Source organism: Roseospira marina, from assembly GCF_014197855.1.
GTDB classification, from domain to species: Bacteria; Pseudomonadota; Alphaproteobacteria; order Rhodospirillales; family Rhodospirillaceae; genus Rhodospira; species Rhodospira marina.
The window spans coordinates 114,287-171,957 of the sequence record NZ_JACIGJ010000007.1 but is presented as its reverse complement, the minus strand read 5'-3'; the positions used below and the strand labels follow the sequence as shown (position 1 = coordinate 171,957).

The 57,671-nt window shown below is 68.8% G+C and carries 43 protein-coding genes (2 of these 43 running past the window's edge); 17 read left to right on the top strand and 26 right to left on the bottom strand.

From position 1 onward, the window contains the following. From dnaQ to GGD82_RS11285, 5 genes are all read right to left on the bottom strand, one after another. On the bottom strand, window positions 1–290 hold the start of the coding sequence (gene dnaQ / locus GGD82_RS11305) for a DNA polymerase III subunit epsilon (RefSeq protein WP_150061765.1). It extends 421 nt beyond the left edge of the window; 290 of the gene's 711 nt are visible here — the first part of the coding sequence; it begins with the start codon at window positions 288–290; its stop codon lies off the left edge, out of view. Further along, the gene (gene coaE / locus GGD82_RS11300; RefSeq protein ID WP_150061764.1) at window positions 287–907 is read right to left on the bottom strand and encodes a dephospho-CoA kinase; all 621 of its coding nucleotides are present in this window, start codon (window positions 905–907) and stop codon (window positions 287–289) included. The genes dnaQ and coaE overlap by 4 nt, the downstream gene beginning before the upstream one ends. An 83-nt stretch (window positions 908–990) precedes the next feature. Continuing rightward, window positions 991–1,833, bottom strand: a complete 843-nt coding sequence (locus tag GGD82_RS11295; protein WP_170284232.1) for a shikimate dehydrogenase — start codon at window positions 1,831–1,833, stop codon at window positions 991–993. A gap of 47 nt (window positions 1,834–1,880) precedes the next feature. Beyond that, window positions 1,881–2,528: a Maf family protein gene (locus tag GGD82_RS11290; protein WP_150061763.1), complete on the bottom strand. Its 648-nt coding sequence runs from the start codon at window positions 2,526–2,528 to the stop codon at window positions 1,881–1,883. Then, complete coding sequence (locus tag GGD82_RS11285; protein ID WP_150061849.1) at window positions 2,525–3,352, bottom strand: pyruvate, water dikinase regulatory protein; 828 nt, start codon at window positions 3,350–3,352, stop codon at window positions 2,525–2,527. The genes GGD82_RS11290 and GGD82_RS11285 overlap by 4 nt, the downstream gene beginning before the upstream one ends. A 588-nt stretch (window positions 3,353–3,940) precedes the next feature. On the opposite strand from GGD82_RS11285, the gene hemE reads away from it, so the two are divergent. From hemE to hemJ, 3 genes are all read left to right on the top strand, one after another. Continuing rightward, a complete protein-coding gene (gene hemE, locus GGD82_RS11280; protein WP_281292728.1) occupies window positions 3,941–5,011 on the top strand; it encodes a uroporphyrinogen decarboxylase in 1,071 nt (356 codons plus the stop codon). Between the two features lie 117 nt (window positions 5,012–5,128). Further along, complete coding sequence (hemH, locus tag GGD82_RS11275; RefSeq protein ID WP_150061761.1) at window positions 5,129–6,226, top strand: ferrochelatase; 1,098 nt, start codon at window positions 5,129–5,131, stop codon at window positions 6,224–6,226. A 47-nt stretch (window positions 6,227–6,273) separates the two neighbouring features. After that, the gene (hemJ, locus tag GGD82_RS11270) at window positions 6,274–6,732 is read left to right on the top strand and encodes a protoporphyrinogen oxidase HemJ (protein WP_260178388.1); all 459 of its coding nucleotides are present in this window, start codon (window positions 6,274–6,276) and stop codon (window positions 6,730–6,732) included. A gap of 102 nt (window positions 6,733–6,834) precedes the next feature. Here hemJ and GGD82_RS11265 read toward each other — a convergent pair whose 3' ends face one another. Beyond that, on the bottom strand, window positions 6,835–8,463 hold the full coding sequence (locus GGD82_RS11265) for a penicillin-binding protein activator (RefSeq protein ID WP_184013272.1): 1,629 nt from the start codon (window positions 8,461–8,463) through the stop codon (window positions 6,835–6,837). Window positions 8,464–8,639: 176 nt separating this feature from the next. On the opposite strand from GGD82_RS11265, the gene GGD82_RS11260 reads away from it, so the two are divergent. After that, window positions 8,640–8,930 (top strand): Dabb family protein, encoded by a 291-nt coding sequence (locus GGD82_RS11260; protein ID WP_150061759.1) that lies wholly within the window; start codon window positions 8,640–8,642, stop codon window positions 8,928–8,930. A 191-nt stretch (window positions 8,931–9,121) separates the two neighbouring features. After that, window positions 9,122–9,826, top strand: a complete 705-nt coding sequence (aat, locus tag GGD82_RS11255; RefSeq protein ID WP_150061758.1) for a leucyl/phenylalanyl-tRNA--protein transferase — start codon at window positions 9,122–9,124, stop codon at window positions 9,824–9,826. Here the strand turns inward: aat and GGD82_RS11250 are convergent. The 3 genes from GGD82_RS11250 to GGD82_RS11240 form a co-directional block, all read right to left on the bottom strand. Continuing rightward, window positions 9,712–10,245 carry a DUF2155 domain-containing protein gene (locus tag GGD82_RS11250; RefSeq protein ID WP_150061757.1) on the bottom strand — a complete coding sequence of 178 codons (534 nt, stop codon included), beginning with the start codon at window positions 10,243–10,245 and terminating at the stop codon, window positions 9,712–9,714. The two genes, aat and GGD82_RS11250, sit on opposite strands and share 115 nt — an antisense overlap. 238 nt (window positions 10,246–10,483) lie before the next feature. Then, on the bottom strand, window positions 10,484–11,236 hold the full coding sequence (locus tag GGD82_RS11245) for a DUF6134 family protein (RefSeq protein WP_150061756.1): 753 nt from the start codon (window positions 11,234–11,236) through the stop codon (window positions 10,484–10,486). A 106-nt stretch (window positions 11,237–11,342) separates the two neighbouring features. Next, window positions 11,343–13,610 carry a caspase family protein gene (locus tag GGD82_RS11240; protein WP_170284218.1) on the bottom strand — a complete coding sequence of 756 codons (2,268 nt, stop codon included), beginning with the start codon at window positions 13,608–13,610 and terminating at the stop codon, window positions 11,343–11,345. A 512-nt stretch (window positions 13,611–14,122) separates the two neighbouring features. Between GGD82_RS11240 and spbR the strand changes: the two genes are divergently transcribed. The 3 genes from spbR (at window position 14,123) to GGD82_RS11225 (ending at window position 18,109) form a co-directional block, all read left to right on the top strand. Continuing rightward, window positions 14,123–15,244, top strand: coding sequence for a SpbR family protein (gene spbR / locus GGD82_RS11235; RefSeq protein WP_150061754.1), 1,122 nt, complete (start codon window positions 14,123–14,125; stop codon window positions 15,242–15,244). A gap of 258 nt (window positions 15,245–15,502) precedes the next feature. Next, entirely contained in the window at window positions 15,503–17,569 is a 2,067-nt protein-coding gene (locus tag GGD82_RS11230) for a GGDEF domain-containing protein (RefSeq protein WP_170284217.1), read from the top strand. A gap of 54 nt (window positions 17,570–17,623) precedes the next feature. Continuing rightward, entirely contained in the window at window positions 17,624–18,109 is a 486-nt protein-coding gene (locus GGD82_RS11225; protein ID WP_150061752.1) for a cysteine peptidase family C39 domain-containing protein, read from the top strand. 82 nt (window positions 18,110–18,191) lie between these two features. Here the strand turns inward: GGD82_RS11225 and GGD82_RS11220 are convergent, their stop codons facing one another. Together GGD82_RS11220 and GGD82_RS11215 are read right to left on the bottom strand one after the other, a co-directional pair. Continuing rightward, window positions 18,192–19,025: an acyl-[acyl-carrier-protein] thioesterase gene (locus GGD82_RS11220; protein ID WP_170284216.1), complete on the bottom strand. Its 834-nt coding sequence runs from the start codon at window positions 19,023–19,025 to the stop codon at window positions 18,192–18,194. Between the two features lie 269 nt (window positions 19,026–19,294). Continuing rightward, window positions 19,295–19,930, bottom strand: coding sequence for an NAD(P)-dependent oxidoreductase (locus tag GGD82_RS11215; protein ID WP_150061750.1), 636 nt, complete (start codon window positions 19,928–19,930; stop codon window positions 19,295–19,297). A 287-nt stretch (window positions 19,931–20,217) separates the two neighbouring features. Between GGD82_RS11215 and GGD82_RS11210 the strand changes: the two genes are divergently transcribed. Both GGD82_RS11210 and GGD82_RS11205 read left to right on the top strand, forming a co-directional pair. After that, a complete protein-coding gene (locus GGD82_RS11210; protein ID WP_150061749.1) occupies window positions 20,218–21,513 on the top strand; it encodes an ATP citrate lyase citrate-binding domain-containing protein in 1,296 nt (431 codons plus the stop codon). A 29-nt stretch (window positions 21,514–21,542) separates the two neighbouring features. Further along, complete coding sequence (locus tag GGD82_RS11205) at window positions 21,543–24,254, top strand: CoA-binding protein (protein ID WP_150061748.1); 2,712 nt, start codon at window positions 21,543–21,545, stop codon at window positions 24,252–24,254. A 30-nt stretch (window positions 24,255–24,284) separates the two neighbouring features. Here the strand turns inward: GGD82_RS11205 and rnr are convergent, their stop codons facing one another. The 7 genes from rnr to GGD82_RS11170 all read right to left on the bottom strand — a co-directional run bounded on the left by rnr (window position 24,285) and on the right by GGD82_RS11170 (window position 33,273). Next, window positions 24,285–26,573 carry a ribonuclease R gene (gene rnr / locus GGD82_RS11200; RefSeq protein ID WP_170284215.1) on the bottom strand — a complete coding sequence of 763 codons (2,289 nt, stop codon included), beginning with the start codon at window positions 26,571–26,573 and terminating at the stop codon, window positions 24,285–24,287. 104 nt (window positions 26,574–26,677) lie between these two features. Further along, entirely contained in the window at window positions 26,678–27,460 is a 783-nt protein-coding gene (locus GGD82_RS11195; protein ID WP_170284214.1) for a DUF2062 domain-containing protein, read from the bottom strand. A 299-nt stretch (window positions 27,461–27,759) separates the two neighbouring features. Next, window positions 27,760–28,809, bottom strand: coding sequence for a porin (locus GGD82_RS11190; protein ID WP_170284213.1), 1,050 nt, complete (start codon window positions 28,807–28,809; stop codon window positions 27,760–27,762). Between the two features lie 296 nt (window positions 28,810–29,105). After that, window positions 29,106–30,131 (bottom strand): porin, encoded by a 1,026-nt coding sequence (locus GGD82_RS11185; protein ID WP_170284212.1) that lies wholly within the window; start codon window positions 30,129–30,131, stop codon window positions 29,106–29,108. Between the two features lie 367 nt (window positions 30,132–30,498). Further along, window positions 30,499–31,692, bottom strand: a complete 1,194-nt coding sequence (locus GGD82_RS11180; protein WP_246163774.1) for a M20 aminoacylase family protein — start codon at window positions 31,690–31,692, stop codon at window positions 30,499–30,501. After that, the gene (locus GGD82_RS11175) at window positions 31,689–32,252 is read right to left on the bottom strand and encodes an L-2-amino-thiazoline-4-carboxylic acid hydrolase (RefSeq protein ID WP_150061744.1); all 564 of its coding nucleotides are present in this window, start codon (window positions 32,250–32,252) and stop codon (window positions 31,689–31,691) included. The genes GGD82_RS11180 and GGD82_RS11175 overlap by 4 nt, the downstream gene beginning before the upstream one ends. A 67-nt stretch (window positions 32,253–32,319) precedes the next feature. Further along, window positions 32,320–33,273: an acetyl-CoA carboxylase carboxyltransferase subunit alpha gene (locus GGD82_RS11170; protein ID WP_150061743.1), complete on the bottom strand. Its 954-nt coding sequence runs from the start codon at window positions 33,271–33,273 to the stop codon at window positions 32,320–32,322. 363 nt (window positions 33,274–33,636) lie between these two features. On the opposite strand from GGD82_RS11170, the gene GGD82_RS11165 reads away from it, so the two are divergent. Next, window positions 33,637–37,245 (top strand): AsmA family protein, encoded by a 3,609-nt coding sequence (locus GGD82_RS11165; protein WP_170284211.1) that lies wholly within the window; start codon window positions 33,637–33,639, stop codon window positions 37,243–37,245. Window positions 37,246–37,248: 3 nt separating this feature from the next. Here the strand turns inward: GGD82_RS11165 and GGD82_RS11160 are convergent, their stop codons facing one another. Both GGD82_RS11160 and GGD82_RS11155 read right to left on the bottom strand, forming a co-directional pair. Beyond that, complete coding sequence (locus tag GGD82_RS11160; RefSeq protein ID WP_150061741.1) at window positions 37,249–38,175, bottom strand: LysR family transcriptional regulator; 927 nt, start codon at window positions 38,173–38,175, stop codon at window positions 37,249–37,251. Window positions 38,176–38,259: 84 nt separating this feature from the next. Beyond that, window positions 38,260–39,048: a DUF2189 domain-containing protein gene (locus GGD82_RS11155; protein WP_170284210.1), complete on the bottom strand. Its 789-nt coding sequence runs from the start codon at window positions 39,046–39,048 to the stop codon at window positions 38,260–38,262. A gap of 332 nt (window positions 39,049–39,380) precedes the next feature. Here GGD82_RS11155 and GGD82_RS21110 point away from each other — a divergent pair, with 332 nt between their 5' ends. The 5 genes from GGD82_RS21110 to GGD82_RS11135 all read left to right on the top strand — a co-directional run bounded on the left by GGD82_RS21110 (window position 39,381) and on the right by GGD82_RS11135 (window position 43,481). Continuing rightward, window positions 39,381–39,503, top strand: a complete 123-nt coding sequence (locus tag GGD82_RS21110; protein WP_260178387.1) for a hypothetical protein — start codon at window positions 39,381–39,383, stop codon at window positions 39,501–39,503. Between the two features lie 17 nt (window positions 39,504–39,520). Continuing rightward, window positions 39,521–39,958: a DUF420 domain-containing protein gene (locus GGD82_RS11150; RefSeq protein ID WP_150061739.1), complete on the top strand. Its 438-nt coding sequence runs from the start codon at window positions 39,521–39,523 to the stop codon at window positions 39,956–39,958. 26 nt (window positions 39,959–39,984) lie between these two features. Then, window positions 39,985–41,385, top strand: a complete 1,401-nt coding sequence (locus tag GGD82_RS11145; protein ID WP_150061738.1) for a hypothetical protein — start codon at window positions 39,985–39,987, stop codon at window positions 41,383–41,385. Window positions 41,386–41,515: 130 nt separating this feature from the next. Next, the gene (gene cyoE, locus GGD82_RS11140; protein ID WP_150061737.1) at window positions 41,516–42,388 is read left to right on the top strand and encodes a heme o synthase; all 873 of its coding nucleotides are present in this window, start codon (window positions 41,516–41,518) and stop codon (window positions 42,386–42,388) included. 4 nt (window positions 42,389–42,392) lie between these two features. Further along, on the top strand, window positions 42,393–43,481 hold the full coding sequence (locus GGD82_RS11135; RefSeq protein ID WP_246163772.1) for a COX15/CtaA family protein: 1,089 nt from the start codon (window positions 42,393–42,395) through the stop codon (window positions 43,479–43,481). Between the two features lie 27 nt (window positions 43,482–43,508). On the opposite strand, the gene malQ is transcribed toward GGD82_RS11135, so the two are convergent. The 5 genes from malQ to GGD82_RS11110 all read right to left on the bottom strand — a co-directional run bounded on the left by malQ (window position 43,509) and on the right by GGD82_RS11110 (window position 54,853). Continuing rightward, a complete protein-coding gene (gene malQ, locus GGD82_RS11130) occupies window positions 43,509–45,719 on the bottom strand; it encodes a 4-alpha-glucanotransferase (RefSeq protein ID WP_150061736.1) in 2,211 nt (736 codons plus the stop codon). 71 nt (window positions 45,720–45,790) lie between these two features. Then, entirely contained in the window at window positions 45,791–48,091 is a 2,301-nt protein-coding gene (gene glgX / locus GGD82_RS11125) for a glycogen debranching protein GlgX (protein WP_150061735.1), read from the bottom strand. Window positions 48,092–48,125: 34 nt separating this feature from the next. Further along, the gene (gene treS, locus GGD82_RS11120) at window positions 48,126–51,425 is read right to left on the bottom strand and encodes a maltose alpha-D-glucosyltransferase (RefSeq protein WP_184013271.1); all 3,300 of its coding nucleotides are present in this window, start codon (window positions 51,423–51,425) and stop codon (window positions 48,126–48,128) included. A gap of 57 nt (window positions 51,426–51,482) precedes the next feature. Next, complete coding sequence (locus GGD82_RS11115) at window positions 51,483–53,519, bottom strand: alpha-1,4-glucan--maltose-1-phosphate maltosyltransferase (RefSeq protein ID WP_150061734.1); 2,037 nt, start codon at window positions 53,517–53,519, stop codon at window positions 51,483–51,485. Beyond that, on the bottom strand, window positions 53,516–54,853 hold the full coding sequence (locus GGD82_RS11110; protein ID WP_170284209.1) for an alpha-amylase family glycosyl hydrolase: 1,338 nt from the start codon (window positions 54,851–54,853) through the stop codon (window positions 53,516–53,518). The genes GGD82_RS11115 and GGD82_RS11110 overlap by 4 nt, the downstream gene beginning before the upstream one ends. Before the next feature lie 730 nt (window positions 54,854–55,583). Between GGD82_RS11110 and GGD82_RS11105 the strand changes: the two genes are divergently transcribed. Continuing rightward, the gene (locus GGD82_RS11105; protein WP_150061732.1) at window positions 55,584–56,336 is read left to right on the top strand and encodes a PhoH family protein; all 753 of its coding nucleotides are present in this window, start codon (window positions 55,584–55,586) and stop codon (window positions 56,334–56,336) included. Between the two features lie 956 nt (window positions 56,337–57,292). Here the strand turns inward: GGD82_RS11105 and GGD82_RS11100 are convergent. Beyond that, window positions 57,293–57,671, bottom strand: the 3' portion of a protein-coding gene (locus GGD82_RS11100; protein WP_170284208.1) for a VPLPA-CTERM sorting domain-containing protein. It continues 284 nt past the right edge of the window; 379 of the gene's 663 nt are visible here — the last part of the coding sequence; its start codon lies beyond the right edge, outside the window; its stop codon occupies window positions 57,293–57,295.

The following is a 57,671-nucleotide window of genomic DNA, read 5'->3' as shown; positions in this document are numbered from 1 at the left end:
GCCATGTCGAAGGCCGCGTTGTGGATCACCAGCGGGGCGTCGCCGAAGAACGCCAGCATGCGCTCGGCCTCGTCCTCGAACCGGGGCTTGTCGGCCAGGAAGGCCTCGGTCAGACCATGAACCCGCTCGGCCTCCGCCGGCATGTCGCGGTCCGGGTTCAGATAGACATGGAAGGTCTGACCCGTCGGCATGTGATTGATCAGTTCCAGGGCCCCGATCTCGACAACCCGATCACCCTCCTCCGGCTTGAAGCCGGTGGTTTCGGTGTCGAGTACGATTTCGCGCGTCATCGTTCCGCCTCCCCGTGGCACCGCGTCCGCTTCGACCGCAGATCCCGCACCAGCGCCCGCACCTGGCGGTAGGCCGGGGCCAGACCCAACCCGGTGTTCACCACCACATCGGCACGGCGGCGCTTCTCCGGCTCCCGCATCTGCTTGGCCCGCACCTGGTCCAGCCGCTCCCGCGTCATACCCGCCCGGCCGAGGACCCTTTGGGCCTGAAGAAACGCCGGCGCGGTGACCAGAAGCACACAATCGCAGCGCCGTTCGCCGCCGGTCTCGAACAGCAGCGGCACGTCCAGCACGACCAGCCGCCGTCGCGCCAGCGCCTGACGCCGCAAAAAGGCGTGCTCGGCCGCCCGCACGCGCGGGTGCAGGATCGTCTCCAGGCGGCGCAACGCAGCGTTATCGCCGAACACTCGCGCCCCCAAGGCGGCGCGATCCACGCGGCCGTCGCGCACCACGCCCGGAAACGCGGCCGCAATGGCCGGCACAGCGGCGCCGCCCCGCCCCATCAAGGCATGCACGGTCGCATCCGCGTCATGGCACGGCACGTTCAGCCGCCGCATCATGCGCGCTGCGGTGCTCTTGCCCATGCCGATGGAGCCCGTCAGACCGAGGATCGTCATCCGGCGGCCTCCCAAACGGGGCCCTCCTCGGTCACCGCGCCGGCAAGCGGCTGTCCGTGCCCGACATCGCATGCCCCATCTCCTTAGGCCGGGCTGCCGTCCAGAACGAAGCGCCGCAGCGCGTCGGTCACCTCCGGCATCATGCCAAACCACGCCTCGAATCCCGGCCGGCCCTGGTGCAACAGCATACCAAGGCCATCGACCACCGGATTGCCGCGCGCCCGCGCTTCGGCCAGCAGCGCCGTTTCCAATGGGGCATAGACCAGATCGGTTACCAGAGCGCCGGACGCCAAGGGGGTCAGATCAACCGAAAGCGGCGGCTGCCCCTCCATACCGAGCGAGGTTGTGTTGACCAGCAGGCCCGCCTCACCCAACACCGCCTCGGTTGTGTCCATAGACCCGCATTGGATGGGACCACCCAGGTCGGCGGCAATCGCTTCGGCTCGCTCGACGGTTCGGTTGAGCAGGTGCACGACCGGCGCACCGGCGTCCAGCAACGCCGCGCACACGGCGCGCGCCGCGCCCCCCGCCCCCAGAACCACGGCGGGCCCATCCGTCGGGGACCATGTCGGCACTTTTTGGTAAATATTCTCGAGGAAGCCGAATCCATCCGTGTTGTCGCCATGCAGCGCCCCATCACGGACGATCAGGGTGTTGACCGCACCAATCCGTCGCGCCCGCTCGCTCACCGTCGCGCAGGCGCGAAACGCCGTTTCCTTGTGCGGCACCGTGACGTTGGCCCCGACGAACCCCAACGCAGGCAGCGCCTGGAACGCCAACTCCGCCGTCTCGGGCGCCACCGGCAGAGGCACGTAGGCGCCATCGATGCTATACTGGTTCAGCCAATACCCATGCAATCTTGGCGAGCGCGAATGACCCACCGGCCACCCAATAACTCCCGCCACGCGCCCCGCTCCGCTCGGCACCATCATGGCCCCGGCCTCCGGAAGCGGCGCATTATCGTTCGCTCCGCTCATGTCCCCACCACACCGTGTGTCCGCAACAGCGCCAGAACCGCCACCATCGGCAATCCCAGGATCGTGAAATAGTCGCCGTCTATGATTGAAAAGAGCTGGAGGCCCACACCCTCGATCTGATACGCGCCCACACTGCTGAGCACGCCGTCCCCCACCGTCGCGATATAGGTGTCGAGAAAACGGTCGGATAGGGGACGTAGGGTCAGGGCCGCGCTATCGACCACCTGCCCGCCGTCCGCCCCGTCCCGCATCAGGACGGCGGCGCTAATCAAGCGATGCGTGGTGCCCGACAAGCGGCGCAGCTGCGCGCGCGCGGCCGCCCGGTCGGCCGGTTTTTCCAGCCAGGCGCCGTCCTCGGTCTCCAGAATCTGGTCGGCGCCCAGCACCAGGGCGCCCGCATGACGGACGCTGACCACGCGCGCCTTGGCTATCGCCAACGCCATCGCGGCCGCTTCACCCGAGCGGCCCTCGCGCCTCACATCCGCCCGGATCGCCGCCTCGTCCACCTCCGGCGGATCGATCGCCGCGATCGGCACCCCGGCCCGCTCCAACAGAGCGCGCCGCGTGGCACTGCCCGACGCGAGAATCAACGGCGCGGGCGGCGCTGTCCCATCCGCCCGGTTCCTGGGATCCGTGTCCGTCACTCCGCCCGCCCGCGCGCCTGTTCGATTCGCTGCATGATGGCGGCCGCCACCTCCTCAATGGATTTGCGCGTGACATCAATCACCGGCCACCCGCGCTGGGCGAACAGACGGCGTGCCCGCGCGACCTCCGCGCGCACCAATTCCTCGTTGGCGTAGTCGCTGTCGATCGGCTCGTGCATCACGCGCAGCCGATTGCGGCGCAGATCGGACAGACTTTTCGGCTCTCGTGTCAAACCGACCACCAGCGGGACATGCCCCGGCAGATCAAGCACCACCTGCGGCACCGGAATGTCCGGCACCAAGGGAATGTTGACGGCCTTATATCCCTTGTTCGCCAGATACATACAGGTCGGCGTCTTGGACGTGCGCGACACCCCGAGCACGATCACATCCGCGTCCCGAAGCCCCTCCAGAAGCTGCCCGTCATCGTGCGCCAGCGTGTAGTGGATGGCATCGATCCGGCGGAAATAGGCGTCGTCCATGGTGTGTTGGCGCCCGGGATCGGTGCGGAACTCGACCTGGAAATACTGCTTCAGCGTTTCCATGACCGGATCAAGCACGGAGACGCACGGCACATTCAGCTCGCGGCAGGCCTCCTCCAGCACCGCCCGCACCTCCGGATCGATCAACGTGAACAGGACAACACCCGGATTGGCCTCGATCCCCTCGATCAGCCGACGGATCTGACCGGGCGTTCGCACCAGCCACCACAGATGCTGCTTCACGCGCGGAACCGCGTCGAATTGCACGAGACACGCGCGCACGGCGCTGCTGACTGTCTCGCCGGTGGCGTCCGAAACGAGATGAAGATGATGCTCGGTCACGATGGGACCTAACTCTCGGTGGGCAAGACCCGTGATGGCACCCGCCTTGCGCACGGGTCTTTATCCCCCGGCGTGCGGATATCTCTGTGCATGACTCGGTGGACGACTCAGACCGCTCCGGGGACAACCCGCCCGTTCGCCACACACCGTGTTTTTTACCCCGGTTTACCGGTCCGGTCACCCCTCCCCTGTCCCCATGGGGATGGATGGGCATCCGATCCTCGAACAACGGGGATGACACGTCCGCCACCCCGATTCATCCCCAGAATTCACGGCTTCCACAGTCGCCCGGGGATTCCAAAGAGTCTCGGGACACGACTCCGGATCCGCTGCCGGAGTCGTCCCCAAAATTATCCACAGGCTTCGCGGGCGCTCAACCCGACCCCGCTCGGATGGGGATGAGCGTGGGGATGAATGGGGATCCCCAGGTTTCAGGGGGACCCACAACAGCACCATCTCTTTTCTTTAAAGAATGATCTGTTTAGAAGGGGACCCGGCATGGCTTGGCTTCGAACCGGGCCGGCCTTCGCGTGCGGCTCGCATGTCGCGCTCTTTTCGCCCATTCGTCGTTATGCCGGAGTCTCGACCGTGTCCCAGCCCCGTCCTGCGCCGTCCACCAAACCTTTCTTGCGTGCCCTGGGTGGAGAAGCGGTCTGGCCGCCGCCGGTGTGGCTGATGCGGCAGGCCGGGCGGTATCTGCCCGAGTACCGCGCCACCCGGGCCGATGCCGGCGGGTTCCTGGATCTCTGCTACACGCCGGATTTCGCGGTGGAGGTCACCCTTCAGCCGCTGCGCCGCTATGGGTTCGACGCCGCGATTCTGTTTTCGGACATCCTGGTGGTGCCGCACGCGCTTGGGCAGGACGTTGCCTTCAAGCAAGGCGAGGGTCCGGTGCTCGATGCCCTGAAAGATGAGGCTGATCTCGCCCGTCTCGACACGGGCCGGGTCCTCGACCACATGCGGCCGGTGCTGGAGACGGTGAGTGGTCTCGCCAAGGCGATTCCGGAGACGACGGCGTTGATCGGGTTCGCCGGCGCGCCTTGGACCGTCGCCACCTACATGATCGAGGGTGGTGGCTCGAAGGACTTTGCCACCACCAAGGCCTGGGCCTACGGCCGTCCGGATCTGTTCGGCCGCCTGATCGATACGCTGGTGACCGCGACCGGCGACTATCTGATCGCGCAGATCGATGCCGGCGCCGAGGCGATCCAGATCTTCGATACCTGGGCCGGAGCCCTGCCCGAAGCCGATTTCATGCGCTGGGTGGTCGAGCCGATTGGCCGCATCGTCCGGCGTATTCAGACCGAACGGCCGGGCATTCCCGTAATTGGCTTCCCACGCGGGGCCGGAATCTTGTATCCGACGTTCGTGCGCGAGACCGGTGTGACCGGCGTCAGCCTCGACACAAGCGTGCCCTGTGCTTGGGCGGCGGAGGCGGTGCAGCCGCTGGCCGTGACTCAGGGCAACCTCGATCCGATCCATCTCGTGTCCGGCGGGGATGCGCAGGACGTTGCGACCGACCATATCCTGAACACGCTGTGCGGCACGCGGCCGCATATCTTCAACCTCGGCCACGGCATCGTGCCGCAGACGCCGCCCGAAAACGTGGCCCGTCTGATGGAGCGGATCCGCGGCGCGGCGCGGCCCGACGCGGTCTAAATCGGTTCGCGACCCGTAAACCGGATCCCACGACCCGGAGTCCACGACCCGGGATCTACGACAAGGAGCCGATGCAACACCCCCCGTCCGGTGGAGGGGCGTGGCGCGGATGAGGTGATGAGCCGACTGGCGGTTGTACTGTTCAATTTGGGTGGGCCGGATAGCCTCGACGCGGTCAAGCCCTTCCTGTTCAATCTGTTCAACGACCCGGCGATCATCGGAGCGCCGGGACCGTTGCGGTGGCTGCTCGCGCGGTTGATTTCCAGCCGGCGCGCGCCCATCGCGCGGGCGATCTACGCCCAGATTGGAGGGCGCTCACCGCTGGTCGAGCAGACCCAGGCACAGGCGGATGCGCTGCAGGCCGCCTTGACGGAACGCGATCTCGGGACCGAGATCGGCGTGTTTATGGCGATGCGGTATTGGCATCCCCTGACGCGGGAAACGGTGGACCGCGTCAAGGCGTTCCGGCCGGACACGGTGGTGCTGCTGCCGCTGTATCCGCAGTACTCCGGATCCACCAGCGGCTCGTCGCTGAACACGTGGGTGAAGACGGCGGCCCGGCGCGGCCTGAAGGCCGAAACGCACACCATCTGCTGCTATCCCACCGAACACGGGTTCGTGACGGCGCTGGCGGAATTGACCCGCGCCGGCTTCATTGAGGGCAGCGATCATGGGCGGCCGCGCGTTCTGTTTTCGGCCCACGGCCTGCCCAAGGTCAGTGTCGAGCGTGGGGATCCCTACCAGAGCCAGGTGGAGATGACGGCGGCCGCCATCGTGGACGCCATGGGGCTGCCGAATCTCGATTGGGTGGTGTGCTACCAAAGCCGCGTGGGGCCGTTGGAATGGCTCGGCCCCGACACCGATTCGGAGATCGAGCGGGCCGGTCATGACGGCGTGCCGGTGGTCGTGGTTCCCCTCGCGTTCGTGTCGGAACACTCCGAAACGCTGGTCGAACTGGATATCGAATACGGCGAGTTGGCCGAGCATCGGGGTGTGCCAGCCTATGTGCGGGTTCCGACGGTCCAGGCGCACGGCGCGTTCATCCGGGGCCTGGCCGATCTGGTGGAACAGTCGGTGCGGCCGACGGAGGGCGACGGGTGCCTGATCGAGGCGGGTCCCGCGCAAGGCCGGTTGTGTTCGCAGGTGGGGGCGCGGGTGTGCGACGGGAAATGGTCGAAGTGTCCGCATGTCGCGCCGTCGGCCGACAAGACGTAGGATCCTGAACCCAGACGACGAACGACAGAGAGGGAAGGGCTCGGCGGATGGAATTCCTTGACTTTATGACCCTGTTTAATCTGTGGGACTATTACCTATGGATAAAGTCGCTCCACGTCATTAGCATTATTACGTGGATGGCCGGCTTGTTCTACCTGCCGCGTCTGTACGTCTATCACGCGATGGAAGAGCCGGGCACGGCGACATCGGAGCGGTTCAAGGTCATGGAGCGCCGGCTGCTCAAGGCCATCATGAACCCGTCGCTGATTATCGCCGTCATCACCGGCCTGCTGATGTGGGGTCAGTTCCTGACTCAGGGCTGGCTGCACGTGAAGTTGCTGATGGTGGTCGGCCTGCTGGCCGCCCACGGTCTGTACGCGCGCTGGCGCAAGGACTTCGCAGCCGACCAGAACAAGCATTCGCACCGGTTCTACCGGGTGTGGAACGAAGTTCCGACGCTGCTGATGCTCATCATCGTGCCGATGGTTATTATCAAACCGTTTTGATCGGGCCGATGTGAAAGAACGGGCCGGCCCGAGACACTCGGGCCGGCCCTTTTTTTGGTCCGCACCATCGGACCGCGAGGCGCCGCGTCACGTCGCCGGGTATCAGGATGTCGGTCCGCACACCTGGACACGACCACGCCACCGACAGCCGGTATCGGTCCCCGAAACCGGGGCCGGCGCGGCAACCGGCCCCGGAGACGCCGACGGCGGCGCCGTGGCCGGTGCGGTGGACGAGGCCGTGGGGCCCGTCATCGGGTCCAAGGGCTCCAGGGCCTCGTATTCGGCCGCGAGCCACGGCAGGCGCGCCACAACATCCGGTCCGACCAGCCGCGTGGGCGCGCCCCGCATTCCGAATGACACCGGTGCCGGCCGCAGCATGTCTGGGCCGTCCTCCGTAATCTCCAGAACATGCAACCCGCGCTCGTTCAAGCCCGACGCGGTCAACCGGAACAGGCCCGTATAGCCACGGAATCCGGCGGGATCGGTCAAAAACCGGGTGATCGGATCCGACCCGGCCCCGACCTGATACCGCGCCTTGGCCCACCCCTGCGCCAGGGCGACCGCATCCATGGCCAGCCGTTCCAGCTTTCCAGGTCCGGCAAACAAACGGATCGCTTCGGGCTCCGACTCCGGCTCCGGCTCGGGCGCGGTGGCTGCCGGGGCTGCGTCCTCGCCATTCCCGCCGGTATCGGATCCGGTCGCCGCGCCGTCGTCCGTCTCGGCGCTGTCGTGGCCATCGGCGTCCATGGCGTCGGCGGTGCCCATCGGTCCGGACCCCGAAACGCGGGCCCCGGTCTGCTGCTCCGTCCAGGCGGGAGGCGTGCTGGTGCTGACGTACCAGCCCCCCTGCAGCGACCCCTCGGCGAACGCGCCCGGCCATTCCCACAGGTCCGTCCCGAGCAGCCGCACCTTCGGCGGTGTGGCGTCGTAGTATTCGAACAGGGCCGACAGGCCAACCAGCCCGATGCCCGCGGTCGGGATCACGACGGCGGTCGGATCCATGCTGGCCAGCTCCTTCACGAGGTCGACCTGGCTGTCATAGTCCAGGTCGGCCGGGAACAGCCGGCTGTCCACAAGCTGGCCTCGCGTGCCTCGCGCCAGATGCTCGCGCGTCGCCTGGGCGACCATGCGCGCGTAGCTCGTGTCCGGGCTGGCCACGACAACGCGGCCATGCCCTTGCGCGGCCGCGTAATCCAGCAGGGCGGCTGTCTGCTGCCCCGGTAGATGGCCCAGCAGATACAACCCCTCCCCCGCCACAGCGCGGTTGTTCGAGAACGACAGCGCCGGTACGCCCGCGCGCGCCAGCACGGGCTTGACCGCCTGGGCGGCGACGGAGAACAGTGGGCCGAGCACAAGGTCGGCCTTGCCCGCCAGCGCCGCGTCGGCGGCGGCGCGGGCGCCCTCTGGCGTTCCGTGGGTGTCATGAACGGTGAGGTGGATGCCCTGAGGCCCGGCGTCTGTGACCGCAGTGCGGGCGGCGGTCACCAGGGTCTGTCCCGTATCCGCCTGCGGCCCCGACAGCGGCACCAGCAGCGCAACGTTGAGGGGGCCCGTGGGTCGGACCGGAGTCTGCGCCCGCTGCGCGTTGGCCTCCGAACGGCCGGACGGCGTGGCCGATTCCCCGCCTGTATTCTGCGCCGTCACGCAGGCGGTCAACAGAGCACTCGCCGTCAGGGCGGCTGCCGCGCTGCGCACCGTTCGGGTCCATCCGGTCCGTCTTATCCCGGCCATGTCGCGTCTCCCGTCCATCGTGTCACCCCTTTTTTAGGCTTTCAAAAGCATACCCACCTCTGGTCCCCCAAACCACGGTCCGCGTGCGTCCTGCCATGTCGGGGCTCGACAGGCCGCGCGGGGTGTGACACAGGAAACGCATCCAGAACCTCCGACCAGAAGGCCACGACCCGTCCATGATCCGTCATGTCGTTTTGTTCACCTTGAAGCCCGGCGCGGATCGTGAGGAGGCCCAGGCGGGTCTGGCGCGCCTGGGAGAGATTCCGCATGTCCGAGCGTTTGAGGTTGTGCCGAACCTGAAGCGGGATCAGATCGGCAACACCGTGGATCTGGTGGTTCATGGGGTGTTTGACGATCCCTCGGCGCTCGACGCCTACAAGGCGCATCCGCTGTACGCCGAGGTGACCGCTCAGGTGCGGCCGTTGCGCGACCATCGCGTGGCGGCCGATTTTGTGACGACACTTTAACGCGCGCGCTACCCCGTACGTTCCGCCCGTCGCCAGCGGGATTCGGGATCCTGTGCGGTTTCAATCCGCGGGAGAGTCGGTCCCGGCGTCGGTTTGCGGTAACATGATGGCGCCGCGCCCGGTCCGGCGTCCGGTTGCGGCACCGGGGCTCAGCCCGACCGTTTCCACCCGCGACAGCTGCACACGGTGCCGTGTACGAAATCACACCGGATATTCTGCTTCGCGCTTACGCCTCGGGCCTGTTTCCGATGGCACGGGCGCGCACCGATCCAAAGGTGTATTGGGTCGACCCGGACCAGCGGGGCGTCTTGCCGTTGGAGGCCTTTCACGTGCCGCGCTCGCTGCGGCGCACGCTGCGCCGAAACACGTTCGAGGTGCGGGTGGATACGGCCTTCGAGGCGGTTCTGCGCGGCTGCGCGGAATCCATGCCGGATCGGCCCGAGACCTGGATCAACGAAGAAATCGAAACGCTGTTTATGGCCCTGCACACCCTCGGCCTTGCCCACAGTGTGGAAACCTGGCGGGATGGGGAGCTGGTGGGCGGCCTGTACGGGTTGGCGCTGTCGGCGGCGTTTTTCGGGGAAAGCATGTTTTCCCGGGCGACCGATGCGTCAAAGGTCGCGCTCTGCCATCTGGTGGCGCGGCTGCGGGCGGGGGGGTTCCGCCTGCTGGACACCCAGTTCATCACGACGCACCTGTCGCGCTTCGGCGCCGTCGAGGTGCCGCGCGACGAGTACCTCTTGCGTCTGGAGCAGGCGATGAGCCCGCCGCGCGGCCAGTTCTATTGCGATTCGGTCTCGGTCTCGGAGGCCGTGGCGTCGCTGGCGTCCGGGTCTTCGGCGGTGTCCGCCTCCGGGCCGCGATCGTCGCGGCATTCCAGCACCCAGACGTCGTAGATCGGGTGCTCCATGGCCGAAAGCGACGGGCTGGAGGCGAACATCCAGCCCTGAAACAGCGGCCGTCCGGGTTCGGTGTCACTCGGCGCGTGTTCCAGGATGGTCAGAAACGCGGCGTCTTCCGGGGTCTGGTCGGGGGCCGTTCGCCGACACGCCTGCACCGTGACGTCCACCCCGCCGAGGGTCGTGGGGGTGCCGACCGGCACGGTGACCTTATCCACGCGTGCCGTGGACTTGTCGAGCCACCGCAGGACGGCGAACGTGCTCTCGATCCGGGGCAGGTCGTCGGTGGACGTTCCGGGCGCGGGTCCGGCGGGGGGCGCCGCGCCGTTCGGGGCCTCGGAGGAGGCTTGTGCAAGCAGGACCGGGGCCGGTGCCCCGCCGCTGGGGGACGCGGCGGCCAGGCCGGTCAGGCTCATCGTGAGACTGCCACCGACGACCGCGCCCACGAGCCCCCGCCGACCCGCGCGCGGACGGCCGGACGCAACCGGACGGACTCGAGTGGATGGGGCGCCGACGGAGCGGCGGGTGGAACGAAGCCGGGACCGGAACACGCGAAACCTCCATGGCGGCGGACGGGGACATCCGCCCCCGTCTGTGACCCGTCAATGGGGCGGAAGCAAGGCATCGCCGGACCCGCCCGGGCCGGCGCGCGGATCAACCGCCCGTGGTGTCCAGCAGATACAGTATGTCACTGCCGAAGGAGTCCCGCTGCGCCTTCACCAGCAAGCCTTCGTCGGTGTACCACAGGTCGATGACGTCGTCGGTTTCGAACCGGAACCGGGTGGCGTCGACACTGCCGCCCCTGTAGGCGATGTGTTCGCGCCCCATCTGCGTCGTTTTGACCGGCGCGAGCGCGCCGCGCTTGGTGGTGATGACCTGTTTGGCGCTGAGAATGCCGTAGTTCCAGAAGCTTTTCGGGGGGGTGCGGGGCGGTGCGACGACCGTACCCTCGGACCCGATCACCTGGAAGCCGTCGGCGACCCGGGTTCCCTCAACGTGGAACGCATCGCCGTCGTCATCGGTCTTGGTTTCCAAACGGACCAGTTCGCCGTTTTCCCAGACCTCCGTGGCGACGTGCTGACTGGCGTAGGAATACACCAGCACGCTGACCTTGATGACCGTGCGGGTGACGACCGTCCGGTCGGCGCCGCGCGCGTAGACCTCGAACACGGTCTGGCCGATCCGGCTGTCGCCCCGAAAGATCCGATACGTCAGGCGCTGGTTGAAGGTGTAGCCGTCGGGCACGGCCTGGGCCGCCGCCGGACGCGGCGCCAGACCGGCACCAAACCCGGCCAGCAGGCCCGCCAGCAGTGCCGTGGTCACCACGGTCCGTCGCGTGACGACATCACCGCTCCGGCGTCGCCCGGGCGTCACGGGGGCGGTGCCGTCCGTCGGTCCATCCTGCATCGATCTGCTCCCTGTTCAGGCCCCCGCGCGGGCCGGATTTGGCGCGACTCTGTCGGTCGGTATTGGGTCCGGCCGGGTGCCCGGGAGAAGCCGCCGCCCTCACGCATCACGGGCAGGCGGCGTCCGGGGTTCCGACGGGCCGTTTGGCGTAGATTTTGATCGTGCGGATAAACGTTTCTTCATCGCCGGTGAGTCCGTCCTCCTCGCGCGAATAGAACTCAAGGACGCGGCCGGTCCGTCCGGCGCTGTAGGTCAGCACGCTGCCCGCCGATTTGACGTCGCGGCGGCCAATGAAATCGTCGTCGATGTAGAGGTTCAGGACGGCGTTGGTGAAAAAGCCGACGTCGTCGTGGGCGTCGACCTCGACCCGGTCGACCTCCATGGGGTCATCCAGGGTGACTTTGAGGGGGTTCGCGATGTCCGCGCCGCCGCCGCCCAGCGCGGCGTTTACGCTTTGGCACAGCACAAGCGTGGTCGTCAGGGTGGCCGAGGGCTCCGGGGCCGGCGATGGCGCGGCGCGGCGCGGCGGCGCTGGCTCGGCCGGGATCTGGATCGCCGGTGAGACCGCCCGCAGGCGGGTCAGACTGGCCTCGGTCAGGTAGCCGGTCGCGTGCAGGCTTTGCGCGCTCTGGAACGCCTGCAGGGCGTTGCGGGTCTGCGACCCGGGCACGCCGTCCACGGCGCCGGCGCTATGGCCCAGCGCGTTCAGGCGCGCCTGAACCTCGCGCCATTCGGCGCGCCCCGGGTCCAGCAGGGCCTCCCCAACCTCCGGGAGGACGTCGGCCTCGTCCTGGAGCAGCGCCTCCCCGCCCGGAACGCGGGCGAGTGTTTGCCACGCCGGGCCGGTCGGTCCCTCAATGGTCAGGTCCGCCCCAGCACGGATGAGCATGCGGGCGCTCTCCACATGCCCGTTCTGGGCCGCCAGGGTCAGTGCGGTGTGGCCGTCCCGCGCCCGGCGGTCCACCGCCGCGCCGGCGTTGAGCAGCGTCCGGATGCGGCGCTGGTCGTCGTCGCGGGCGGCCAGCATCAGGGAGGTGCGGCCGGCCGTGTCCATGGCGTCCGGATTGTTGCTGCCGTCGGCGCCCAGTGGACGCGGCGGGGGCGGTGACAGCCCGGTCGAGGGGACCGTGGCCACCGGATCCGGTCCGGATCCCGAGGTCGACGGGGACGTGCCGCCGAACGGCACGGGAGCCGGCGGAACGCCGGACCGGCGCGTGGTCGAGGTCTGGGGTGGAGTTGCGGGCGGGGTCGACGTCGGGGGCGTCGCGACTGCCGGAGGAGGGACCTCGGGACGGGCCGAGGCCGGGGGTGTGCCGGCGGGTGGCGGTGTCGTGGGCGCCGTAGTGGCGGGTGGCGTCGTGGCTGAAGGGGTCTCGGCCGATTGGGACTCCAGCTGCTCCAGCCGCACCTCGGCGATCGGCGCGTACGTACCGTCCGGCCAACGCGACAGATACTCGCGGTACAGCGCCGGCTCGTCGCTGTTCATGATGGATTGCCAGAACAGCGCCTCCTCGGACGTGCCGGGCTCCGGCGCGTTGGGGATGGAGGGCGCCGACAGCTCCAGGGAGCGTGTGCGCGGCGCCGTCGCGGTGGCGACCTCGGTCCGCGTGCCCTCCGGCGGTCGGAAATAGAAATGGCCGGTGACCGACGTGCTGACCCAGGGGACCTGCTTGCCGTCCGTTTCGTCCAGCACCGCGCGGCGCACCTCCAGGAACACGTCGTCCAGGTCGTGGCCGGGCTCTTCCATCGCCTCCACCAGCGCGGCGGTGAAGGGGCTGTTGGACCGGGACTCCCCATCGAGGGCCACCTGATCCGGGGCCGTGGCGTAGGCTAGGTAGGTGCCCGTGGGCGCGCTGGTCCGCGCCAGCCCGCGCGGCCCGCTGGAGCGCATCACGGACCGGAAGGGGTTGTCCCGGCATGCATCCAGGATGACGATGTTGAGCCGGTTCCGCGCGCCGCCCATGCGGGCGAGGATCTCGTTGATGTTGACGCCCTCGACCTCGACGTGAGCTTCGTCCTCGATCACCGCGTCGACCGGGATGAGGTAATTCTCCCCGTTCACCTGCACGCCATGGCCGGCGTAGTAGAACAGCCCGACCCCGCCGTCCGACAGCCGGCGGCCGAAGTCGATGTAGGCGCGGCGGATGTCTCGGTGCGAGGCGTCGATCAGAGTCGTGACCTCGAAGCCGACCCGACTCAGCGCGCTGGCCATGTCCAGGGCGTCGTTGGTCGGATTGGTGAGCGCGCCGGTTGGGTAGGCGCTGTTGCCGATCACCAAGGCGACGCGGTTTTCGCCCGGATCGAGGCCATCGGTGACCAGCGAAACTTCGGCCCGGCCCGGAGCGCCCCCGAGCACGCCACTCACCAGCATCATACACCCGACCATGAGCGTCAGGAGCCGCCGCGTGCGGATCCGCTGTCCGCCGCCGGTGTGCTCATCGGGGATGGCAGGGTCCGCGCCTTCGCGCGTGGGGTCGATCCTGTCCGTTCCCCGATGTGCCCACCCTGCCCTCTCGCATACGGGACCGTGACCCGGTGCCATCAGACGCCCCACCATGATTCGCTCTCCCGCCATCCCGCACACGCCGTTTTAAACGGATTTTAAGGTAGGAAAAAACGACGCGAACGGCCACCGTTCTGGCGGCATATGGCGGAAAACAGCGGTCGCCTCCGGAACGGACTCCCGTCTCGTTGCAGCCGGCGCATCGACTCGCGGCGTCGGAGAGCGTCAATGGCTATACAAAAGAAGCGTCCGGGATTACGGTTCCACCGGAGGGAGATGTTCGGAGGTCGCGGCCGACCATCTTTGGGTAGGGCAGTCCCGATGCAGAGTCGGATGGTCCGGAGACGGAACGTCGGCGAGCCATAGTCGCGAGAATGAGAACGATGACCGACCACAGACTGTCGATCCAGGACGTCAACCGATTGTTGGCCGATCCATCGGAGGACATGCGGGCCGAAACCGCTGAGAAACTCGCGCGTCAGATCGACGATCGCTCATTGACCGACGCCGAGCGCCGGATGGCCGAGGACATCCTGCGGCTGATGGCCCGGGATGCGGCCGTGCGCGTTCGCCAGGCGCTGGCGTTGAACCTGAAGGACAATCCGCTGGTGCCACACGACGTGGCCACGGCGCTGGCCCGCGACGTGGACAACGTGGCTCTGCCGATCCTGGAGTTTTCCGAGGTCCTGACCTCGGCCGATCTGATCGAGATCGTGCGCGGCAAGAGCACCTCGAAGCAGGTGGCGATCGCGCGGCGCAGTGTGGTGGACTCCGATGTGGCCGAGGTCCTGGCTCAGGAAGGGACCGCGCCGGCGGTCGAGGTCCTGGCCGGAAATCAGGGGGCCGATCTGAGCGAAGAGTCGATGCTGGCGATCGTGGATCGTTTCGGCGACAGCGAGCATATGCAGGGCGTGCTCATCAAACGCGAGGTGTTGCCGATTACCATCGCGGAAAAGCTGGTCAATCAGGTCTCGGAATCACTGCGTCAGCAGCTTTTGGAGCGTCATCCCCTGTCGGCCGAGGCCGCCGCCGAGCTGGTGCTGCATTCGCGCGAGCGGGCCACCATCGGGTTGTCCACCGGGTCCTCCGAACTCAGCGTGCAGCGGCTGGTCCGCCAGCTCCGCCAGCACAAGCGTCTGACGCCGTCGATCCTCGTCCGGGCCGCTTGCATGGGCGATATCGTGTTCCTGGAATGCGCAATGGCGGATCTGGCCGATGTGACGCTGCACAACGCCCGGATTCTGGTACACGATTCGGGCGACCTGGGTCTGCGTGGCATCTTCGACAAGACGGGGCTGCCGGAAACGATCTATCCGGCCCTGCGGGCCGCCGTCGATACGTTCCGCCAGACCGACTATGACGGCCTTGAAAACGACCGCGAACGGTTCAGCCGCCGCATGATTGAGCGAATCCTGACCCAGTACGGCGATTTGGGTGTTGATTTTGAGTCCGACGATCTAGAGTATCTACTAGGTCGGATGAGCCAGCTCCCGGCTGTTCTTTAGAGAGAGGCGGGCGCGGGCACGGTCCCGCCGGCCGCATCCAGACCTATCATGAAACTGTCATGCCTTTAAAAGGCGGACAGCGCTTTTCATTGGACAACGAATAGGACATGCTGGCCTTCGTTTCTGGCCCGCGTGCGCCGCGTGTGACCCATGGACGTCCCGGGCCGGTGGGAGAGCCTCGGCGGTCTGTCCAACCGGTCCCAACGGTCTTGTTGCGGCGTGATTGCACGCGGACGATCCGGGGATTGCGAGGGGCACATGACAGACGAGGGTTCGGCCCGGCCCACGGTGCCGCGGACCGGCGGGGCGGCCGTGAGCCCTCAGCCGGCGGCGGCCTGGGGTGATCCGTGGGCCGGTGGGCGCCATCCCGTGTGGTATCGCCCCCGCTTCACCATGTCGCATGGGACCGCCGCCCCGCCTGGACCGGACCACGCGCGGGCCCGCGCCCTCGGGTGGTCCGAGATCGCCGAACGCCTCGACATGGTCCTGCATCCGGTTGTCGGCACGCATTCCGGCCGCGTGCTCGGGGTCGAGGCGGTCATCGGCAACGCGGGCGCCCTGGGTTTCGCCTCACCGGACGATCTTCTCGACGGCGCGTTCGACAGCAGCGAGCCCGCCGATCCCTTGCGGGCGGACAACCGCTTGCCGGACATCGTACAGGCGGCCCACGCTGGCGCGTTGCGCCTGTTCGCGGCGCTGACCGAGCGGGCCTCGCTGAAGCTGTTCCTGTCCATCGATACCCGCATGATCGCGTGGGCCGATCCGCTGATCGCCCATCTGCGCGTGGAGGTGGAGCGCCATGGCATCCACGCCAGCAGCGTGATCGTAATGATCTCGGAGCGGCTGCCGTTCTTCAATCTGGACACCCTGTGCACGGGGGATCCGGCGGCGGCCGCCGCCCATACCGAGCTCTCGCGTCTGTTCAAGACCTTGCGGAGCCTGTCCGGCCGGCTGGCCCTTTCCGACTTTGGCGCCGGTACCGCCAGCCTGCCGCTCCTCACCCTGGCGCGGCCCGATCTGGTCAAGGTGGACCGGTTCTTCGTGCAAACCCAGGCGGCGGACCGCTCCCGGCGGTTGACCCTGGGCAGCCTGATCAATCTGGTGCACCTGATGGGCACTCAGGTGATGGCGGAGGGCGTCGAGACGGTCGACCAGTACCACGTCTGCCGTCAGGCCGGCTGCGATTACATTCAGGGGCCTCTGGTGGGACCGCCTGTGTCCGATCCCGCCGTGCTGACCGACGATTGCGCCGACATCCGGGCGTTGAACGAGACCGACAAGCGGGCCGCACGCAGCGATGCCGCGCTGATCACCTCCCAGACCCAGAGCATTGAGCCGATCACCCTGGGCACGCCGATGACCGTGGTGTTCGAGCGGTTTCGCCGCGCGCGAGACCAGACTTTCCTGCCGGCCGTCGATGCCTCGGCCGAGCCCCTGGGCATCGTGCGCGAGGCGGACCTGAAGGAATACACCTACAGCTTGTACGGCAAGGACCTGCTCAGCAACCGGGCGCTCGGCAAGACCCTGGACGAGTTCGTCGTGCGCTGCCCGGTCGCCGACGTGAACACTAAGGCGGAGCGGATCCTGGAGGTGTTTTCGGCCTCCGGCGGGGCTGAGTGCATTCTCATCACCTGCGACCGGCAATACATGGGCTTCCTGTCGGCGTCCTCGCTGCTCAAGGTCATCAGTGAGAAAAATCTGGCCATGGCCCGGGACCAGAACCCGCTCAGCCGCCTGCCCGGCAACAACATGATCAACGAGTACATTGCCGACGCGCTTCTGGACAATCAGGCCTTCTGGATCATCGTGTATCTCGATTTCGACAACTTCAAGCCGTTCAACGACGCCTATGGGTACCGCCAGGGGGATCGCGCGATCACCCTGTTCGCGGAGCTGTTGCGCAAGGAGCTGCCGCAGCACGATGTGTTCGTGGGGCACGTCGGTGGGGATGATTTCTTCGTCGGCTTCAAGGACTACGACGGGGATACCGCCGTCGACTTGATCGGCAACCTGATCGAACGCTTCCGCAACGATGTCGAGAGCTTCTACGACGAGGTGTCGCGCCAACGCGGCTATATGATCGGCCGCGACCGCGACGGCAACGAACGGCACCTGCCGCTTCTGACGGCGTCGGCGGCCGTGATCGAACTGCCGCGCGCCCACGCGGCGCGCAGCGCCGACGACATCGCCGGTCAGATCGCGGTCTACAAGAAAAAGGCGAAGCAGTCCGCCAGCAAGATCGCACGCGCCCGCATGGAGACCTGCGACGCTGTCGGATGCGGGGGCGGGGCCGCGCTGGGGGTGGGCGCGATCGGATCGGGCTAAGGCCGATCGCGTCCGACCCTTGCTTCGCGGCGCGGATCGGGCCATGTCTCCCCCATGATCGCCCGCTCCCCCGACAGCACGGCCCCGCCCCCGGCCGAGACGGCCGGCCCGTCCGTGAATGGCTGTTTCCTGGATCGCCTGCTGCTGATCGCCGCAGATCGTGGCGTGGCCGGCGATCGTGACCGGCTGGCCGAACAGTTCGGCATTACCGGCGATGGCTTTTCGCTCAGCACGGTGCTGGCGGTGGCTGAGGCGCTGGAGTTGCGGGCGCGGCACGCGCGGGTGCGGTGGGAGGATCTGCCGGCGCACACCGGGCACCTGCCCGCGCTGCTGATCTTCCGCGATGGAGCCACGGCCATCCTGGACGCGCTGGAGGACTGCGGCGCGTCGGCGGGGCCGGACGGCGATAGCCACCGCGTGCTGCTCCGGAATGAGGGGCCGCCGGACGCCCTGACCGAACGCCACCTTGCGCTTGATGCCACGGATTTGGGCCTGTTCTGGGCCGGGGACGTGATCCTTCCGGGCGATCCCGCGTCCTGAACCCCCGCCCCCCTGAACCCGTTGCGGCGGGCGCCGCGTTCGAGTGGATCAAGACGGACACGGGCGAGCGGGTCTTCCGGTCCTACTGAGCGGCGGATCCGTACCACGCGACCGCGCGCGCGATCTCGCGGCCGTCCGCACCGGCGGTCAGGGCGGACCCGACCCGCCCGCCCCGTTCGGCGTTCGGGTGTCCGGCATCGCGCCGGGCCACCACGGTGTCGTCCGGCCGGGCCTCCGCCCGAAAGCCGATCACCATGTCGCGGGGGCACAGAGGGGACGCCGCGACACCGTCGGCGCCCGCGTTCTCGCCCAGGCACCACGCGATCAGGTGGGTGTGGTTGACGTGGCCGTAGACGTCGATCTGGGCCGGATGCACGGGATAGGCCCGCTCGCGCGCGGCGCCGCCCGGGCTTGCGGGAACCGTGGGCGGCACGGTGGGCGGGACCGGCAGCAGACAGGGCCCCGTCGCCACGTCACCCAACACCGCCTCAATCGCCGCCACCGGTCGCCGAGTGGCCAGGTCGAACAGCGACCAGACCGAAATCGCGGCGCCGATCACCGGCTCATCCGCGACTCCAAGGCGATAGACGCGCAGGGCGCCGCGGCGCTCCAGCCCTGCCGGCCAGGTGTCCACGGTCACCGTTTCGCCGAGGCGGGGATAGCGCCGCACCGCCAGCCGCATGCGACTCATGACCCAGACCGCACCCCGGGCCATGGTCTCGGTCAGGCCCTGGCCGAAGCCGGCGGCGTTGCGGGCGGCGGCTTCCTGGCAGATGTCGGCGAGGCCGGGCAGGCTGATGGCGCCACCCGGCACTGCGTCGCGGACCCGGACGGGATAGCTGAGGTGGGAAGCGTTGACGGGCGCGTCGGCCCGCGCGATCGCGGGCCAGTCGGGGTCGGGCAGGCTCTCCAGCACGGAAACGGTCCTCGAACGGTCCTGGGGGACCCGGTTCATACCACCGTGGTCCTGCCGCTGTCTTTGCTTGCGGGCGCGGCATGCCGCGCTGCGATATGCACAGGGAGTTCGCGATGAAACACGCGCGATGGGCCTTCTCGTGCAGGGCCTTTGCGATGTGGGCGCCCCGCGTGGCCGTGACCGTGGCCGGGCCAGGCGACCGCACCCGTCCCAAGGATATGGTGCAGCGCACCCATCTGACAAAGGATGCCGATCCAGGCCCGTCGCGCCTAACCCCAGACCAGCACCGGCGCCTTATGGATGTGCGTGGTGTCGGTGATCTGACGGACCAGGAAGCGGGCCACGTCGCGGCGGGCGATCACGCCGTTGCGCCACTCGTGCGGCTCGGTCAGCACCGCATACCGCCCGAACCCCGGCCCGCCCACCAGGATGCCGGGCCGGACGATGGTCCAGTCGAGCGCACTGGCCTTGATCAGCTCTTCCTGCACGCTCTTGTCGTCGTAGGCGCGGCCCAGCAGCAGGCGGAACGGGACGCGCTGCGGGCAGGAGATGGCCGACCGGCAGTCCCCCGCGCCGAATCCGGTCACCGTGATCAGCCGGCGCACCCCCTGGTGCTCCATGGCCGGGAGCAGGACCCGCGTCGCCTCGGAAAACAGCGTCACCGGTTCCATCAGGGCGCGCGCGGACACGCCCAGGGTCTGGATCACCGTCTGCACGCCGACCAGCGCGGCGGCGACGTCGTCCGGGTTCAGGGCGTCGCCGCGCCATCGCTCCAGGTTCGGATGCCGGATGGGCAGGCTATCGGCGGAGCGGGCAAAGGCGCGCACGCGGTGGCCGGCCTTCAAGGTGGCGCGGACGGTGTCCCGCCCGATGCCCCGGCTGGCGCCGATGACGAGCACGGTCATGAGCGACTCCTTTCCTCCAATGGCGCATGCCGGTCTGTTTGCGCAATCGGGCCTCTCGCGCGCGCCGGCCGTTCGGTGTCATGATGGCCGGGCAACGACCAATCCTGGCCCGGCCGGTCAGGGGCTGTCCTCGCGGTGCCCCCCAGCCATGCAAACGAACCGCATGGCCGGGCGCGCGAGGGCTGATACCCCTTACAGGTCTTACGGTCATACCGGCCATGGCCCCCGGTTTGCGGACCGTCGACACGCGGTTGTCGTGACGGGGTCACCACGAAGGAGAGCCAGTCATGCAACTGACCGGGCTGCTGCACGGCGCCCCCTTGCTGCGCTACGTCGACTTTCCCGTCACCGAGGTGCTCGGTCCGGGGGCCAGCGAGGACGAGATCCAGGACCTGCTGAATCGGCACGGCACGGTCTTCGTCAAGCCGATCTTCAAGGGTGGCGTGGGGCGCAAGGGCAAGGCCGGTTTGGTCGGCGTCGTTCGCGACCTGAAATCGGCCTTGGCGGAGAAGGAGCGGCTGTACTTCGCCGAACATCGCCACGGCGCCCTCGTCGCCAAGGCCAACGGCGTGACGTTCGAGGCCGGGGTTCCGGCGCAGCATGAGGTCTATTTCTCCATCACGGACGACACCCACTTCCGGGCGCCGACCATGACCATCACCCACAAGGGCGGGATCGAGATTGAGGAGCTGGACCACAGCGAACTCGCCACCGTTCCGTTCGAGGCGCTGACCGGCCTGAAGGCCTTCGTCGTCGCCAATGCGCTGTCCGACCTGGGTGCCCCGCGCGAGATCATCTCGCCGCTGGTGCAACACCTGCCGCGCCTGTGGGACCTGTTTCACCACTACGGCATGACCACGCTGGAGCTGAACCCGATCCGCCTGCGGGCGGAGGCGGGCGGGCGCCTGCTGCCCGTGGCCTGCGACTTCAAGGCCGGGTTCGACCGCGACGACCCACGCATGGCGCGCCTGGGCCTGCCGGCGCACCTGTTCGCGGGCAGTGTTTCGGAGTTCGAGCACGAGGTGAATCAACTCCGCACCTATCAAGGCCAATCCGACGTCTTCGTCATCAATGAGCACGGAACCATCCTGGCGCCGACCTTCGGCGGCGGGGCCAACAGCCTGGTGACGGAGGTCCTGGGGGACAGCGCCATCATCTCGTCGGACTTCGGCGGCAACCCGCCGTACGAGAAGATGAAAGCCGTGGCCCGCATCTGCTACCGCCACTTCCTCCGCCAGTCGAACGTGCTGTTCATCATCGGCGGCAAGGCCAACAACACCGACATTCACGAAACCTTCCGGGCCATGGGCGACGCCCTGCGAGAGCATTTCGCGGAGCGCGGCCCCACCCCCTTGCATGTGGTGGTGGGACGCGGCGGACCCAACCTCATCCGTGGCTTTGGCACGCTGGCCGAGACTTGCGACGCGCTCGGGGTGCCGTACCGCTTCTTCGGCTTCGACAGCGCGATCTCGGAGGTTGTGGCCTATGCGCGCAAGGTCGACGCCTGGATGTCGGACGGCGGGCGGGCGGTGATCGCCCGCCACATGGGACTCAAAGAAGGCGGCCTCAAGGACGACGCCTGAGACGACGGCTCGGGAACAGGGAGCGAACGATGTATCGCCAAGGTATCGAAGGGTTCAGCTATTACCTCGGGATCCGATCCCTAGAGGATGTGGCGGCCCCCACCGACCGCGTCTGTGTGCTGAATATTCTGGGTGGGGAATCCCGCACGGTGACGCCGATCAGCCACGCCTTTTCGGGCGGCAACGTGGTCTACGGCACCGCGCCGGGACGCGGGACGCAGGTTCTGCCAACGCCGATCGGGGACGTGCCGGTCTACAACAACGTGCGCGAGGGCATGAACGCCGGTCACCGCTTCAACACCGGGGTCGTCTACCTGCCGCCGGCCGGGGTGCGCGATGGCGTGGCCGAGCTGATCCGGGTCAATCCGAAGCTGTCCAAGATCATCATCATCACGGAGAAGGTCGCGGTCCACGACGCCCGCGAGATCCGGGCCATCGCCCAGGCCAACGGCGTGGATGTGATCGGCGGCAACTGTCTGGGCGTCGCCGATTCCTGGAACCGGATCCGCTTGGGCGGCGCGCTGGGCGGGGACCATCCGGACGAGTCGCTGCGCAAGGGCACGGTGGCGATCTTCTCCAACTCGGGCGGGTTCACGACCACGATCGCGCAGTACCTCGCCACGGAAGGCTGGGGTACCACCACGCTGATTTCGTCCGGCAAGGACATTTACATCCATTACGCCGCGCGCGATTTCGCCTTCGCCCTGAGCAACGATGCGCGCACCAAGGCGGCGGTTCTGTACGTGGAACCCGGCGGCTACTACGAGCACGAGGTCGCGTTCGACAAGCCGGTGGTGGCCTGCGTGGTCGGGCGCTGGAAGTCCAAGCTGACCCGCGCCGTCGGCCACGCCGGCGCCATGGCGGGCAGCGGCGACAGCGCCCAGGACAAGGAACGCTGGTTCATGGAGACGTTCGGCGTCGACGGCCTGTGGACGCCCGAGACACCGCACGCCTCGGCCAAGGGCGCTGTGGTGGTGAACATCGCCGACATTCCGGCCGCGCTGACCCAGGTCATGGCGCTGAACGGGATGACCCCGGACTTCGCGCCGACCGGATCCCTCGCGCTGAAGCCGTGGATGGCGAACACCCAGGGCATCGCCCTCCCCGCCGACCTGGATCTGCCGCTGGTGCCGGCGATGGCGCCCTACGACGCGCAGATCGGCGCGCTGAGCAAGCGGATCGGCGCCGTCTTCGCCCGCCAGGGCATGAAGGATGCCTCCGGGGCCTCGGTCATGGACCCCAAGACCCAGGTGACGTCGGTGCATGGGCATTCCGTGCTCGATTTGGCGCTGGAGCCGCTGGAGGCCAGCTTCGCCCTGCCGCTGGTGCACGAGATCGCGGACGCGCATGACCGCGCGCTGCTCGACGTTGCGGTCTCGGCCGAGGTCAATCTGGTGGGTGAGCCGATGCTGATCGCCGCCGATGCGGCGCGCGAGGCCGGCAACGCTCCCAACGCCATCATGGCGGCGGCGGTGTCCATCGTGGGCCCGCGCCGGGTCGAGCGCCCGCTGGCCTGCGCGCGCACGCTGATCGACCTGTTCGCGCCGACGGGGCTGCGCACCGGGCGGGATCCGGCGTTCGACGTGACCATGGTCGCGGTGGACGAGGCCACCCGCGCCCTGTTCCTCGCCCGCCCGGACGAGGCCGCCGATCCGCGACCGGAGGCCATGCTGACCGCGGTGCGCGACCGGGGCTGCGATTCCGTGTTCCTGCGCTTCCTGGAGACGCTGGGCGGGCGACCGTCGCGTGATGCCATCCTGGCCGCCATCGCCACGACAATTGCCTGGGGACCGCTGACCCGCAAGCGCATCAGCCGCCTGACCGCCGAGACGTTGCCGTGGTACCTGCGTCTGTACGGGGTCATGGTCGGGGCCTCCATCGAGGGCCGCCACCATGAGCGCGGCAACCTGCACGGCATTCCCCGCCAGGAGCGGTTCAGCGCCTGGACGGTGGCCGACCTGTGCTATCTGGCGGTGACGGGCAAGCGGGCGCGCGGCGACGAGGCCAAGCCCCTGCAACTGCTCATCGGTCTGCTGATCTCCAACGGGCCGGGGTCCATCTCCGCCCAGGGCGCCAAGGGTGCGGTGGCGGCGGACGGCCCGCAAACGCCGCAGCGGGTGCAGATCAACACCGCGATGGCCGGGTTCCTGACCCACACCGGCTTCAGCCATGGCGGCAACGGATTCGAGGGCATGGCCTTCCTGTTGCAGCAGTTCGAGGGCAGCGGGCTGGAGGATCCGACCGACCCGAACCACGGCCTCGATCTGACGGCGATGGCGATGGCGTTCGCGGAGTCCTACAAGGCGGAGAAGCGCAAGGCCAAGGAACTCGGCCTGGAGACCCGCGCCCTGCCCGGCGTGCATCATCCGGTGTTCCGGGGCAAGCCGGTCAACCACGACCCGCGCGAGGAGTTCATCGCCCGGTTCATGGCGGAGCGCGGGGACTACAATATCTTCCACGCCTTCTACCGCGAGCTGGTGACGGCGCTGTACGAGGTCGGGGCCTCGCCCTACGTGTTCTGCGTGAACATCGATGCCGTCATCGCGGCGCTGCTGCTGGCCGTGCTGTGGAAGGACTACCGCTCCGGCGCCCTGACCGGTGGCGATCTGGAGACCGCCGCGTTCAACGTGTTCCTGTACGGCCGCATGATCGGCTCGGCCGCCGAGATCGACGACCACATGAACCGGGGCCGCAACATGGACACGCGCACCCCGGCCTCACAGTGCCGTTACGTGTCGTAGGCGACGGAAGGGTGTGGCGGGGGCGCCGGGTCAGCGCCCCCGGTGGCGGGGCGGGGGTCCGTGCCGCCGCCCCGGTCCGCCCGTTTTTGGCCGCCCGCCCTTTGGGCCGCCGGCTTTTGTGCGAGGTCCGCGCCGCCCGGCGGGGGCCGTCCCGTCGTCGTCCAGAACCTCGAACAGCAGGCCGCCGACCAGAGGATCGGCCTCACGCAGGCGCACCGTGACCGGCTGCCCCAGGCGGTAGACGCGGCCGTGCTCCCGCCCTTCCAGGCAGCGGGCGTCCTCGTTGTGCCAGTAGAAATCCGCCGGCAGCGTGCTGATGGGGATCAGGCCGTCGGCGCCGGTGTCGTCCAGGGTGACGAACAGTCCGGCGCGGGTCACGCCGTTGACGCGCCCGGAGAACGTGGCGCCGACCTTGCCGGCCAGGAACCCGACGATGAAGCGGTTGACGGCGTCGCGTTCGGCGGCGGCGGCGCGCCGCTCCGTGGAGGAGATATGCCCACCGATCTCGGCCAACTGCTCGGCCTGATCGTCCTCCAGGGCCCCCGCGCCCAGCCGCAGGCCCCGGATCAGGGCCCGGTGCACCATCAGGTCGGCATAGCGGCGGATCGGCGAGGTGAAATGCGCGTAGCGGCGCAGGCCGAGCCCGAAATGGCCGATGTTGTCCGGGTTGTACTCGGCTTGCGCCTGAGCGCGCAGCACGACCTCGTTGACCAAGTGTTCGTGTTCGGTGTCGCGGGCACGCTCCAGCACGCGGTTGAACAGGTGCGGGGTCATCACCTGCCCCGGCGCCAGGGAGATGTCGAGGGTGCGCAGGAAGTCACGCAGCGCGCCCAGCTTCTCCTGCGACGGTTCATCGTGGATCCGGTACAGGCAGGGTTCGCGTAGCCGCTCCAGCTCCTCCGCCGCGCAGACGTTGGCGGCCACCATCAGTTCCTCGATCAGGCGGTGGCTGTCGTAGCGGGCGCGCGGCTGGATGCCCAACACGGTGCCGTCCTCCCCCACCATCACGCGGCGTTCCGGCAGGTCCAGCTCCAGACTGCCGCGTTTCTCCCGGGCGCCGCTGAGGGCCGCGAACACGCCGTAGAGCGGGCGCAGCAGGGGCTCGACCAGTGGGCCGGTGGTGTCGTCCACGGTGCCGTCGACGGCCATCTGCACCTGGGTGTAGGTCAGCCGCGCCGCCGACCGCATGATGCCGCGCCGGAACTGGTGGCGGATCTTCTGACCGCGCGCGTCGAACCACATCTCGACCGCCAGGCAGCCCCCGTCCTCGTTCGGCCGCAGGGAGCACCAGCCGTTGGACAACGCCTCCGGCAGCATCGGCACCACCCGATCCGGAAAATAGACCGAGTTGCCGCGCCGCAACGCCTCGTCGTCTAGGGCGTCGCCGGGCCGGACGTACCAGGCCACGTCGGCGATGGCGACCATAGCATGCCAGCCGTCCGGGTTGTCGGGGTCCGGGTCGGATTCGGCCCAGACCGCGTCGTCGAAATCGCGGGCATCCTCGCCGTCGATGGTGACCAGCGGGACGTCGCGCAGGTCGTCCCGATCCTCGGGCGGGGTCGGTCCGGCGGCTTTGGCCTGATCCTCCGCCTCCGGCGGCCACTCGGTCGGGATGCCGTGGGTGTGCAGGCAGATCAGGCTGACCGCGCGCGGGTTGGCGGTGTCGCCCAACCGGTCCAGCACGCGGGCCATCCGCAGGCCGTAGGTGCGGCCGGGCACGATCTCCGCCTCGACCAGGTCGCCAAGCCCGCCTTCGCCGCGATCGGCCGCCCGCACGATGTATTCGTTGCGGTCGCGCTTGTTGGTCGGGCGCAGGCGCCAGCCGTCCGGGCCCTCGGCCAGAACGCCGAGCAGGCGGGTGGGTGCCGAGGCCAACCGCTTGATCGGCTTGGCGACATAGCTCGAGTCGCCGTCGCGGGCGACCCGCGCCAGCACCCGGTCGCCGACCCCGATGGCGGCGGCGTGGCGGCCCTTCATGGGCAGTACCAGCACGCGCGGCGGCGGGCCCAGCTCGTCCGCATCCCACGTGTCCGGGCGGGCCAACAGCTCGCCGTCCGCGTCGGTGCCGTGGACGGTTAGGACGGTGACTTCGGGCAGGGTGCCCGGGGGCGCGAAGCGGCGCTTGCGGCCGCGCTGCACCGTTCCGTCCTTCTCCAGGTCCTTCAGCAGGGCGCGCAGCAGCGGGCGTTGCTCGGCGTTCAGATTGAAGGCGCGCGCGATCTCCCGCTTGCCCACGTGGTCGGGGTTGTCGCGGATGTAGGCGACCACCTGCTCTCGGGTGGGAAACGGCGCCTGCTTTTTCGGTGTCTGGGGTGGCACGACAGCGGCGATCCTTGTGGCGAGGGGTGAGCGCCGAAGGGCGGGGCGGCAGGACGCGGAGTGCGGGGGCCGTGCGAGTCGGCGGGACGGGCGACGCGGCGTGGTCAGACCTGCGGATCCTGGGCGGATCTTTCCGGACCGGTTCCCTCCGCGTCCGTCTTGGCCGAGTCCTTCGCGGCGCGGTCCGCCCGACGCTGGGCCTTGCGGCGTTCGCTGGCCGCCCGGCGTGCGATTTTCTTGGCGTGGTAGCGGCGCGACACCCGCAGGCTCAGACGGTACCCAAAAAATCCGCAGATGATGACCCAGGGGATCGACCCAACCACCAGAGGCAGGCCCCAGCCGGCGACGATGTCCACCAGATAGACCCACAACGCGGCCCAGAACCCCATGTCGGCGCCGAAGGTGCCTTGCCACAGCGCCACGAAGGTGTCGAAGCCGCTGATATCGTCCCAGTGCCCCAGCAGCACCTGACCGGTGACGTAGTAGGCATAATAGAACGGCAGAATGGTGAAGGCGTTGGTGACCCATGTCCAGGCCAGACCCAGCACCAGGCTGAAGTTCCAGGAGAACAGGCGTGTGGTGATGATCCAGGTCAGCGCCACCATCATCATCTGGATGCCGACCAGCGGGGTCATGGCCCAGATCAGGCCGATCATGACGCCGCGCGCCGTGTGCTCCGGGGCGTGGCCGCTGCGCAACAGAGGGATGACCAGCCGATAGCGGACCAGTCGGGTGCTCTGCTGCCACCAGGACAGCCGACGGCCGGACGGGGACAGACGGGCGTCCGGTCGCGCTGCGTCGTCTGTGTGGGGGGATGGGCCGGGTCGGGCGTGTCCCGGGGCCGCGGCCCGATCGGAGGAGGGGCGTCCCTGGTCCGACGCCGTCATGTCGCGCATCGCTCTTTGCCTGAGGTGTGCCTCGGTGCCGATCCCGGTGGTCCAACCGACGGCGGGGCGCGTGGCTCGGCCGGTGCGGCGGACCCTCCGGCACCGTTCCGCGCATATAGCACTTCGCGGCGCGTGGCGCATCCCGGGCGAAACGGATATTCGATGATTTCGGCCCCGACGTACGGTCGATCGGCCCGGACCGGTCTGGTGGGTGCCACATATACGAAAAGGGAGGGGCAAAGCCCCTCCCTTCCGTGCAGTCGATCCGAGAACCGACCACCAAGCGGATTGCGCTAAGCTTAGAAGCTCAGGGCAACGCCCATCAGGCCGGCGGTGATGTCGCGGTCGTCGCCGTTATCCTTGTCGTACGCCGTGTGGTACACCGACGCGGTCAGGTTGATGCCCGGGCCGAGGATGTACTTACCGGCGACCTTGAAGTGATCGATGTCTTCGTCGTCGCTGGAGAGCTCGTTGTTGATGTTGGTGTAGTTGAAGTCCAGGCCGTAGGGGCCGTTCTCGTAACCAGCACCGACCTGCCAGACGTCGATGGTGTTGTCGTCGCCTTCGTGGTCCCACACACCGTAGGCGCCGCCCAGCTCGAAGCCGGCGTAGCTCAGGGCCGCGGCGCCGCGGATCAGGTCACGATCCGGGGTGGACGCGGAGCCGTCGTGGTTCCAGTAGCCGACGTCGGCGTGGATGCCGATGCCGCTGAACTCGTTGTTGAAGGCCAGACCAACGGCATACATGTCCTTGTAGCCGCCTTCGGTCTTCCAATCGCCGAACTTCGTGCGATCGTTGCTGTTCGCGGCGTAGCTGGCGGCACCGCTGAAGCCGAAGAAGGACGGCGTGGTGTAACCAACCGAGGTGTCGTCGCTGGAGTAGTAGCTGTAGCTCAGCGTGTCACCGAATTCGAGGTCGGCACCAGCCGGCTTCGGGCTCCAGTCGCCAACAGCCTCATCCCAGTCCTGACCGCCCTGGTCGGAGCCGCCCCAGGACTGGTTCATGACCACGTCCTGACGGTTGCCGAGCTGCAGCGCGCCGAAGCCGCCGGACATGGTGATGTAGGTTTCGTCGGCGTCGTCGCCGCCGCCCTGGTCGGCTTCCATCTGAACGACGGCCTTCACGGTGATGCCGTTGTCCAGGGTGGTGGAGCCGGTGAAGTACAGCTCGGTGTCGGTCTGCATGCCGGTGGAGCTGTAGGTCTCACCCGCGTTGTCTTCGACGTCGCCGAAGCCGAACCAGACTTCCTGCTTACCGCCGATGCCGAGCTTGATCTTTTCCGCCTGGGCGCTGCCAGCGAAAGCGGCAGCGGCGATCAGGGCCGTCGTGCCGAAAAGAACCTTCTTCATGACTTCTCCTCTCATTCTCGCCTGAGTTTTGCGGACCGACTGTTCTGGGAGCCGGTCCGAAGGCAGAATTCCCGCCGGTCTCGCCGGGTTCGCTTGAGGATAAAGACACGCGGGGGCCGGGTTCGTCAACGACACTGCTGCCCGGGAAGCACGCAAATGCAGAGGGCGTGGCGGCGGGGCAACACCCCCCTTTCGGACCCCCTGCGCGGCCCCATTCGCGCCACCGTCGGCGCCGCCGTCCGGCCGACGTGGCGCCCCCTCGAACGGGGCGCCACGGGCCGCGTGTGGACGGGAAGTTAGAAGCTCAGGGCGACGCCCATGAGGCCACCGGTCACCTCGCGATCCTCGCGGGCCGCGTCGTCGTCGTAGTTGGCGTGGAACACGGAGGCGCTCAGATTGACGCCCGGGCCCAGAACGTACTTGGCGCCGACCTTGACGTAATCAGCCTCGACGTCGTCGTCGGCATCGTCGGTCTCGGACTGGCCGTAGTTTGCGTCAAAGGCGTAGGACTCGGCGACGTACGATGCGCCGATCTGCCAGGTGTTGACGGCGTTGTCGTCGCCCTCATAGTCCTGAACACCGTAAGAGCCGCCCAACGTGAAGCCGGCATAGCTCAACGCGAGCGCGCCGCGGATCAGGCTGCCGTCCGGCGCGCCGCCGGCGCCCTGCTGGTCCCAATAGCCCACGTCGGCGTGAACGCCGATGCCACTGAATTCGTTGTCGAACGCGCCGCCGACGGCGAACATGTCCTTGGCGCTGCCGGTCTTCCAATCGCCGAAGCCCACGCGGTCGCGGGAGTCCGGCGTATAGCTGGCGGCACCGCTGAAGCCAAAGAACGACGGGGTCGTGTAGCCGATCGACGTGTCGTCGACCGAATAGTAGTTGTAGACGTAGCGGTCCCCGAAGCCCGGGACCCAGTCGAACGCCTCGTCCCAATCCTGGGCGGTCCGTTCCTCGCCGATCCAGACCATGTTGGCCACCACGTCCTGGCGATTGCCGAGTTGCAGGGCACCGAAGTTGCCGGACATGGTGATGTAGGTTTCGTCGGCGTCATCGCCGCCGCCCTGGTCGGCCTCCAACTGGACGACGGCGCGGACCGTGATGCCGTTATCCAGAGTCGTGTCGCCGGTGAAGTACAGCTCGGTGTCGGTCGACATACCGGTGGAGCTGTAGGTCTCGTCCGCATTGTCTTCGACGTCGGCGACGCCGAACCAGACTTCCTGCTTGCCGCCGATGCCCAGCTTGATCTTCTCAGCCTGTGCCGTGCCCGCGAAACTGGCCGCGGCGATCAGGGCCGTCGTGCCAAAAAGAACTTTCTTCATGACGTATCCTTTCATCACCCCACATGCGTGGGACTCCGCGCGGCGAAGGGCGGATGGGGACGGTCCCTCCCCCGTCCCGCGCGGATCGGGAGCGAGCCCCCCCGGCTCCGTCCGCCAAACCCGCAACACCATCAGGGATAACGGCATGAGCGCGCGCGCCCGGTCAATGCGGCAGCGCACCATCGCTGTGCGGTTGCGAATATTTCGCATTTCGTGCGACAATTCCGCCACAGATCCCTCACGGCGGGTGAGAGTCCCACCAGGACACAGCTCTTCGCGGTTTTCTGCATGGCCTCAAAACAAACCGCGCCCGCACGGTCGATGACCCTGCGGGCGCGGTTGCGGATGCGGTGCGTGGCCGGTTCGGTCAGGCGGGGGGGGCGTCAGGTCCCAGCAGGCGCTGGACCAGCCGGACCCAATAGGTCGCGCCCAGCGTCAGGATGTCGTCGTTGAAGTCGTAGCCGGTGTTGTGGAGCATGCACCCGGCCTGCCCTGGCCCGGCGCCCAGCCGGACATAACACCCGGGTTTTTCCTGCAGCATGAAGGCGAAGTCCTCGCCGCCCATGGTCGGCTGGCCGTCCGGGTTGACGTTGGCCTCGCCGACGATGCTGCGCATGACCTCGACCGCCAGGGCGGTCTCGTCCGGGGCGTTGACCGTGGGCGGATAGCGCCGCTGGTAGTGGTATTCGGCGCTCACGCCGTGCGCGGCGGCGATGTGGTGCGCCATCTCGCCGAGGCGCTGTTCGATGGTGTCGCGCACCTGCGGCGACAGCGACCGGGCAGTGCCGCCCAGCGTGACGGTGCTCGGGATGGCGTTGAAGGCCTCGCCGCCGTGAATCATGGTTACCGACACCACGGCGGAGTCGATGGGGTTGATGGTGCGCGACACGATGGTCTGCGCCGCGCTGACCAGCGAGGCGGCGGCGGTCACCACGTCCGTGCCCAGGTGCGGCATGGCGCCGTGCCCGCCGTGCCCGGTGAGGGTGATGCGGAAGGTGTCGGTGGCGGCCATGATCGGCCCCGGGCGCACGTCGAAGGTGCCGACATCCTGCCCCGGCCAGTTGTGCAGGCCCCACACCGACTCGACGGGGAATCGCTGGAACAGGCCGTCCTCGATCATCGCGCGGGCGCCGGCCTCGCCTTCCTCGGCGGGCTGGAAGATGAAATGCACCGTGCCGGCGAACTCCGGGGCCTCGGCCATCGCCTTGGCCGCACCCAGCAGCATGGCGGTGTGCCCGTCGTGGCCGCAGGCATGCATCCGCCCCTCGTTTTGGGAGCGATGCTCGAACGTGTTGGTTTCCTGCAATGGCAGGGCGTCCATGTCGGCGCGCAGGCCGATGGCACGCTCGCCGGGATGGCGGCCTTTCAACGTCCCGACCACGCCGGTCTTGCCGATCCCGGTGTGCACGTCCAGGCCCCAGGCGCGCAGCTTCTCAGCCACGAGGCCGCTGGTGCGTTCCTCCTGGTACGCAATTTCGGGATGCGCGTGCAGATCCCGGCGCCACGCCTGCATGTCGGGGCGCAGGGCCTCGATGCGTTCCATCGGTCCCGTGTAGGTCATCCACCATCCTCCGTCGGGTCTTCGGCCGCCGGTTCGGTCGCCGTCGCGGCGCCGGACGTCCTGCGATACCGGAAATCGCAATGCGACGCGCCCGCCATGATGGTCTGGCTGCGGGTGAGTGTCATGCGCGAATCATAGCCGCAAATGAACTGACCATCGCGGTTGCACGACAGAATGTCGCCGATCGACCGCACGCCGAGCGCCTCGTACAGCTCCGCATAGCGGCACCGCACCACATTGAAATCGAGTTGGTCGGGCCCGCGTTCAAGGACCTCCAGCCGCAACGCGTCGTCCTGCTGCCACAGTTTGAGGCGGTCGGCGAAGGTCTCCAGGGTGACCGAACCCTGCGCCCGGTCCTCGGCCGCCATGGCGGCGCCCGCCCGTTCGGCCATGCGCGTCACCGCATCGCGCAGCATGGTGCGCGCGGCCTCCTCCCCAGCATGGGCGACCATGGAGTCGAAGACCTCGCGGGCGAACTCCGCCTCGATGCGGCGGCGTTCCAGGATCGATAGGGTCGGGCGGGGGGCGGAATCCGTCGGGCGTTCGGAGTCGTCCGTCATGGCGCGGTCCTTCCGTGCGGCTATGGGGGAGCCGCGCGAACCAGGATTGGCCTGGGCACGGCCGGTCTCAGCTCAGGCCCTGGCGTCCGATGGCGAGGAACCGCTCGCGGCGGCGGGCCCGCACGGCCTCGCCGGACAGCGGCAGTAGCTCCTGCAGATGGCGCTCCAGTGCGTCGCCGACGGCGTCGATGGCGACCTCCGGGTTCCGGTGGGCACCGCCCAGCGGCTCCTTCACAATCTCCTCGATCACGCCGAGCGCGTCCAGGTCCTGCGCGGTCAGCTTCAGGGCGTCGGCGGCGTCCTGCGCCTTGTCGCCGCTGCGCCACAGGATGGAGGCGCAGCCTTCCGGCGAGATCACCGAATAGATGGCGTGTTCCAGCATCAGAACAACGTTGCCCGCCGCCAGCGCGATGGCGCCGCCGGAGCCGCCCTCGCCGATCACGCAGCACAGCAACGGCACGCGCAGATCCAGGCAGGTTTCGGTGGCGCGGGCGATGGCTTCGGCTTGGCCGCGCTCCTCGGCGCCCTTGCCCGGGAACGCTCCGGCCGTATCGACCAGCGTCAGCACCGGCAGGCCGAACCGCTCCGCCAGGCGCATCAGGCGCTGGGCCTTGCGGTAGCCTTCGGGGCGCGGCATGCCGAAGTTGTGCTTCACCCGGCTTTCGGTGTCGTGCCCCTTCTCCTGGCCGATCACCACCACGGCCTGCCCGCGGAACCGGCCCAGGCCGCCGATGATGGCCTGGTCCTCGGCGAAACTGCGGTCGCCGGCCAGCGGGGTGAAATCCTCGATCAGGCGGTCGATGTAGCGCAGGCAGTGCGGCCGGTCCGGATGCCGTGCCACGTGGGTCTTCTGCCACGGGGTCAGCTTGGCGTAGGTCTGCTGAAGCTGGCGTTCGACCTTCTGCTGAAGGCGCGCCACCTCCTCGACGATATTCATGCCATCGGCGTCGCCGAGATGGCGGAGCTCGGCAATCTTGCCTTCCAGCTCGGCGATGGGGCGTTCGAAATCCAGGAATCGCATCAGGGTGTCCCACGGCGCGGACGGGGGGAGAGAGGCACGGCGACATCGGACGATGCCAGCCGCACCGCGCCTGCATCTATCACGCCGCAGGCCCCGCCGGAACCGGAAAGATCGCACGGCCTGTTTGCCGTCGGGGTCACTTTCCAGGGACGGGGCCGCCGCGCGGGCTGTGCGGAGGGGGCGTGGGTCCGCGTGAGGTGTTGCCGCGAGAACACGCCGCCGCGACCCCGAGGGCACGGAGTCCCCGCCGCTTTTGCCGTCTCGGGAAATCCGGGTACCATCGCCGGAACGTCGGGAACGCTGCCCCGCGCCGTGCCGCGCCATCGGTCCGGGCGGCCGGGGCCTCGCGGGAGACCTGCGCCGGTGCGGAAGCTGCTGCTGATTCTGGGGATTGTCCTTGTCGTGGTGCTGGGGGCCGCGCTGGCGGCGCCGTCGTTCATCGACTGGAACCCCTGGCGGGAGCGGATCGCGGCCCAGCTTGAGGCGGCCACCGGCCGCGCCGCCGCCATCGACGGCGACCTCTCCATGCGGCTTCTGCCGACGCCGATGCTGTCGGTGGAGGGCGTGCGACTGGCCAACATCGCCGGCGGCTCCACGCGCGATATGGCACGGATCGGTGCGCTGCGGGTGGCTCTCGATCTGCCGGCGCTGCTGGGGGGCGAGGTGCGGGTCAGCACGATCCGGATCCTGGATCCCGTGGTCCTGCTGGAGCGGCTCGGCAATGGTCGCGTCAACTGGGCCCTTGGCACCCGGGACGACGACTCCGCCCTGCGGGACGGCACCGGGGCGCTCCACCCCGGGCGCCTGTCCGGCCTGGACCTGACGGTGCGCCTGGACAGCGTGCGGGTGGACAACGGTCTCGTGGTGTTCCGCGATGGGGCCAGCGGCCGCGAGATCCGGGCCGAGGCCGTGGGCCTGGACCTCTCGGCGCAGAGCCTGAAAGGGCCGCTGCGCCTGTCCGGGGATGCGGTGGTCGCCGGAACCCCGGTCGCGTTCGACATCGTGTCGGGCGAGGTCGCAGCGTTGCACGATACCCCGATCGAGACCAACCTGCTGCTGCCCGATACGGGCACCACCATTGAAGTGTCCGGCGCGCTGTCCGGGTTGGGCGGCAGCCGGCCGGTCCTCAACGGCACCCTGCATGCGGCCGGTGCCGATCTGACCGCGACCCTGCGGGCGCTGGGCGCGCCTGCGCCGCCGTCCCCGCGTGTGGCCGCCCTGACGGCGCGGCCGTTCTCCGTCGAGGGTCAGGTGTCGGGCACCGTGGACGGCGGCGCGCTGTCGGACCTGCGGGTGGCGCTGGGCGAGGCGGAGGTGCGCGGCACTCTCTCCATGGTCCGTCAGGTGCGGGACCGGAGCCTCACGGCGGAGGCGCATCTGCGCCTGCGCGCCCTGGATGTCGATGCGTGGCTGGCGGGTGCCGGTCCCCTGCCCTCCTCCACGGTCGATCCGGACACGGCCGATCCGCCCCAAACGCCGGGCGCGGCGCTGGCGGCCATCGCGCTGCCCCGGGATATGACGGCGCGCCTGGATCTGACCGCCGATACTCTGACGTGGCGCGGCGAGGTGGTCCGCCAAGTGACCCTGGACGCGAACCTGACCCCGGATGGCGTGCTGACGGTCACCGAGGCCGGCGCCACCCTGCCCGGGGCGGCGCGGCTCAGCCTGACCGGGGTCGTGTCCGATGCCGAGGGCGCGCCGCATGCGGAAGGCATGGTCCAGGCGCGCGCCGGCAATCTGCGCAACATCCTCACTTGGCTGCGCGTCCCGGTGGAGCCGGTGCCGGCGGACCGTCTGCGGGCGTTCGCGCTGTCGGCCGACGTGGACGGCGGACCGGACGCCGTGCGGATCCGCGATCTGGACGTCACGCTCGACACCAGCCGGGTGAGTGGGGCGCTGGTGGTGCGCCCGGGGGCGCGCCTCGGTCTGGGGGCCAACCTGAGCGTGGACTCCCTGAATGTGGACGCCTATCTGCCGGCGTCGGACGGTGACGACCGCGCCGGGGATCCGGAGCGTGGCCCGACGGGGGCCGCGCCTCGGCTGTCCGCCCTGTCGATCTTGAACACCATCGACGCCAACCTGCGGCTCGCGTTCGGCCGTCTGACCATCGATACCCTGCCGATGCGGGGGGTGCGGCTCGACGGGTCGCTGGTGGGGGGGCGGCTGGACCTGGCCGCGCTCACCATCGACCGGGTGGCCGGGGGCGCGCTGGAGGCCCGGGGCGGCGTGTCGGGCTTCGGTGCCGAACCGCGCGCCGACAGCCTCACGGTGACGCTGAACACCGGCGACATTGGGCGCACGGCCCGGCTGCTGCGCACGGAACTGCCCCCGGCGCTGCGCGATCTGGGTGCCGTGACCCAGACCCTGGTGCTTAACGGCACGATGGATGATCTGGACCTGACCACCGCGACCCAGGCGGATGGCGGGCGGCTCGACACCACCGGGCACATCACCGGCCTGAGCGGGAGGGCCCCCACCCTCGACATGGCTGTGGACTTGCGGCATCCGGAGGCGGTGCGCCTGATTCGGCTCGCGGCGCCGTCCTACGCTCCCGCCGGGGCGCCCCTCGGCGCGGTGGCGTTGGCGGCGCAGGTGAAGGTGGACCCGGGAAGGGCCGACGCAACGGCGGCCGATGGTGGCCAGATCACCGTCAACGACATCGACCTGACGGTGGGCGACACCCGCGCGACCGGGCAGGCGCGCCTGGACCTGCGCCCGGATGGCGGGCGGCCCTATCTGGCGGCGGGCCTGAGCACCACGCCGCTGTATCTGGACCGCTATCTGCCGCCTGCGCGTGAGGCCCGGTACGCGCCGATCCCGGCTCTGGGGCGGCGCGTAATTCCGGCGGCCTGGCGGGTCGGGACCCCGCCGTCTCCGCCCGCCTCCCTCGGAGTGCGGCCGGTGGCGTGGTCCTGGTCCACGGCGCCGATCGACCTGTCGCCGCTGGTCGCGTTGGACGCGGACATTAATCTGCGGGCGACGGCGCTGGCCTATGGCGCTCTGTCGCTGACGAACGCCGATCTGTCGGCCCGGCTGGCGGACGGCGTGCTGCATATCGAGCCCCTGACCGGCACCCTGTACGGCGGTCAGGCCGAGGGCCGTCTGGCGGTCATCGCCGGCGCGCCGGGGTCCTATGACCTCGCGCTGACGGTAGACGGGTTCGATGTGGCGCGCCTGCCGGGGGTGGACGGCGCGGCCGGTGCCGCCGGGTCCGGAACGCTGCGGCTGGCGGCGCGCGGGGCGGGCGCCAGCCTGCGGGAGCTGGTCGGTGCGGCCACGGGCGAGGGCCGGCTGAGCCTGTCCGATCTGGATGTGCGGACCGGCGCGGTGCGTGGCTCCGCCCTGGCGAGCGCGCTGGAGCCGGTGGCGGCGCTGAACGATCTGGCGGGCTCGCTTCTGGGCCGGCTGGATCCGGCGCAACGGCGGGCCGCGCTGGACAGCCGGTTCACCTTGAACGGCGGCACCCTGACCGTGGATCCGGCGCGGCTGACCAGCCCGCTCTACGCCGGAAGCCTGTCGGGGCGCGTGGACCTGCTGGGCGGCACGGTGGACGCGGCCGGGGTGCTGGACCTGTCGGACGGTCCGCTCCGCGACGCGGTGTCGGGCCTGATCCGCCTGCCCAATCCCCTGCCGATCCAGGTTTCGGGCGATCTTGCGGCGCCGACGGTGACGCTTCAGACGGCGCGGACGACCGGGTCCGGGCGCGCCCCGGCCGCCACTCCGGCGCCCACACCCGCGCCCACACCCGCGCCGACGCCCGCAGAAACCCCGGCTGCGGCCGAGGTGACGCCGTCGACGCCCCAGACCACCCAGCCGCCGCCGGCCGCGCCGATTCCCGAAACCCCCGAGCCGGACACGCCGGCCCCACCGACGGCGGACGCCGCCAACCCCGGGCCGTTCCTGTCCGACGATCCGACCACCGACGCCATCCTGCGCGACATGATGCGGGACGCGCCGCGCCCCGGGGAGTAAGCCTCACGCCCTCTCGATGCCCTCGGCGGCCGTGCGCACCAGCCGACGGATCAGCGGGGCCAGGGCGGGCAGGGCGTGGCGCAGCGCGATGGACGGTGGCCGCAGTCGCGAATGGGCGAGGCCGATGGTCCGCGTGATGGTCGGCGCGACGATGGGGGTGGCGACGATGCGGCCGGTCCCCAGGGCGGTGCGGGCCACGCGCGGCGACAGGATGGCATCCCCGCGCCCGCGCGCCACCAGGGTCACGATGTGATCCAGCGCGTCGATCTCCATCACGACGTGGGGCGTCCGGCCGGGGCCGAGGGCGGCGAACGCGCGTTCCACCTCCGCCCGCAGGCCATGGGGGCGCCCCGGCAGGATCAGCGGGCGGGCCGCAACCTCGGCCAAGGTGATGCTGGGGCCGTGGGGCCGCGCCTCCGGCGCCGAGACGAGGCACAAGTGCTCTTCGGCCAGCCGCTCCACCGCAAGGTCCGCGCTGTCTTCCGTGTTGAAGATCAGGCCGAGGTCCAGGTCCCCGGCGTTCAGCCACGCGATGATGTGCCCGGACAGGCCCTCGACCAGACGCGGCCGCACGCGCGGGAAGCGGTCGGCCAGCGCCTCGGCGACCGGCACGCTGACGGCGTGCCCCAACGAGGTGGGCACGCCGATGGCCAGAACGCCAGCCGGTTCGGCAGCGGCCGCGCGCAGGCTGTCGGCGAGCCCGTCCCACTCCGCGAGCAGGCGCCGGGCGCGCTCGGCCAGCAGGCGCCCCTCCTCGGTGGGAACGACGCCGCGTGGGCGCCGGTGCAGCAGCACGGCGCCCAGGTCCTCCTCCAGCGCGCGCAGGCTCTGGCTCAGGGCGGGCTGGCCCATGCCGAGCGCGCGCGCCGCCCCGGACACCGAGCCGGCCTCCAGGACCGCCAGGAGATGGCGCAGGTGTCGTGGGTCCACGGGCGCATCCATTCTTCACACTGATGGATGCGCACCAGACTAGCGGTTCCCCCGATGCAAGGGAAGCCGCGGAGCCGCCCCGCCTTACACCCCTTGGGGGAGCAGGGCGCGATAGGCGTGCCAGGAGGCATAGCCGGCCAGCGGCAGCGTGAACGCCAGGCCCAGGAACGCCGGCACCATCCCCGAGACGGTGATGAAGCCGACCGTGGCGCCCCACCCGATCATCACGCCGGGTTGGCGTATCACGGCTTCCAGGCTGACGGCCATGGCGTGGATCGGCTGCGTGTCGGGCTTGTCCACCAGCATCGGGATGGACAGCGCCGCGATGGAAAACGCGACCGTGGCCATGACCGCGCCGACGAATGTGCCCGTGGCCAGGAAGAACGCCGCTTGCGGGCTGCTGAGCAGGTCCGTGCCGAAGCGCGCCAGACTGGGCGGCTGGCCCCCGTAAAAGGCGGCGAAGATCAGCAGCGCGAGCAGCATCCAGGCCAACATGACCAGGGTCAGCGTCACGCCGACGATGGCGAGGCCGGGCAGGCTGGCGAGGCTGCGGCGGACGGCCTCGGGCAGGCCGATACGCTCGCCCCGCTCGTGGGCGAGGCTGATGACGTGCAGCGGCACGGCGAACACGGCACCGACCAGCATGAAGCCGCTCGTCAGAGGCAGCAGAACGGAACCGAGCCCGGCGTACAGGACGAGGGCCGACAGGCCCCACGACAGCAGGACGAACAGGCCGCCGTACGTCAGGCTGAGCCCGGGGGCGCGCTGAAAATCGGCCAGTGCCTTGTGGATCCACCCCCCCGAGTCATCGACCGTCACGGCGGTGAGAGAGGGCTCGGGGCCGGTGGCGAGGGTCGCGGTCATCGTGGACATGGGCGTGAGTCCTCCCTGGATACCCGGCGCGGCCGCTCTTGGGTGCGTTTGGGCACAGGCCTCGGGTCGGGGACGCACGGGTCGGGGACCGGGGCCGGGCAGCATTCAAGGCCGGGACGACACAACGTCAATGGGCCGCAGTATACCGGACGGAACCAAACAAAAATACTCACAAAATTGAAAGATTTGTTCGTTGATGCGCACGCGAACCCAGCGCGGCGTTGAAATCCGTTGCGTGCGGCGCGGGTCCATGTGTTGACTTCTCGGGTCGGATTTGGGTGGACTCCGGGGGCGAAACAAGCCGGAGCCACCGGTTTCCGGGAGGAGCGCCCATGGACCGCCGCACCACGCAGGGAACGCCGATGCGCAACACGACTCTGGCCTGGGTTCTGGGCGCCGTCGGGCTGGCCGTCTACCTGTCGATGGTCATCAAGATCACCCTGTACGGTTTTTAGGGGCCGGGAGCCGCGCGATGGATACCGCCACGGTTCTTCCCCACGTCAACGCGGCCTTGAACGCCGTGTCGACCGTGTTGCTTCTGATCGGCTTCGGACTGATCCGCGCCGGCCGGCGGGACGCCCACCGCGCGGTCATGATCGCCGCGCTCGCCGTCTCGGCCGTCTTCCTGATCAGCTACCTCGTCTATCACTTCACGGCGCCGATCTTCGTGTTTCCGGGCCGGGGCACGATTCGCGTGATCTACTACATCATCCTGGTCTCGCATGTGATCCTGGCGGTGGCCATCGTGCCGCTGGTGGTCGAGATCGTGCGGCGCGCCTGGACCGGCCGGTTCGACCGCCATAAGGCGTTGGCGCGCTGGACCTTGCCCCTGTGGCTGTATGTGACGGTGACCGGCGTCGCGATCTACGGCATGCTGTATCACCTCTATCCCCAGGCCTCGGGCGCGTGAGTCCGGCCGGATCGGAGGACGCCGCGATGCCGTTCGACGCCAGCGCCCAGCCCATCCATCCCGACGTGGACCGGCCGGCGCGCGCCTGGGGTGCCGTCGCCATCGCCGCCCTGGCGCTCGCGGGCCTGCTGGCCGTTCTGCTGGCGCTGGCACGGGTGCCGGGGGTGCAGGACTGGCTGCCCTGGCCGTGGGAGAGCTTTTTCCGTCGCGCGCTGGTCACCCATGTCACGCTGTCGGTGGTGGTCTGGTTCCTGGCCGTTCTCGGGCTGCTGGCGGTGCTGGGCGCCGGTCGGGTCGGGCGTGGCCCGGCGATGGCGCCCTGGGCGCGCGCCGGCTGGATGACGGTGGCGGCGGGCATGGGCCTGCTGCTGGGGCCGGCGGTGCTGAACCTGGGGGCGCCGTCCCTGAACAACTACGTTCCGGTGGTCGATCACCCCCTGTACCACGGTGCCCTGGGCGTGGTGGCGTTGGGTGTGGCACTGCCCTTGGCGCGCCTGCTCAGCCTGGGCCCCCGGGTGCTGGCGCGCGACATGATGGCGTTCGGCGCCGCCATGGGGGCGCTGACCTTCGCGGCGGCGCTGGTGTGCGTCGCGCTGGCGGCGCTGACCATGACGCCGGAGCCGGATCCGGAGGCGCTGAACGAGTGGCGGTTCTGGGCCGGCGGCCATGTGCTCCAGTTCGTCAACGCGCTGGTCATGCTGACGCTGTGGCACCACCTGAGCACCCGGCACGTCGGCCGCGCGCCGCTGCCGACCGGCCCGTTCGCGGCGCTGCTGGCCTTGATCGCGCTGGTGGCCTGGGTCGGGCCGTTGGTGTTCGTCTGGGCGCCGGTGCAGACCGCCGGCCACTACGCCGCGTTCACGCTGCTGTACAAGGCCGGGCTGACGCTGCAACCCGCGATCCTGCTGATCGCCACCGCCTGGATGCTCGTGCGGGCGCGCGGGGTCGGTCTGGGGGGCGGGCTGTTCGGCACGCCGGGGCGGCTGGCGCTGGTGGGGTCGGTGGTGCTGTTCGCGGCCGGGGGTGTTCTGGGGTTTCTGGTGGGCTGGGGCGATACCCGGACCCCGGCGCACTACCATGCCATCATCGCGGGGGTGAATCTGGCCGTGATGGGCCTGTTCCTGGGCGGCCTGGTGCCGAGTCCCCGCGTCCAGCGCCGCCCGACCGCCCGGCTTGTGCTGCTGTGGCTGTATGCGGTGGGATCGCTGGTGCAGGCCGTGGGGCTGTACGGCGCCGGAGTCCTGGGCGTCGGCCGCAAGCTGGCCGGCGAGGCCCAGGGGCTCGATTCCACGGCGAAATCCGTGTTCATGGGCCTGAACGGCGCCGGCGGGGGGCTGGCCGCGCTCGGAGGGGTGATGTTCGTGTGGATCGTCCTGGCCGGCCTGATCCGGCAGGCCAAAGCCCACGCGAAGTTCAGGGTTCTTTAGCCGACTCCCTTTGTTGACTATTTCATGGAAACCCACCCGAACGGGTCGGTGTCACGGGAGGACCCGCCGCCCGCGAGGCGTGGCGCGAGGGGTGGGCTGCCCCGGGGCGGAACGGGGAGGAGCAAGGGCCATGACGTTCGCGAACTACATGGAACTGTGCAAGATGCGGATCGGCGTCATCATCGCCCTGACCGCCATCATCGGCTATATGGCCGTCGCCGAGACGGTGGAGGCCGTAACGCTGGTGGCCCTGTCGTTGGCGATGCTGCTGGGCTCGGCCAGCTCTTCGGTGTTCAATCATCTCTACGAGCGCGACCTCGACGCCCGCATGACACGCACCCGGGGCCGCCCCATGGTGACAGCGAGCCCGGCCGACTGCCGCCGCGTGCTGGCCTTCGCGCTGGCGCTGCTGGTGGCCGGCGTCGGTCTGGCGGGGGTGGCGCTGAACTGGCTGGTGGCCGCGCATCTGTTTCTGGGCGCCTTCGTCTACGCCATCGTCTACACCGTGTGGCTGAAGCGCCGAACGTGGTGGAACATCGTCGTGGGCGGTGCGGCCGGATCGTTCGCCGTGCTGGCCGGCGCGGCGGCGGTTGATCCCGGTGTATGGTCCCTGCCGTTGCTGATGGCGGTGACGCTGTTCCTGTGGACGCCCTCGCACTTCTGGGCGCTGGCCCTTTTGCTGCGCGACGACTACCGCGCCGCCGGAGTGCCCATGCTGCCGGCGGTAACCAGCGCCCGGCGCAGCGCCGAGGCGATTCTGATCAATTCGGTGCTGCTGGTTGCCTCCACCCTGCTCCCCTGGATGCTGGGGGAGCTGGGGGCCGTTTACGGCGTCATCAGCCTGCTGTTCGGGGCGTGGTTCCTGCTCGGCACCGTGGCCCTGCTGCGCGCGCCGGAGGACCGCACCCTGGCGCGGCGGACCTTCTTCGGCTCCATGGTGTACCTCATGGGCGTGTTCCTGGCCGTGCTGCTGGACAAGCACCTGCCGATGATGTGGACCTGACTCGGTGCCGCCGGCGGTCTCCGCTCTCGCCGGTCGCGCCGCGGCCCGCGCCACCGACTCCGGCCGCGCCCGGCCGCGCGCCGTGGCGCTGTGGCTGCTGATCTGCTGCGCCCTGGTGGCGCTGATGGTGGTGGTGGGCGGCCTGACCCGCCTGACGGAGTCGGGCCTGTCGATCGTCGAGTGGCGGCCGTTCACCGGCGTCGTGCCGCCGTTGACCGAGGCCGCGTGGCAGGTGCTGTTCGACGCCTACAAACAGTATCCGGAGTTCCAACGAGTCAACCCGGACATGACCCTGGCCGGCTTCCAGGGGATTTTCTGGCTGGAGTTCGTGCACCGCCTGCTGGGGCGGTTGATCGGCCTCGCCTTCCTGCTGCCCCTGCTGTGGTTCTGGATCCGGGGCGCCATTCCGCGTGGCTATCACGCTCGGCTGGTGGGTCTGTTCGTGCTCGGCGGTCTGCAAGGTGTGCTGGGCTGGGTGATGGTGCAAAGCGGGCTGGTGGACCGGCCGGACGTCAGCCCGATCCGCCTTGCCGCCCATCTGGGGCTGGCGGTGGTGATCTACGCGGCGATGCTGTGGGTGGCGCTCGACCTGCTGCGCGGGCCGCCTGCACTGGCCCTCGCCGAACGGATATGGACCCGCCGCTTGGGTGGGCTGGCGCTGGCGCTGGCCGGGGCAACCCTGATCGCGGGTGCGCTGGTGGCGGGCTACAAGGCCGGCCTGAGCTTCAACACCTTTCCCCGCATGGCCGGGCAGTGGGTGCCGTTCGGGGTGCTCCACCTGGAGCCCTGGTGGCGCAACCCGTTCGAGAACATCATCACCATCCAGTTCCAGCATCGCGTGCTGGCCCTGGTGACGCTGCTGGCGGTGCTGGCCTTTGCCGTCGCCGCGTGGCGGGCGCCCGTGTCTTCCGGCACGCGCTGGGCGGTGCGCCTGTTGCCCGTGATGATCCTGGCGCAGGTGGGCCTGGGGATCGCGACCCTGCTGCTGTACGTGCCGACCCCCCTGGCCTCCGCCCATCAGGCCGGGGCGCTGGCGCTGGTGACGCTGCTGGTGGTGGCGTGCCACGGCCTGCGCACGGCGCCGCCCGCGTGACGGGGTCGGTCGAGGGGGCGGCGCGTCTTACGACGGACGCGGCCGGGCGGTCCGCAGCAGCGCCGTCAGCGCGGCGAAGCGCGGATGAGTGGCTAGGTCCTCGACCGGCACGCTCAGCCGCCGACGCCAGTTCGGGTGCTCGTCCACGGTGCCCGGAACGTTGGCCTGATCCAGCTCCTCCAGCACGTCCTCAATCTGCAGCAGCAGGATCATGCTGGGCGTGGCGGCCATGAAGCGGTGGATGGCGTCGGCCAGATCCGCCGACAGGCCGGACCCGGAGCCGTCATCCCCCGCCACCGCACACCCCGCGGCCGCCAGCGTGCCCAGAATCCGGTCGCGGTCGTCGGCGCGGGCGTGGCGCTCGCGGTCGAAGACCTCGTCGCTCGGGAACAGGTGGATGGCGTTCTTCACGTCCAGGTCGTGCCCGGTCCAGAACCCGCGCAGCGTCGGCAGGTCGTGGGTGCCGATGGCCACGGCGGCCTTGGCGGGGTACTCCGCCGGGGCCTTCAGCGACTGGTCCATGCGGCGCTCGAAGTAGAACAACCGGTAGGACAGGATGTTCTCCTGCGCCATGCGCTCGCGGAAGCCATCCGGCACCGTGCCCAGGTCCTCACCGATCACGACACAGCGCTGGCGGTGGCTTTCCAGCGCCAGCACGGCCAGCATCTCGTCGAACGGATACCCGACATAGCCGCCGTCGCCGGCCTCGGCCTCGGCGGGGATCCAGAACATGCGCATCAGGCCGAGCACATGGTCGATGCGCAGCGCCCCGGCATGGCGCATGCCGGCGCGCACCACCTCGATGAAGATATCATAGGCCCGCTCGCGCAGGCGCACGGGGTTGAGCGGCGGAAAGCCCCAGTTCTGCCCCTTCAGGTTCATAGGGTCGGGCGGCGCGCCCACGGCCACGCCGTCCACGACCAGATCCTGGTTCATCCAGATGTCGGCGCCGGTCTGGTCCGCGCCGAGGGCGAGGTCATGATACAGGCCCAGGGTCATGCCGCCCTGGGTGGCCGTGTCGGCCACATGGGCGAGCTGGCGGTCGGCCTCGAACTGAAGATATTCGTGGAACGCCACGCGCTCCGCGTTGTCCTCGGCGAAGCGCGCCACGGCCGGAGCGTCCGGGTGGTGATACTCGGCCGGCCATTCGCGGTGGGAGTGGCCGAGGTCCGCGAAGGTTTCGGCCAGCGCCTCGTGGATCGCGAACAGGTGCAGCGGGCGGCCCCGGTCGGCGCGGAAGGCCTGGAACGCGACATCCCGGGCGGTGCCCTGGCCCATGTGGCGGGTGCGGAACGTCTCGAACAGGGCCTCCAGCAGCGGCCGCTTGAGCGCCTGCACGCCCTCGTGGTCGATCAGGTCCCCGGCGGCCAGCGCGCCCAGGCGGTCGCGGAAGCCGGAGGTCTCCATGATCGCCGCCGCGCCGTCGCTGTCGGCCAACTCCGGCACCGCTGGAATGTGGATGTACAGCGGGTTCAGGAACAGCCGGCTGCTCGGCGAATAGGGGCTGACATGGCGCGGCCGGGTCGGGAACAGGGCGTGCAGCGGGTTGATACCCACCACGCTGGCGCCGGCGCGCGCGCTCAGGGCGGTCAGGTGGCGCAGGTCGGCGAAGTCGCCCATGCCCCAGTCGTCGCGCCCACGCAGGCCGTAGACCTGCACCGACGGCCCCCAGACGCGCCCGCCCTGGGCCATGGCGTCCGGCAGGTAGCTGCGCCAGGGGGCGACGATCACCACCGTGCGCGCCGGTGCCTCGCCCGGCAGGGCCACGTCGAGGGTGTGATAGCCCCAGGGCAGCGCCACCGGCAGGGCCAGGGCGACGCGGCGGTAGACGGTGCCGTCGATCGTGGTGGTCCCCGCGTCGGTGACGCCGGGGCCGCTCAGGGCGGCGTGGCCGCTGTCGGCGTCGGCCGAATCCCGGCCCTCCGGCGTCAGGCGCCAGTCGAGCGCGGCATCACGCGCCGTGTCTGGGATGGCGACGACCAGCGGCAGGCGGTCCAGCCCCTCGGCCTCGCAGCGCAGGACGAGGCAGGGCGGCAGCGGGCGCCGCCACGTCTGCGCCTCCAGATCGGCCAGGGTGTGACCGGCGGTCGCCGCGTCACCGGCGGCCATGCCCATGCCGGCGAGAAAGGCCTGTTTGGTCGCGGCCGGCACCACGGCGTGGGCGCCGAATGCGTCCCAATATTCGGGCGAGACACCGGCGCGGCGTGCGAGGGCTTCGAGTTCGTCCGACTCGCTCATGACCGTTCTCCGTGCCGAGGGGCTGGGGTGTGTCGCTGGGGTGTTCGCTGGGATGTAGGTAGGACGGTCCGCTACGCCGGGCGAGAGTTCCGGGTCCGGTGCTGCGGTGGTCGGTCCCCCGCGGGCGGGTCCCCCAGAGTCCGATCCCCGAGGGTCCGATCCCCGAGGGTCCGGTCCAACGGGTCCGGGGCCACGGCCCGGCGGGCGTCCGGGCCGGTTGCCGCGTGCGCCGAGACGCGCCGGAACAGCACCAGGGACCGCCCGGCCATCCGGAAGGGCGTGCCGTCCGCCTGCGCGGGTGCGGCCGACAGCACGGGACCATCCGCCGTGTCCAGAAGCGGCACCCAACGCCCCCCGTCCGACAGCGCCGGCAGGCGGCACGTCAGCGGCTCGACGCCGGAATGCATGCACAGGAGGAAACTCTCGTCCGGGCGCGGATCGCCCGTGGCCGTGACGTAGTAGAAACCGGCCTCACCACGCAACAACAATCCGATGAATCGGGTGTTGCTGTTTTCCCAATCGTTCGGAGTACGCTCGCGGCCGTCCGGATTGACCCACAGGGCATCGATGACCGAGGTGCCGGGAATGGGCTCGCCGCGCAGGAAGCGGTCGCGGTGCCAGACGATGTGGGAGCGGCGCAGCCGGATCAGCCAAGTCACCAGCCGGCGCAGGCGGTGGCCATCGGTGCCGATGTGGTCCCAGTCCAGCCAGCTTGTCGCGTTGTCCTGGCAGTACGGGTTGTTGTTGCCGCCCTGGGAATTGCCGAACTCGTCCCCGGCCAGCAGCATCGGCACACCTTGCGACAGCAGCAGGGTGGCCAGCATGTTGACCCGCTGGCGCAGCCGCAGGGTGGCGATGGCGTTGTCGGGGGTCGGACCCTCGACGCCGTGGTTCCAGCTCCGATTGTCGTTGGTGCCGTCGCGGTTGTCCTCGCCGTTGGCCTCGTTGTGCTTGCGGTCGTAGGACACGAGGTCCGCCAGCGTGAAGCCGTCGTGCGCGGTCACGAAGTTCAGGCTGGCCCAGGGCTTGCGGCCCCGGCGGGCGAAGATGTCGGACGAGCCGGTGATGCGGGTGGCCAGGTCCGGGACCTGCCCGGGATCGCCGCGCCAGAAGCTGCGCACGGTGTTGCGGTAGCGGTCGTTCCACTCCGCCCAGCCGGCCGGAAAGTTGCCAAGCTGGTAGCCGCCGTCGCCGACGTCCCAGGGTTCGGCGATCATCTTGACCCGGCATAAAACGGGGTCCTGGCGGGCGGCGTCGAGGAACCCAGCCTCACGGTCGAAGTGCCCGGATTCGCGGGCCAGCGCGCTGGCGAGGTCGAAGCGGAAGCCGTCGACGCCCATGTCCTCGACCCAGTAGCGCAGCGAATCCATGACCATCTGCACCACCCGGTGGTGGCGGAAGTTCAGCGTGTTGCCGCAGCCGCTGGAGTCGAGATAGTAGCGCTCGTTGCCCGGCACCAGACGGTAATAGCTGGTGTTGTCGATGCCCCGGAACGACAGCATCGGCCCCATGTGATTGCCTTCGCCGGTGTGGTTGTAGACCACATCCAGGATCACCTCGATCCCGGCGTCGTGCATGGTGCGGACGAAGGTGCGGAACTCGCGCAACTGGCCGGTCGCCAGATAGGCCGGATGCGGGGCGAAAAAGCCGATCGGGTTGTAGCCCCAGTAGTTCCGCAGACCCCGGATGTACAGATGCCGGTCGTCCAGGAACGCCTGCACGGGCAGCAGTTCCACGGCCGTGATGCCCAGGCCGCGCAGGTAGTCCACCACCGCCGGGGCGCTGAGGCCGGCCAGGGTGCCCCGGTAGCTTTCGTGCACGTCCGGATGGCGCATGGTGAAGCCGCGCACGTGCATTTCGTACAGAATGCTGGTGTGCCAGTTGTGCCGGGGCGGCCGGAAACTGCCGCTGCCGGCACCGGTCTCGACCACCTGGCACTTCAGCATCGTGTCGGCATTGTCCCGGGTGCAGAAGGACAGATCCGCGCGCGGGTGGCCAAGCTGAAAGCAGAAATGCGGCCCCGCCCAGTCCAGGGTGCCGGTCAGGGCGCGGGCGTAGGGATCGAGCAGCAGCTTGTGCGGGTTGAACCACAGGCCGCGCTCCGGGGCGTGCGGCCCGTGCACCCGATAGCCGTAGGTCTGCCCCGGACCGATGTCGGGCAGATAGCCGTGCCAGACCTCGTCGGTGTACTCGGGCAGGTCCACCCGGGTTTCCCGGCCGCGTGCGTCGAACAGGCAGAGCTGCACGCGCTCCGCCCGCTCCGAAAACAGGGCGAAGTTGACGCCGCGCCCGTCCCAGGTGGCGCCCAGCGGCCAGGGGTGGCCGGGCCAGACCCGCAGATCGGGCGGGGGGATCCCCGGCTTTCCCCCCATGATCGCTGGTCCGCCGGTTGGATGCTCCCGTCCGTCAGGCACTGGGGTCGCCCAGAACCAGACGGCGCACGCCCCGAATCGGAATCCGCGCCCAGGCCGGACGGTTGGCCGTCTCGTAGCCGATTTCGTAGAACGCCTTTTCCAGCGAGAACAGCGTCAGCAGGGCCTGGAAGGAGTCCGGGTCCGCCGGTACGGAGGGACAATCGCCGATGGTGTCGTGATAGCCCTTCAGGAAGGTCTCCACCACCTGCGTCTCCCACTGCTCGACCGTGGGACCCAGGTCCTCCATTACGGTCGGCTGCACCACCTGCCGCTCGAACAGGGCGGCCCAGGCGGCATAGTTGAACGACCGGATCATGCCGGCGACGTCCTTCAGCGGCATGTGCTTCAGGCGGCGCTGGTTGACGGCACGGGCGGGCTCACCCTCGAAATCGAGGATGTAGACGTCGTCCTTGGCCACGACGAGCTGGCCCAAATGAAGATCGCCATGGAAGCGGGTCTTCATCAGGTCCACGCCCTCGGGCAGGGCGGTTTCGATCACGCCGTCGACCCGGTCCCAATGGGCCAGCAGGTCGTCCGCCACGGCTCGGGTGTCCTCGTCGAGGGAGTCGAGCGCGCCCTCCAGGGACTTGCGCGCCTTGGCGGCCTCCGCCTTGACTTGATCGAGCCACTGGCGGCGGTCGTCGGGCGCGACCGGTTCGGCGCGGAACGCCGGATCGTCGGTGTCGATGGCCAGCGCGCGGTGCAGTTCCGCGACGCGCCGGCCCATCGTCTCCGCGAGACCCAGGTACAGGGAGTGGTCGGCCTCCTCGCGGTCGGCGCCCTCGACGACGCCGCCCTGCACCCGCAGCGCCGCGTCGTCCAGATAGCGACTCAGGTAGTCCTGGCTGTACGCCCAGCCGTCGCCCTGGTTGCGCACGAATGCCTGGAGCACGGCAAGCGCCGTGGGCGCGCCGGCCTCGTCCTCGATTTCCACCGAGCCCAGCAGGGCCGGCGTGTTGGTGTAGCCGGCCACGTCGGTCAGGAAGCGGCCCACCTCCAGCTCCGGGTGGATGCCTTCGCTCAGCCGCCGGTAGACCTTCAGCACCATGCGGTCGCCGATCAGCATGGAGGTGTTGGACTGCTCACGGCCCAGGCGGCCGATGTCCTCCAGCGCCACGTGGGGTTCCTCGGCCAGCAGGCGGGTCGGCCGGAAGCGCACGGTGCCGCCGTGGGCGCTGTGCACCTCGCGCGACTCCCGCAAGGCCTGGATCACGGCGGCCGTGAACGGCGCATCCGCGAGCGCGTCGTGCAGCACGCCCACCCGGTGCACCCGGCGGGCGCGCGCCAGGGCGTAGGGCAGCAGGGGCACGATGGGATCCTCCTCCTTACCCTCCCAGGTCACGGCCAGGGGCAACAGGTAGCGTTGGATCTCGCCGTCCGCCAGATGCGTGTCCACCAGGGCCATCAGGAACGCGGACTCGCCTTCGCCGGCGACCGAGGCCTGATCGTGGACGGTGACCGAGCCGATGCCTTGCTCCTTGCCGGCGAACCAGCGCTGGTTGGGCAGGAACTCGGGCAGGATCTCGCCGATCAGGGCGTCCCCGGTCGGGCCCGTGAACAGGCTGGCCCAGCCTTTCGGGACGACCAGCGTCGTCAAGTCCGGCAGCGGGTGGACGTAGGGTTCATGCCACAACGGGGCCTCCGCTTCCTCGGTGAGAAGGAACCAATAGAATCCGTAGGCGGGCAGGGTGACGAAGTACGGCAGTTCGCCCACCGGCGGAAAGGCGCTGCGGCCGAGCAGCTCGACCGGCACGCGCCCTTCGAATGCGGACAGGTCCAGCTCCACCGGCTGCGAGGCGCGCGAGAGGTTGGCGACGCACAGAATGTCCTCGCCCCCGAACCGGCGCAGGTAGGCCAGGATCTTGCGGTTGCCGGGGTAGAGGAACTCCAGCGTGCCCCGCCCGAAGGCCTTGTGCCGCTTGCGTGTGTTGACCAGCCGCCGCATCCAGTTCAGCAGCGAGTGCGGGCTGCGCGCCTGCGCCTCCACGTTCACCGCGCCGTAGCCATAGACGGGGTCCATGATCGAGGGCAGGTACAGGTTGGCCGGGTCGGCGCGGGAGAAGCCGCCGTTCCGATCCGGCGACCACTGCATCGGGGTGCGCACGCCGTCGCGGTCGCCCAGGTGGATGTTGTCGCCCATGCCGATTTCGTCGCCGTAGTAGACGATCGGCGTACCGGGCAGACTCATCAGCAGGCTGTTCAACAGTTCGATCTTGCGGCGGTCGTTGTTCAACAGCGGAGCCAGCCGGCGGCGGATGCCGACGTTGATGCGCGCGCGCTTGTCGGCCGCATAGGTGTTGTAGAGGTAGTCGCGTTCCCGGTCGCTGACCATCTCCAGCGTCAGTTCATCGTGGTTGCGCAGGAAGATGGCCCACTGGCAGGTGTCGGGGATGGATGGGGTTTGGCGCATGATGTCGGCGATCGGGTGCCGGTCCTCCTGCGCGACCGCCATGTAGATGCGCGGCATGACCGGGAAGTGGAACGCCATGTGGCATTCGTCGCCGTCGCCGAAGTACGGCCGCACGTCCTCGGGCCACTGGTTGGCCTCGCCCAGGAACATGCGGTCGGGATAGTTCTCGTCCATCCACCGGCGCAGGCGGCGGATGACGTCGTGGGTCTCCGGCAGGTTCTCGTTGTTGGTGCCCTCGCGCTCCACCAGATAGGGGATGGCGTCCAACCGCATGCCGTCCACGCCGGCGTCGAACCAGAACTTCATGACCCGAACGACCTCTTTGAAGACGTTCGGATTGTCGAAGTTCAGGTCCGGCTGATGGCTGAAGAAGCGGTGCCAATAGTACGCCTGCGCCACCGGATCCCAGGCCCAGTTGGACTCCTCGGTATCCGTGAAGATGATGCGCGTGCCCTGGTACTTCTGGTCACTGTCGGACCAGACGTAGTAGTTCCGGTGATTGCTGCCCGGCTTGGCCGCGCGGGCGCGCTGGAACCACGGGTGCTGGTCCGAGGTGTGGTTGATGACCAGCTCGGTGATGACGCGCAGGCCGCGCTTGTGCGCTTCCTTCACGAAGCGGCGGAAGTCCTGCATCGAGCCGTAGGACTCGTTGACCGACTTGTAGTCGCCGATGTCGTAGCCGTCGTCGCGCAGCGGCGAGGGGTAGAACGGCAGCAGCCATACCGCCGTCACGCCCAACTCGGTCAGATAATCGAGCTTGGCCGTCAATCCCGCGAAGTCGCCGATGCCGTTGCCGTCGCTGTCGGCGAACGCCTTGACGTGAAGCTGATAGATGATCGCGTCTTTGTACCAGAGCGGATCCATCGTGACATCGGTGCTCATGTGCGGCCCTTTCGTGGTCCGTCTTCAGAAGGCAGTGAGCGGGAACGCGCGCTGTGTCTACGCGGTTGGCGTGCGGTAGTCCACCGGGCGCCAGGGCGTGACGCGGAAGATGGCGGCCGGGTTGATGGTCGGGTCCAGGTAGTAGTGGTGCCACGCCCCGGTCCACAGATGCTTATCACCGGTCAGCAGGTCCTCGACCTCGAAGCCCTGATCCTCCGGGATTCCCATCGCCGCGAGGGGGAACTGCATCCAGGCGTGCTGGCCGTCGAACGGGTTCACCGTGCACAGAACGAAGATCAGACTGTCGCCGTCCGGGCTCATCTTGCCATAGAACAGCACGTCGTCGTTGTCGCAGGGATAGAACCGGAGGGTCTCGAACCGCCACAGGGCCGGATTGTCCAGGCGGATGCGGTTGAGCCGGCGCAGGAGATCCTTGATGTGGCCGGGGCGTTCCCAGTCCCAGACCTTGAATTCGTACTTCTCGCTGTTGTTGTACTCTTCCTTGCCCGGAATCGGATCATTCTCGCACAGCTCGAAGCCGTTGTAGATGCCGTAGACGGTCGACAGCGTCGCGGCCAGCACGGCGCGGATCATGAACGCGGGCCGCCCGCCGCGCTGCAGAAACTCCGGCAGGATATCCGGCGTGTTGGCGAAGAAGTTCGGCTGCATGTACTCGACGCATTCGGTCTGCGTCAGCTCGGTCAGATACTCGGTCAGCTCCGCCTTGCTGTTGCGCCATGTGAAGTAGCTATACGACTGCGTATAGCCGACCTTGGCCAGCATCTTCATCATGGGCGGGCGCGTGAACGCTTCCGCCAGGAACTGGACGTGCGGATACTCATCCTTGACCGTGCGGATGACCCATTCCCAGAACGGCACCGGCTTGGTGTGCGGGTTGTCCACGCGGAAGATGGTTACACCGTGGTGGATCCAGAACAGGAAGACCTGACGCAATTCTTCCCACAGATCATACTGATGCGGGCCAAAGAACTCGACGTTGACGATGTCCTGGTACTTCTTGGGCGGGTTCTCGGCGTATTTGATGGTGCCGTCCGGTCGGAACTTGAACCATTCCGGATGCTCCTTCACCCAGGGATGATCCGGCGAGCACTGGATGGCGATGTCCAGCGCCACCTCCATGCCGATGTGGTTGGCGGAGCGCACGAGGCGTTCGAAATCCTCGATGGTGCCGAGTTCCGGATGGACGGCGGTGTGCCCGCCCTCGGCCGAACCGATGGCGTAGGGGCTGCCCGGCTCGCCGGGTTGGGCCTCCAGGCTGTTGTTCTTGCCCTTGCGGAAGCTGACGCCGATCGGGTGGATCGGCACGAAGTACAGCACGTCGAAACCCATGGCCCGGATCTCGGGCAGGCGCTTGATGCAGTCGTCGAAGGTGGCCCACCGGCCCGGTTCCGTCCCCTGGGAGCGGGGGAACATCTCGTACCACGCGGCGAAGGTGGCGCGCGGCGGATCGACCACCAGGGGCAGAATCAAGTCATACTCGACCGCCGCGCTGCGGTCCGGCCAGCGTGCCATGATCTGGGCCACGTCTGGGGTGGTCATCAGGGCGACCTTGGAGGCCTGGGTGGCGTCGGTGGCGTCCAGGCCCTTGATCACCGTGTTGAGGTAGACGGCATCGTCCCCGGATGCGCGCGCGGCCGCCGCCTCCACCAGGGCCCGGCCTTCCAGCAGCTCCAGGGCGACGTCCTGACCGGCGCCCACCTTCTTGCCGACCTCGTCGGTCCAGGAGGTCCAGGGGTCGCGCCACGCCTCGATGGTGTATTCGTGGCGGCCGATGTCGTCGAGCGGGATCGTCCCTTCCCACAGCGCAAGCCCGTGGTTGACCGACACCATGGGCGCCTCGCGCCAGTCGGTGGCGCCGGCCCGGCGCAGCTTCAGGGCGGCGGAGAGGGCACCGTGCCCCTCTGTGAAGATGGCGGCCGTGACCGTGAGCGTGTCGCCTTCCCGGCGCTTCACGGCGAAGCGGCCGTGATCGATGGCCGGCCGCACCTGCTCGATGACGATCGGGCGGCTGGACAGAAGGGACAGGTCGATGGCCGCGCCCGTCCCGGTCGTGGCCGCGTTCCGCTTGCTCATGATGGCTCCCTGGGGTCATGGACGAAGAGACGGATCTCACCCGGTTCCAGCGCGATGGTGGCGCCGCGATCCAGGCTACCCTTGGCGCGCGCCGGCGTCATCTCGGCCAGGGGCAGATCGCCGATTCCGTGGCGCGGGGTGCGGATCGGGTCCACCGGCACCCGGCGGCCCTGGTGGCGGTCGCGGTTGATGAGGACCACCGACCGGTCCGGATCGTGCTCGGCCGCGCGCACCAGCAGGCAGACGTCGCCGCCGAGGTCGACCATCTCCTGCGGCCCTTCCCAGTTCAGCACGCGCACCCGTTGCTTCATGTCGTTGACGGCGCCGATGTAGCCGCTGAGGTCGAGGGGTGTGTCCTCCCAGTCCTCCGGACGGGTGTGCACGACGTCGGGCTTGCGGGCGAAGGCGAACTCGAAGCCCATCGGCATCAGGGTGCCGCTGGAAAACACGTTCGCGAACAACCAGGCGCGGCGGTAGGCACTCTCCACCGCGTTCAGATCGTTCGGATTGGGCTGCTCGGCCCGCAGGCGCGGGGTGTCGTGGCTCTCCGGGAAGGCGATGGAGGGTGCCAGAGAGCGGAACGCCGTGTATTGGTCCAGCAGCCAGCGTTCCCGGAAATCCCACCACTTCGAACTGTTGAACAGATAGTCGAAGCCGGCCGGGCGCAACTGCTCGATCTCCGACAGGCGGCACCCCAGGGTCTCGGCGGCGAACAGGGTGTCTGGCCGCACCGCGCGCGCCGCGGCGATCAGCGTGGACCAGACGTCCCCCGGCACCTTATAGGCGGCATCGCACCGGAAGCCGTCGAAGCCAAGGTCCGCATAGTGCCGGACGATGCCGGCATAGGTCGCCACCATCGCGTCACGCGCCGGGCGGGGGGAGAAGTCCAGCTCCGCCAGATCGCCCCAGACGGTCTTGTTGTTGGTGTCCGCCGGGTCGATGGCGAACGGGGACTGGACGGCGCCATCGGCCTCCCGCACGTACCAGTCCGGGTGCTGCTCGACCCAGGGGGAATCCTTGGCCGTGTGGTTCACCACCAGATCAAGCATGACCTTCAGGCCGCGGGAATGGGCCGCGTCCAGCATGGTGCGGAGCTGCACGTCCACCGGTTGCCCACTGCCGTCGTCCAGCAGCGGGTGCAGGGCGTGGTAGTCCTTCACCGCGTACAGACTGCCGGAAAAGCCGGGGTAGTGGATCGGGTTCACGTACACCCAGTTGAACCGCATGCGGCGGATGCGGTCGAAATGCGCCGGCCACTGCGACAGCGGTCCCGCCAGCGTCGGGAACAGGTTGTAGATCCGGGGTGCCGGGTCGACGACGACGGGCAGAGTCATAACACCAACCTTGCGCAGGGCGGACGGTCCGAGAGAGTCCAGGGGCCCACGTCGCGGGGCGGGGGGCTGACCGGGAAACCGGAGATGGGCGAGAGACGGGCGGGACGTTGGGTCATTCGGCATGGCGGTCAAGTCCTTGCCGCGCGGAACGGCCCGGTCGGCGCCCTGGAACACCGGCGCCGGCCCCCGGGGCCGCTCCCGGAGTGGACGAAAGACCTTAGCACGGCCCCCGTGCCCACGCGAAGCGGGGATGGGCGACAAAACCCGACAATTTGGTGACGAAACGCGCGCGCCCCCGGTGGGGATGTCCTTGGCCCGGCGGTGCCGGAATCCCACATCTGGTAGTGTCACGGTCCTTTCACGCACAAGCACCGTGACAGAGTCGGTCATTCCGGCTAGGGTTGAATCGAGGCGCCGCCATGGGAGAACAAATGGGACGGATTCGCCGCACGGACCGGCCGGCCACGCTCGCACCCCAGGATGCGCGGCCCCGCCCCATCCGCCGCACCGCACCCCGTCCCGTGACGTCCCGGCCGCGCGCCCTCCGAAGCCCTCCGCTGACCCCACCGCCCCCGAGCTCCTCGGGGGCGTTTTTTGTGTCGCGCCGCCAAGGCGCGCCGCTTCGGTGGCCCCGGCGATCCGGGGCGACCGCCGCCCTTCCCGCCCGCGAAAACCCCCTCGGTGAAAGCCCCCTCAGCGAAAGCTCCCTCAGCGAAAGGACGTGACCGCCATGGCCAGACGTTCCGCGAAGTCCGCCGCCGCCCGCGCGCCGCAGGATCATCACCGGTACGACAACCCGCCGGTGCCGCTGCATCCGCTCGGCGTGGGTTGGGATCCGATCGACGGGCACCGCGACCAAAGCTACAAGCGCACCATCCGGCCACAGAACGACAACCAGCGCCGCCTGCTGGAGGCCATGGAGGATCACCCCCTCACCCTCGCCATCGGCCCGGCCGGCACGGGCAAGACCTATCTGGCGATCGCCACCGCCGTACGGCACCTGGAGGAGGGACGCATCGACCGTATCGTGCTGTCCCGTCCGGCCGTGGAGGCGGGCGAGAACCTGGGCTATCTGCCGGGCACCATGGAGGAGAAGTTGCTGCCCTACCTGCGGCCGCTGTACGACGCGCTGTCGGACCGCACTGGCGGCAAGCGGCTCAAGGCGCTCATCGCCGACGGGACCATCGAGATCGCGCCCATCGCCTATATGCGCGGGCGGACGCTGAACAACTGCTTCGTGGTCATCGACGAGGCGCAGAATTGCACCTATGGCCAGATCAAGATGCTGCTGACCCGGTTGGGCTGGCACTCGCGCATGGTCATCACGGGCGATCCGGATCAGACCGACCTGCTGCCCGGGGTCTCCGGGCTGGCCGAGATCGCCCACCGGCTGGAGGCGCTGGAGGACATCGCGGTGGTGCAACTGACCGACCGCGACGTGGTGCGCCACCCGCTGGTGTCCTGCATGCTGTCGGTGCTGTAACGCCGCCCGTGTCGTCGTCCCTCGCCGCCGCGTGCGGCGAGGGATCGCCAGCGTTGACTCGCGACCCGTCCGGAACTGTTCCCCTTAGGGAGATCCTTCGGCTCGCTTTGTTCGCTCAAGATGACGCAAATGTTTGAATTAAAAAAGACTTATAATCCAAAGACGCCCCAAGGACACGGGCGATATCGATGGAAGACGCGTAAGGGTCGCAGCCGCCGCCGGTCCGTCCGCTACTCCGCGCCCAGTCAAATAGCCCACATATAGTTATCCACACCCCTGTGGATACAAAATCTATTGCGCCACCCGAACAAGTGGGGTAGCGTAAGAACGTTGCGGTAGAGGGGTTACCCTCCGCCGCAACCGCATCAAGACTGAAAGGAGGTGCGCAGTGTGGCAAACTGCCCGGATAATACCGGCGGCAAAGTCCTTTGGGTAACGCAAAGCGGTAAACCATCGGCACTGAGCAGCCAAGAAATATCCCTCTAGCCCTGGGGAGCATGTGGTGGCCGCCACATGCTCCCCAGATGATTTTTTATCGCATGCAACTGAATTTTTGGCAAGCATGAAATCCGATTTTCATCAAAGAATCAGTGTGCTAAGAAAAAACCATCAATCTTTGGAATCGCTTAAGCTTTGCAGCTGCGAAAGTGATTCAACAGCTCATCGGGCGGCAGGCGTCGTATCGGTCACGCCACGCACTTTGAAACCAAATGGCGATTGCTCGCTCCACAGCCTCAATTTATGAGGCTCCGTCAGCCCCCGAGTTCACAGTATGATTGCGCGGTCTGGGCCTGGACCGCGTCGAGGGCTGCCGGCCTGCGGTGGCTCATCGCCGCTTGCCGTATGGGCGACCGGCATGGCGCATCGCGCCGGGCCCGCATACGCAAACCCCCCGGCGGGTTCCGCCGGGGGGCTGTCGGGCACGATGGCGTGCCCGGTGCGTCACGATGTGTTGGTCAGGCCGTCGCCGGCTGACCCTTCCGCAGCCAACGGACGCCCGTCAGGCCGCCGATGGCGGTCACCAGGAACCACAGGGCGGCCGGGAGCGGGGTCACGGCGACCTTGTCGATGTCGAAGCCGTCTTTCGACTTCGTGCCGGTGGTGGTGTCCACGATGGCCAGGAAGCGGAACGGCCCCGGAATATCGAAGGTGAAACCGGTCTGCGCGTCGCCGTTCGGCACCGCGGCGACATAGGTCCAATCCGCGCCGGAGTAGGTCGTGGTCGAGCCCTCCATCGCGCCGCCCAGCGGGTTCGCGCCATCGGCGGTGGCGGCGTAGGTGCCGTCCCAGTCGAGGGCCGCGAACACCTTCGCGGATTCACCATACGTGCACTCA

Coding starts and splice junctions, on each gene's coding strand:
- coaE (WP_150061764.1), bottom strand. CDS start 907: ATGACGATCCTCGGTCTGACGGGCTCCATCGGCATGGGCAAGAGCACC.
- hemH (WP_150061761.1), top strand. CDS start 5,129: ATGAGCCGACTGGCGGTTGTACTGTTCAATTTGGGTGGGCCGGATAGC.
- hemJ (WP_260178388.1), top strand. CDS start 6,274: ATGGAATTCCTTGACTTTATGACCCTGTTTAATCTGTGGGACTATTAC.
- GGD82_RS11265 (WP_184013272.1), bottom strand. CDS start 8,463: ATGGCCGGGATAAGACGGACCGGATGGACCCGAACGGTGCGCAGCGCG.
- GGD82_RS11260 (WP_150061759.1), top strand. CDS start 8,640: ATGATCCGTCATGTCGTTTTGTTCACCTTGAAGCCCGGCGCGGATCGT.
- GGD82_RS11250 (WP_150061757.1), bottom strand. CDS start 10,245: ATGAGCCTGACCGGCCTGGCCGCCGCGTCCCCCAGCGGCGGGGCACCG.
- GGD82_RS11245 (WP_150061756.1), bottom strand. CDS start 11,236: ATGCAGGATGGACCGACGGACGGCACCGCCCCCGTGACGCCCGGGCGA.
- GGD82_RS11240 (WP_170284218.1), bottom strand. CDS start 13,610: ATGATGCTGGTGAGTGGCGTGCTCGGGGGCGCTCCGGGCCGGGCCGAA.
- spbR (WP_150061754.1), top strand. CDS start 14,123: ATGACCGACCACAGACTGTCGATCCAGGACGTCAACCGATTGTTGGCC.
- GGD82_RS11230 (WP_170284217.1), top strand. CDS start 15,503: ATGACAGACGAGGGTTCGGCCCGGCCCACGGTGCCGCGGACCGGCGGG.
- GGD82_RS11225 (WP_150061752.1), top strand. CDS start 17,624: ATGATCGCCCGCTCCCCCGACAGCACGGCCCCGCCCCCGGCCGAGACG.
- GGD82_RS11215 (WP_150061750.1), bottom strand. CDS start 19,930: ATGACCGTGCTCGTCATCGGCGCCAGCCGGGGCATCGGGCGGGACACC.
- GGD82_RS11210 (WP_150061749.1), top strand. CDS start 20,218: ATGCAACTGACCGGGCTGCTGCACGGCGCCCCCTTGCTGCGCTACGTC.
- GGD82_RS11205 (WP_150061748.1), top strand. CDS start 21,543: ATGTATCGCCAAGGTATCGAAGGGTTCAGCTATTACCTCGGGATCCGA.
- GGD82_RS11195 (WP_170284214.1), bottom strand. CDS start 27,460: ATGACGGCGTCGGACCAGGGACGCCCCTCCTCCGATCGGGCCGCGGCC.
- GGD82_RS11190 (WP_170284213.1), bottom strand. CDS start 28,809: ATGAAGAAGGTTCTTTTCGGCACGACGGCCCTGATCGCCGCTGCCGCT.
- GGD82_RS11185 (WP_170284212.1), bottom strand. CDS start 30,131: ATGAAGAAAGTTCTTTTTGGCACGACGGCCCTGATCGCCGCGGCCAGT.
- GGD82_RS11180 (WP_246163774.1), bottom strand. CDS start 31,692: ATGACCTACACGGGACCGATGGAACGCATCGAGGCCCTGCGCCCCGAC.
- GGD82_RS11175 (WP_150061744.1), bottom strand. CDS start 32,252: ATGACGGACGACTCCGAACGCCCGACGGATTCCGCCCCCCGCCCGACC.
- GGD82_RS11170 (WP_150061743.1), bottom strand. CDS start 33,273: ATGCGATTCCTGGATTTCGAACGCCCCATCGCCGAGCTGGAAGGCAAG.
- GGD82_RS11155 (WP_170284210.1), bottom strand. CDS start 39,048: ATGTCCACGATGACCGCGACCCTCGCCACCGGCCCCGAGCCCTCTCTC.
- GGD82_RS21110 (WP_260178387.1), top strand. CDS start 39,381: ATGGACCGCCGCACCACGCAGGGAACGCCGATGCGCAACACGACTCTG.
- GGD82_RS11150 (WP_150061739.1), top strand. CDS start 39,521: ATGGATACCGCCACGGTTCTTCCCCACGTCAACGCGGCCTTGAACGCC.
- GGD82_RS11145 (WP_150061738.1), top strand. CDS start 39,985: ATGCCGTTCGACGCCAGCGCCCAGCCCATCCATCCCGACGTGGACCGG.
- cyoE (WP_150061737.1), top strand. CDS start 41,516: ATGACGTTCGCGAACTACATGGAACTGTGCAAGATGCGGATCGGCGTC.
- malQ (WP_150061736.1), bottom strand. CDS start 45,719: ATGAGCGAGTCGGACGAACTCGAAGCCCTCGCACGCCGCGCCGGTGTC.
- glgX (WP_150061735.1), bottom strand. CDS start 48,091: ATGGGGGGAAAGCCGGGGATCCCCCCGCCCGATCTGCGGGTCTGGCCC.
- treS (WP_184013271.1), bottom strand. CDS start 51,425: ATGAGCACCGATGTCACGATGGATCCGCTCTGGTACAAAGACGCGATC.
- GGD82_RS11115 (WP_150061734.1), bottom strand. CDS start 53,519: ATGAGCAAGCGGAACGCGGCCACGACCGGGACGGGCGCGGCCATCGAC.
- GGD82_RS11110 (WP_170284209.1), bottom strand. CDS start 54,853: ATGACTCTGCCCGTCGTCGTCGACCCGGCACCCCGGATCTACAACCTG.
- GGD82_RS11105 (WP_150061732.1), top strand. CDS start 55,584: ATGGCCAGACGTTCCGCGAAGTCCGCCGCCGCCCGCGCGCCGCAGGAT.